The sequence below is a fragment of the Paenarthrobacter sp. CC6 genome, assembly GCF_040560085.1.
Lineage (GTDB): Bacteria > Actinomycetota > Actinomycetes > Actinomycetales > Micrococcaceae > Arthrobacter > Arthrobacter nicotinovorans.
Window position 1 is genome coordinate 57,672 of sequence record NZ_JARDAN010000007.1, and the last position, 55,065, is coordinate 112,736.

At 62.9% G+C, this 55,065-nt stretch carries 61 protein-coding genes (1 of these 61 cut by a window edge); 31 read left to right on the forward strand and 30 right to left on the reverse strand.

Features of this window, described 5'->3' with window-relative positions:
* Together PV760_RS07070 and PV760_RS07075 are read left to right on the forward strand one after the other, a co-directional pair.
* On the forward strand, positions 1-754 hold the 3' portion of the coding sequence (locus PV760_RS07070) for a PIG-L family deacetylase (protein WP_354627428.1). 611 nt of this gene lie to the left of the window's left edge; only the last 754 of its 1,365 coding nucleotides appear in the window; its start codon lies beyond the left edge, outside the window; it ends in the stop codon at positions 752-754.
* Positions 751-1,497, forward strand: coding sequence for a glycosyltransferase family 2 protein (locus PV760_RS07075; protein ID WP_354627429.1), 747 nt, complete (start codon positions 751-753; stop codon positions 1,495-1,497). Before PV760_RS07070 ends, PV760_RS07075 begins: the two co-directional genes overlap by 4 nt.
* 4 nt (positions 1,498-1,501) lie before the next feature.
* Here PV760_RS07075 and PV760_RS07080 read toward each other — a convergent pair whose 3' ends face one another.
* Positions 1,502-2,443 (reverse strand): LysR family transcriptional regulator, encoded by a 942-nt coding sequence (locus PV760_RS07080; RefSeq protein WP_018778818.1) that lies wholly within the window; start codon positions 2,441-2,443, stop codon positions 1,502-1,504.
* Positions 2,444-2,565: 122 nt separating this feature from the next.
* Between PV760_RS07080 and PV760_RS07085 the strand changes: the two genes are divergently transcribed.
* From PV760_RS07085 to PV760_RS07095, 3 genes are read left to right on the forward strand one after another with little or no spacing between them, the layout of a single operon-like run.
* Positions 2,566-3,558 (forward strand): DUF1852 domain-containing protein, encoded by a 993-nt coding sequence (locus tag PV760_RS07085; protein ID WP_039242901.1) that lies wholly within the window; start codon positions 2,566-2,568, stop codon positions 3,556-3,558.
* Between the two features lie 20 nt (positions 3,559-3,578).
* A complete protein-coding gene (locus PV760_RS07090) occupies positions 3,579-4,625 on the forward strand; it encodes a methionine synthase (protein WP_039242902.1) in 1,047 nt (348 codons plus the stop codon).
* A 2-nt stretch (positions 4,626-4,627) separates the two neighbouring features.
* The gene (locus PV760_RS07095; protein ID WP_354627430.1) at positions 4,628-5,200 is read left to right on the forward strand and encodes a flavin reductase family protein; all 573 of its coding nucleotides are present in this window, start codon (positions 4,628-4,630) and stop codon (positions 5,198-5,200) included.
* A gap of 136 nt (positions 5,201-5,336) precedes the next feature.
* On the opposite strand, the gene PV760_RS07100 is transcribed toward PV760_RS07095, so the two are convergent.
* Together PV760_RS07100 and PV760_RS07105 are read right to left on the reverse strand one after the other, a co-directional pair.
* Positions 5,337-5,915: an adenylate kinase gene (locus PV760_RS07100; RefSeq protein ID WP_354627432.1), complete on the reverse strand. Its 579-nt coding sequence runs from the start codon at positions 5,913-5,915 to the stop codon at positions 5,337-5,339.
* A 50-nt stretch (positions 5,916-5,965) separates the two neighbouring features.
* The gene (locus PV760_RS07105; protein WP_082924656.1) at positions 5,966-6,844 is read right to left on the reverse strand and encodes a MurR/RpiR family transcriptional regulator; all 879 of its coding nucleotides are present in this window, start codon (positions 6,842-6,844) and stop codon (positions 5,966-5,968) included.
* A gap of 108 nt (positions 6,845-6,952) precedes the next feature.
* On the opposite strand from PV760_RS07105, the gene PV760_RS07110 reads away from it, so the two are divergent.
* From PV760_RS07110 to PV760_RS07125, 4 genes are all read left to right on the forward strand, one after another.
* Positions 6,953-8,347 (forward strand): MFS transporter, encoded by a 1,395-nt coding sequence (locus tag PV760_RS07110; protein ID WP_039242905.1) that lies wholly within the window; start codon positions 6,953-6,955, stop codon positions 8,345-8,347.
* A complete protein-coding gene (locus PV760_RS07115; protein WP_354627433.1) occupies positions 8,344-8,853 on the forward strand; it encodes a GAF domain-containing protein in 510 nt (169 codons plus the stop codon). Before PV760_RS07110 ends, PV760_RS07115 begins: the two co-directional genes overlap by 4 nt.
* A 1-nt stretch (position 8,854) precedes the next feature.
* Positions 8,855-10,087 (forward strand): metal-dependent hydrolase family protein, encoded by a 1,233-nt coding sequence (locus PV760_RS07120; protein ID WP_039242906.1) that lies wholly within the window; start codon positions 8,855-8,857, stop codon positions 10,085-10,087.
* A 99-nt stretch (positions 10,088-10,186) separates the two neighbouring features.
* Complete coding sequence (locus PV760_RS07125; RefSeq protein WP_281444597.1) at positions 10,187-10,840, forward strand: SRPBCC family protein; 654 nt, start codon at positions 10,187-10,189, stop codon at positions 10,838-10,840.
* 73 nt (positions 10,841-10,913) lie between these two features.
* Here PV760_RS07125 and PV760_RS07130 read toward each other — a convergent pair whose 3' ends face one another.
* Positions 10,914-12,944 (reverse strand): rhamnogalacturonan lyase, encoded by a 2,031-nt coding sequence (locus PV760_RS07130; protein ID WP_354627434.1) that lies wholly within the window; start codon positions 12,942-12,944, stop codon positions 10,914-10,916.
* A gap of 345 nt (positions 12,945-13,289) precedes the next feature.
* Between PV760_RS07130 and PV760_RS07135 the strand changes: the two genes are divergently transcribed.
* Together PV760_RS07135 and PV760_RS07140 are read left to right on the forward strand one after the other, a co-directional pair.
* Positions 13,290-14,426, forward strand: coding sequence for an LLM class flavin-dependent oxidoreductase (locus tag PV760_RS07135; RefSeq protein WP_354627435.1), 1,137 nt, complete (start codon positions 13,290-13,292; stop codon positions 14,424-14,426).
* Between the two features lie 43 nt (positions 14,427-14,469).
* The gene (locus PV760_RS07140) at positions 14,470-14,907 is read left to right on the forward strand and encodes a rhodanese-like domain-containing protein (RefSeq protein WP_079582086.1); all 438 of its coding nucleotides are present in this window, start codon (positions 14,470-14,472) and stop codon (positions 14,905-14,907) included.
* Here the strand turns inward: PV760_RS07140 and PV760_RS07145 are convergent.
* The 4 genes from PV760_RS07145 to PV760_RS07160 all read right to left on the reverse strand — a co-directional run bounded on the left by PV760_RS07145 (position 14,871) and on the right by PV760_RS07160 (position 19,449).
* A complete protein-coding gene (locus PV760_RS07145) occupies positions 14,871-16,406 on the reverse strand; it encodes an MFS transporter (RefSeq protein ID WP_354627436.1) in 1,536 nt (511 codons plus the stop codon). The genes PV760_RS07140 and PV760_RS07145 overlap by 37 nt on opposite strands.
* A gap of 88 nt (positions 16,407-16,494) precedes the next feature.
* Positions 16,495-17,655, reverse strand: coding sequence for an LLM class flavin-dependent oxidoreductase (locus PV760_RS07150; RefSeq protein WP_354627437.1), 1,161 nt, complete (start codon positions 17,653-17,655; stop codon positions 16,495-16,497).
* 22 nt (positions 17,656-17,677) lie between these two features.
* Entirely contained in the window at positions 17,678-18,337 is a 660-nt protein-coding gene (locus PV760_RS07155) for a methionine ABC transporter permease (RefSeq protein ID WP_018778803.1), read from the reverse strand.
* Positions 18,338-18,339: 2 nt separating this feature from the next.
* Positions 18,340-19,449, reverse strand: coding sequence for a methionine ABC transporter ATP-binding protein (locus PV760_RS07160; RefSeq protein WP_354627438.1), 1,110 nt, complete (start codon positions 19,447-19,449; stop codon positions 18,340-18,342).
* Between the two features lie 223 nt (positions 19,450-19,672).
* Here PV760_RS07160 and PV760_RS07165 point away from each other — a divergent pair, with 223 nt between their 5' ends.
* The 8 genes from PV760_RS07165 to PV760_RS07200 all read left to right on the forward strand — a co-directional run bounded on the left by PV760_RS07165 (position 19,673) and on the right by PV760_RS07200 (position 27,497).
* Positions 19,673-20,557 carry a MetQ/NlpA family ABC transporter substrate-binding protein gene (locus PV760_RS07165; RefSeq protein WP_354627439.1) on the forward strand — a complete coding sequence of 295 codons (885 nt, stop codon included), beginning with the start codon at positions 19,673-19,675 and terminating at the stop codon, positions 20,555-20,557.
* A 58-nt stretch (positions 20,558-20,615) separates the two neighbouring features.
* On the forward strand, positions 20,616-21,980 hold the full coding sequence (locus PV760_RS07170; protein ID WP_354627440.1) for an LLM class flavin-dependent oxidoreductase: 1,365 nt from the start codon (positions 20,616-20,618) through the stop codon (positions 21,978-21,980).
* A complete protein-coding gene (locus PV760_RS07175; protein ID WP_354627441.1) occupies positions 21,977-22,522 on the forward strand; it encodes a GNAT family N-acetyltransferase in 546 nt (181 codons plus the stop codon). Before PV760_RS07170 ends, PV760_RS07175 begins: the two co-directional genes overlap by 4 nt.
* A 144-nt stretch (positions 22,523-22,666) precedes the next feature.
* Positions 22,667-24,643, forward strand: coding sequence for an APC family permease (locus PV760_RS07180; RefSeq protein WP_354627442.1), 1,977 nt, complete (start codon positions 22,667-22,669; stop codon positions 24,641-24,643).
* Positions 24,644-24,751: 108 nt separating this feature from the next.
* Complete coding sequence (locus PV760_RS07185) at positions 24,752-25,582, forward strand: oxidoreductase (protein ID WP_354627443.1); 831 nt, start codon at positions 24,752-24,754, stop codon at positions 25,580-25,582.
* Between the two features lie 180 nt (positions 25,583-25,762).
* The gene (locus PV760_RS07190; RefSeq protein ID WP_018778796.1) at positions 25,763-25,933 is read left to right on the forward strand and encodes a hypothetical protein; all 171 of its coding nucleotides are present in this window, start codon (positions 25,763-25,765) and stop codon (positions 25,931-25,933) included.
* 219 nt (positions 25,934-26,152) lie between these two features.
* The gene (locus PV760_RS07195; RefSeq protein WP_227453572.1) at positions 26,153-27,298 is read left to right on the forward strand and encodes a glycosyltransferase family 2 protein; all 1,146 of its coding nucleotides are present in this window, start codon (positions 26,153-26,155) and stop codon (positions 27,296-27,298) included.
* A 7-nt stretch (positions 27,299-27,305) separates the two neighbouring features.
* Positions 27,306-27,497 (forward strand): hypothetical protein, encoded by a 192-nt coding sequence (locus PV760_RS07200; RefSeq protein ID WP_018778794.1) that lies wholly within the window; start codon positions 27,306-27,308, stop codon positions 27,495-27,497.
* On the opposite strand, the gene PV760_RS07205 is transcribed toward PV760_RS07200, so the two are convergent.
* Positions 27,494-28,819 (reverse strand): LamG domain-containing protein, encoded by a 1,326-nt coding sequence (locus tag PV760_RS07205; protein ID WP_354627445.1) that lies wholly within the window; start codon positions 28,817-28,819, stop codon positions 27,494-27,496. The genes PV760_RS07200 and PV760_RS07205 overlap by 4 nt on opposite strands.
* Positions 28,820-29,103: 284 nt before the next feature.
* On the opposite strand from PV760_RS07205, the gene PV760_RS07210 reads away from it, so the two are divergent.
* Positions 29,104-29,601 carry an NUDIX hydrolase gene (locus tag PV760_RS07210; RefSeq protein WP_039242987.1) on the forward strand — a complete coding sequence of 166 codons (498 nt, stop codon included), beginning with the start codon at positions 29,104-29,106 and terminating at the stop codon, positions 29,599-29,601.
* Here the strand turns inward: PV760_RS07210 and PV760_RS07215 are convergent, their stop codons facing one another.
* The 3 genes from PV760_RS07215 to PV760_RS07225 are packed head-to-tail and all read right to left on the reverse strand — an operon-like array spanning position 29,602 to position 30,862.
* Positions 29,602-30,381, reverse strand: coding sequence for an alpha/beta fold hydrolase (locus tag PV760_RS07215; protein WP_354627446.1), 780 nt, complete (start codon positions 30,379-30,381; stop codon positions 29,602-29,604).
* A gap of 26 nt (positions 30,382-30,407) precedes the next feature.
* The gene (locus PV760_RS07220) at positions 30,408-30,599 is read right to left on the reverse strand and encodes a helix-turn-helix transcriptional regulator (RefSeq protein ID WP_018778791.1); all 192 of its coding nucleotides are present in this window, start codon (positions 30,597-30,599) and stop codon (positions 30,408-30,410) included.
* Positions 30,596-30,862: a hypothetical protein gene (locus tag PV760_RS07225; protein ID WP_354627447.1), complete on the reverse strand. Its 267-nt coding sequence runs from the start codon at positions 30,860-30,862 to the stop codon at positions 30,596-30,598. Before PV760_RS07225 ends, PV760_RS07220 begins: the two co-directional genes overlap by 4 nt.
* A 245-nt stretch (positions 30,863-31,107) precedes the next feature.
* Here PV760_RS07225 and PV760_RS07230 point away from each other — a divergent pair, with 245 nt between their 5' ends.
* Positions 31,108-31,677, forward strand: a complete 570-nt coding sequence (locus PV760_RS07230) for an MOSC domain-containing protein (protein WP_354627448.1) — start codon at positions 31,108-31,110, stop codon at positions 31,675-31,677.
* Positions 31,678-31,826: 149 nt separating this feature from the next.
* Here the strand turns inward: PV760_RS07230 and PV760_RS07235 are convergent, their stop codons facing one another.
* The 4 genes from PV760_RS07235 to PV760_RS07250 form a co-directional block, all read right to left on the reverse strand.
* Entirely contained in the window at positions 31,827-33,803 is a 1,977-nt protein-coding gene (locus PV760_RS07235; protein WP_354627449.1) for an ABC transporter ATP-binding protein, read from the reverse strand.
* Positions 33,800-35,533 (reverse strand): ABC transporter ATP-binding protein, encoded by a 1,734-nt coding sequence (locus tag PV760_RS07240; protein WP_354627450.1) that lies wholly within the window; start codon positions 35,531-35,533, stop codon positions 33,800-33,802. The genes PV760_RS07235 and PV760_RS07240 overlap by 4 nt, the downstream gene beginning before the upstream one ends.
* 115 nt (positions 35,534-35,648) lie before the next feature.
* Positions 35,649-35,810, reverse strand: coding sequence for a hypothetical protein (locus PV760_RS07245; protein ID WP_354627452.1), 162 nt, complete (start codon positions 35,808-35,810; stop codon positions 35,649-35,651).
* 5 nt (positions 35,811-35,815) lie between these two features.
* Complete coding sequence (locus tag PV760_RS07250; protein WP_354627453.1) at positions 35,816-36,325, reverse strand: NAD(P)H-dependent oxidoreductase; 510 nt, start codon at positions 36,323-36,325, stop codon at positions 35,816-35,818.
* Positions 36,326-36,449: 124 nt separating this feature from the next.
* On the opposite strand from PV760_RS07250, the gene PV760_RS07255 reads away from it, so the two are divergent.
* Positions 36,450-36,884 (forward strand): winged helix-turn-helix transcriptional regulator, encoded by a 435-nt coding sequence (locus PV760_RS07255; RefSeq protein ID WP_055972493.1) that lies wholly within the window; start codon positions 36,450-36,452, stop codon positions 36,882-36,884.
* Here the strand turns inward: PV760_RS07255 and PV760_RS07260 are convergent.
* From PV760_RS07260 to PV760_RS07300, 9 genes are all read right to left on the reverse strand, one after another.
* Positions 36,874-38,427 carry a CYTH and CHAD domain-containing protein gene (locus PV760_RS07260; protein WP_354627454.1) on the reverse strand — a complete coding sequence of 518 codons (1,554 nt, stop codon included), beginning with the start codon at positions 38,425-38,427 and terminating at the stop codon, positions 36,874-36,876. The genes PV760_RS07255 and PV760_RS07260 overlap by 11 nt on opposite strands.
* Positions 38,428-38,514: 87 nt before the next feature.
* Complete coding sequence (locus PV760_RS07265) at positions 38,515-39,000, reverse strand: SRPBCC family protein (protein ID WP_018778783.1); 486 nt, start codon at positions 38,998-39,000, stop codon at positions 38,515-38,517.
* 115 nt (positions 39,001-39,115) lie between these two features.
* A complete protein-coding gene (locus PV760_RS07270) occupies positions 39,116-39,466 on the reverse strand; it encodes a hypothetical protein (RefSeq protein ID WP_018778782.1) in 351 nt (116 codons plus the stop codon).
* 126 nt (positions 39,467-39,592) lie between these two features.
* Complete coding sequence (locus PV760_RS07275) at positions 39,593-39,928, reverse strand: PRC-barrel domain-containing protein (protein ID WP_354627455.1); 336 nt, start codon at positions 39,926-39,928, stop codon at positions 39,593-39,595.
* Positions 39,918-40,343 (reverse strand): hypothetical protein, encoded by a 426-nt coding sequence (locus tag PV760_RS07280; protein ID WP_039242929.1) that lies wholly within the window; start codon positions 40,341-40,343, stop codon positions 39,918-39,920. The genes PV760_RS07275 and PV760_RS07280 overlap by 11 nt, the downstream gene beginning before the upstream one ends.
* On the reverse strand, positions 40,340-41,569 hold the full coding sequence (locus tag PV760_RS07285) for an NRAMP family divalent metal transporter (protein WP_039242931.1): 1,230 nt from the start codon (positions 41,567-41,569) through the stop codon (positions 40,340-40,342). Before PV760_RS07285 ends, PV760_RS07280 begins: the two co-directional genes overlap by 4 nt.
* Positions 41,566-42,042 (reverse strand): hypothetical protein, encoded by a 477-nt coding sequence (locus PV760_RS07290; protein ID WP_018778778.1) that lies wholly within the window; start codon positions 42,040-42,042, stop codon positions 41,566-41,568. The genes PV760_RS07285 and PV760_RS07290 overlap by 4 nt, the downstream gene beginning before the upstream one ends.
* Before the next feature lie 318 nt (positions 42,043-42,360).
* Positions 42,361-42,534, reverse strand: coding sequence for a hypothetical protein (locus PV760_RS07295; RefSeq protein WP_156369765.1), 174 nt, complete (start codon positions 42,532-42,534; stop codon positions 42,361-42,363).
* An 86-nt stretch (positions 42,535-42,620) separates the two neighbouring features.
* Positions 42,621-42,779, reverse strand: a complete 159-nt coding sequence (locus tag PV760_RS07300; RefSeq protein ID WP_018778776.1) for a hypothetical protein — start codon at positions 42,777-42,779, stop codon at positions 42,621-42,623.
* Between the two features lie 357 nt (positions 42,780-43,136).
* Between PV760_RS07300 and PV760_RS07305 the strand changes: the two genes are divergently transcribed.
* From PV760_RS07305 to PV760_RS07315, 3 genes are all read left to right on the forward strand, one after another.
* Positions 43,137-43,754 (forward strand): dTMP kinase, encoded by a 618-nt coding sequence (locus PV760_RS07305; protein WP_354627456.1) that lies wholly within the window; start codon positions 43,137-43,139, stop codon positions 43,752-43,754.
* Positions 43,755-43,866: 112 nt separating this feature from the next.
* On the forward strand, positions 43,867-44,085 hold the full coding sequence (locus PV760_RS07310) for a hypothetical protein (protein ID WP_039242936.1): 219 nt from the start codon (positions 43,867-43,869) through the stop codon (positions 44,083-44,085).
* A gap of 14 nt (positions 44,086-44,099) precedes the next feature.
* Entirely contained in the window at positions 44,100-44,573 is a 474-nt protein-coding gene (locus PV760_RS07315; RefSeq protein WP_354627457.1) for a hypothetical protein, read from the forward strand.
* A 37-nt stretch (positions 44,574-44,610) separates the two neighbouring features.
* On the opposite strand, the gene PV760_RS07320 is transcribed toward PV760_RS07315, so the two are convergent.
* The gene (locus PV760_RS07320) at positions 44,611-45,351 is read right to left on the reverse strand and encodes an NUDIX hydrolase (RefSeq protein ID WP_018778772.1); all 741 of its coding nucleotides are present in this window, start codon (positions 45,349-45,351) and stop codon (positions 44,611-44,613) included.
* Positions 45,352-45,452: 101 nt separating this feature from the next.
* Between PV760_RS07320 and PV760_RS07325 the strand changes: the two genes are divergently transcribed.
* The 4 genes from PV760_RS07325 to ggt all read left to right on the forward strand — a co-directional run bounded on the left by PV760_RS07325 (position 45,453) and on the right by ggt (position 50,432).
* Positions 45,453-46,472: an SPFH domain-containing protein gene (locus tag PV760_RS07325; protein ID WP_354627458.1), complete on the forward strand. Its 1,020-nt coding sequence runs from the start codon at positions 45,453-45,455 to the stop codon at positions 46,470-46,472.
* Between the two features lie 9 nt (positions 46,473-46,481).
* Positions 46,482-47,384 carry a diacylglycerol kinase catalytic domain-containing protein gene (locus tag PV760_RS07330; protein WP_354627459.1) on the forward strand — a complete coding sequence of 301 codons (903 nt, stop codon included), beginning with the start codon at positions 46,482-46,484 and terminating at the stop codon, positions 47,382-47,384.
* Positions 47,385-47,521: 137 nt separating this feature from the next.
* Positions 47,522-48,466 carry a hypothetical protein gene (locus PV760_RS07335; protein ID WP_354627460.1) on the forward strand — a complete coding sequence of 315 codons (945 nt, stop codon included), beginning with the start codon at positions 47,522-47,524 and terminating at the stop codon, positions 48,464-48,466.
* Positions 48,467-48,575: 109 nt separating this feature from the next.
* Entirely contained in the window at positions 48,576-50,432 is a 1,857-nt protein-coding gene (gene ggt / locus PV760_RS07340; RefSeq protein ID WP_354627461.1) for a gamma-glutamyltransferase, read from the forward strand.
* Positions 50,433-50,463: 31 nt separating this feature from the next.
* On the opposite strand, the gene PV760_RS07345 is transcribed toward ggt, so the two are convergent.
* The 4 genes from PV760_RS07345 to PV760_RS07360 form a co-directional block, all read right to left on the reverse strand.
* Positions 50,464-50,646, reverse strand: coding sequence for a hypothetical protein (locus PV760_RS07345; RefSeq protein WP_018778767.1), 183 nt, complete (start codon positions 50,644-50,646; stop codon positions 50,464-50,466).
* A complete protein-coding gene (locus PV760_RS07350) occupies positions 50,643-51,410 on the reverse strand; it encodes a class I SAM-dependent methyltransferase (RefSeq protein ID WP_354627462.1) in 768 nt (255 codons plus the stop codon). The genes PV760_RS07345 and PV760_RS07350 overlap by 4 nt, the downstream gene beginning before the upstream one ends.
* A 445-nt stretch (positions 51,411-51,855) precedes the next feature.
* Positions 51,856-52,803, reverse strand: coding sequence for a hypothetical protein (locus PV760_RS07355; protein ID WP_354627463.1), 948 nt, complete (start codon positions 52,801-52,803; stop codon positions 51,856-51,858).
* Between the two features lie 822 nt (positions 52,804-53,625).
* Positions 53,626-53,784 (reverse strand): hypothetical protein, encoded by a 159-nt coding sequence (locus PV760_RS07360; protein ID WP_179128420.1) that lies wholly within the window; start codon positions 53,782-53,784, stop codon positions 53,626-53,628.
* Positions 53,785-53,962: 178 nt separating this feature from the next.
* Between PV760_RS07360 and PV760_RS07365 the strand changes: the two genes are divergently transcribed.
* Together PV760_RS07365 and PV760_RS07370 are read left to right on the forward strand one after the other, a co-directional pair.
* Positions 53,963-54,424: a DUF5956 family protein gene (locus PV760_RS07365; protein WP_354627464.1), complete on the forward strand. Its 462-nt coding sequence runs from the start codon at positions 53,963-53,965 to the stop codon at positions 54,422-54,424.
* A gap of 144 nt (positions 54,425-54,568) precedes the next feature.
* Entirely contained in the window at positions 54,569-55,006 is a 438-nt protein-coding gene (locus PV760_RS07370; RefSeq protein WP_354627465.1) for a hypothetical protein, read from the forward strand.
* The last annotated feature ends 59 nt before the right edge of the window (positions 55,007-55,065 follow it).

The following is a 55,065-nucleotide window of genomic DNA, read 5'->3' on the forward strand; positions in this document are numbered from 1 at the left end:
CGAAGCATCGGAGCAGGAAGCCAAAGCTGCCGCGATGCGGGCCCACGCCTCGCAAACGGAACCCCTCTCCGGGCAGCCGGGCGACGAGACACTGCTCTCCGGAACGTTCCTGGAACACTTCCAGAGGCCTTGGGAAACCTTCGCCTGGCACCCGTCAACGGCTGGAAACAACAGCGCCAAGGATGCCGAGCGGATCTTCGACGAAGTCCACTCCCGCGAAGAGGATCCCTGGAGCTACACCACCAGCTGGTACGAACGCCGCAAGCGGGCCCTGACCCTGGCTGCACTCCCCCGGGAATCCTACGAAGCAGGACTGGAACTGGGCTGTTCCATCGGCACGCTGAGCGAAGAGCTCGCCAAGCGCTGCGGAACGTTCCTCGGAGTGGATGCCAGCAGCACGGCGCTCGAGGAGGCCAGTAAGCGGCTTTCCGGGTTTCCGTCGGCGGAAGCCCGGCACCTCACCATGCCGCATGAATGGCCCGAAGGCACGTTCGATCTGGTGGTGTTGTCCGAGACCGGCTACTACCTTTCCCCGGAGGAGCTCACCGAACTCCTGGCCAGGATCCATGCCTCTACCCGCCCCGGCGGCACCCTGCTCCTGTGCCACTGGCGGCACCCGATTGCCGGCTGGCAACTTGATGCGGAAGCCGTCCATGCGATGGCCCGCACCCAGCTGGAGTGGCCTACGCATGGGCTTTACCGTGAGAAAGACTTCATGCTCGAGATCCTCATCGCCCCGGGCGGAGCGACATGACAGATCCGGCACCCCAGGGCATACGGGATGTGGCAGTGGTGGTGCCCGCCCACAACGAGGACCAGCACATCGGCAAAGCGCTGTCAGCGCTTCGGGCAGCCGCCGACGCGCTCAACAAGGCACGCCCGGACATCCGGCTCTGCATGACGGTGGTCCTGGACAGTTGCACCGACCGTTCAGCGGAGATCACGGCCGCGTACGTAGCCGGTGATGCCCGCTTTTCCCTGATTGAAGTGGCGTTGCGGAGCACGGGCGCCAGTCGCGGTTTTGGCTTCCGCAGCGCGCTGGCCGCGTGCCACCCCATCAACGCCGGGGACCTCTGGCTCGCCAACACCGATGCCGATTCCGCGGTGCCGGAGAACTGGCTTGTACGTCAGGTGGAGCTCGCTGACAACGGGGCGGATGCCATCCTGGGTTCCGTGGAGCCCGACCCCGACGATGTTGACCCCGCAGTGCTGCGGCGCTGGCTGGAACTCCACCCGTTCCGCGAGAACCACCAGCATATTTATGGCGCGAACTTTGGTGTCCGCGGCTCTGCATATCTTGCCGTGGGCGGCTTTCCGATGCTTCGGGCGCACGAGGACAGGGTCCTGGTGGAACGCCTCCGCAGCCGGGGATTCCAGGTGGTCGCTACGGACGGCATCCGCGTCCTGACTTCCGGGCGGACCCACGCCCGCGCACCGGAGGGATTCGCTGCCTACCTCCGGGCCCTGGGAGCGGAACTTCCGGCGGTAACGGGCTAAGCCGTCAGTCGATCAGCGCTACGCCGAACTCAGCGACGACGGCCCGCAATTCCTTGAGGTAGCGCTGCGCTTGGTCAGTGAGCGGAATCGCTGCGTGGCCGATCCAGCCGATCTCGATGCGTTCGTCAACGTCGAGCGGAATGGCGACGATCTCCGGGTCGAGGCGGCCGCTGATGATACCCGTCGAGATTGTGTAGCCGTGGAGACCGATCATGAGGTTGAAGATCGTGGCACGGTCAGAGACCCGGATCTCCTGCTTGCTGGACAAGGTGGAGAGAATCTCCTCGGCGAAGTAGAAGGAGTTATTCGCACCTTGGTCGAAGGTAAGCCGCGGCATGCCGGCGAGATCGTCGAGGGTCGCGCGCTCTTTTGAGGCGAGCGGGTTGTGCCGTGAAATGAAAATGTGCGGATCGGCAAGGAAAAGCGGAGTGAACGCGAGCCCGGAATCCCGGATCAGCTTGTCGATGATCTTCCGGTTGAAATCGTTCCGGTAAAGGATGCCTATCTCGCTGCGGAGCGTCCGGACATCCTCGATGATGTCCCAGGTGCGGGACTCGCGCAGCGAGAATTCGTATTCGGCCACGTCAGTGGCCTTGACCATCCGGACGAAGGCGTCAACCGCGAACGAGTAGTGCTGCGTTGACACCCCGAGCAAACGTCGCGTCGGTGGGCTGCCGAGGTAGCGCTGCTCAAGGAGAGCAAACTGCTCGACGACCTGCCTCGCATAGCCGAGGAACTCCACCCCGTCGGCGGTGAGGGTGACCCCGCGGGCGGAACGGAGCAGGAGCGCACGGCCCACCCGGGCCTCAAGATCCTTCATCGCGGCAGACATTGTCGGCTGCGCAACGTAGAGAAGGTCTGCAGCCGCGGAGATCGACCCCTCAGCTGCAACCTCTATGAAGTAACGGAGCTGCTGCAGGGTCAGACCACTCGAAATCTGGGGCATAGGGAAATTCTATATGAATGCATAGAAATGCCTAGTTACCCGATATCCCCAGGAAGGTTGCACCATGGATACATCCCCTTCTGAAAGGCCGTCTCCGGCCCATCACCACGGATTGGCAACGCATGGCAGACGACTTCAGCTTCAGCATCACCACCACCCGCTTCGACGAGGACTACTCGCCGTCGGAAGGCTCCCGGATCACGACGAATTTCGCCAACCTGGCACGGGGCGAGCACCGCCAGGAGAACCTCCGCAACGCCTTGACGATGATGCGGCGACGCTTCAACGATCTCGCAGCCTGGGACAACCCGCACCGGGACCGCTACACGCTCGAACTTGAGATCGTTTCCGTACAGATACAGCTCCCCACGGAAGCCACGGACCAGCAGTTCCCCCTGTTCGAGGTTCTCGACATCCAGATCGTCGACCAGCTGAACGGGGTCCGTCACCAAGGGATCGTGGGAAACAACTTCTCCTCCTACGTCCGCGACTTCGACTTCAGCGTCGTACTGCCGGCAGCAGCAGGCGACTCAGGCAAGCCCACCGTTCCCGAGGACTTCGGCGATCTTCACGGCAAACTGTTCCAGCACTTCCTCGATTCCCCGGAATGCCAGGAACGCTTCCCGCAGCCGCCGGTGGTCTGCATCAGCGTCTCCACGAGCAAGACATACCGGCGCACCGGAAACCATCACCCTGTCCTGGGCGTCGAGTACCAGCAGGACGACTTCTCGCTGACCGACCTGTACTTCGGAAAGATGGGGCTGCAGGTCCGCTACTTCATGCCGCCCGGCAGCGTCGCGCCGCTCGCCTTCTATTTCCGCGGCGACCTGCTCAACGACTACTCCAACCTGCAGCTCATCGGCACGATCAGCACCATGGAGACGTTCCAGAAGATCTACCGCCCGGAGGTCTACAACGCGAACTCCGCCGCCGCCGCCATCTACCAGCCGAGCCTGGGAGAACAGGATTACTCGCGGACCCGGATCGCTTACGACCGCGTCGAGCGCAGTCAGCTCGCGGTCAAGCAGGCGAAATACACGGAGGAGCACTTCATCACTCCCCACAAGGACCTGTTGGACCGGTGGACCGCCAAATACCCCGCTCTCGTCAACTGACCCCCGGAGAAACGTCAATCATGAACACACTTTTGCCCACCACCGTTGTCGGAAGCCTGCCGAAACCATCGTGGCTCGCACAGCCGGAGACTCTCTGGTCGCCGTGGAAACTGGAGGGAGATGCGCTGCTCGAAGGCAAGCAGGATGCCCTGCGCATCGCCATCCAGGAACAGACCCGGCGCGGCATCGACATCGTCAGCGACGGCGAGCAAACCCGCCAGCACTTCGTCACTACCTTCATCGAGCATCTCAGCGGGGTCGACTTCGAACAGCGCAAGACCGTGCGCATCCGCGACCGCTACGACGCGAGCGTGCCGACCGTCGTCGGACCGGTGCGCCGTGAACGGCCGGTATTCGTCGAAGACGCAAAGTTCCTCCGCGCAACCACCGACCGGCCGATCAAATGGACTCTTCCCGGTCCAATGACGATGGTGGACACGCTCTACGATGACCACTACAAGAGCCGCGAGAAGCTGGCCTGGGAGTTCGCCGCGATCCTGAACGAGGAGGCGAAAGAACTGGAGGCGGCCGGAGTGGACATCATCCAGTTCGACGAGCCCGCGTTCAATGTCTTCCTCGATGAGGTCAAGGACTGGGGCGTGGCTGCCCTGGAGAGAGCGGCAGAGGGACTGCGCGCGGAGACCGCCGTGCATATCTGCTACGGCTACGGGATCAAGGCGAATACTGACTGGAAGGCGACGCTCGGCTCACAGTGGCGGCAGTACGAGGAATCGTTCCCGCTGCTGCAGAGTTCCAGCATCGACATCATCTCGCTGGAGTGCCAGAACTCCCACGTGCCCATGGACCTCATCGAGCTCCTCCGCGGCAAGAAAGTCATGCTCGGGGCAATCGACGTCGCAAATGAGACCATCGAGACCCCGGAGGAGGTCGCCGACACCCTCCGCAAGGCCCTGCAGTTCGTCGATGCGGACAAGCTCATCCCCAGCTCCAACTGCGGCATGGCGCCGTTCCCCCGGGACGTCGCACTGGCCAAGCTGAGCGCTCTCAGCGCAGGGACGAACATCATCCGCGAGGAACTCGCCCGCTCCGCCGCCCAGGTGTCATAACCATGTTTCACGCCTACCCGCCGGACACGTGGGTCGGGGCTCCGCAGCAAAGCTTCCCGTCCTCCCTCTCGGCCGACGAATTCAAAGCACTGTTCCGTGGCCACCCGGGAGGTGTCGCCGTCATCACGGCGGATGCCGGCGAAGGACCCGTGGCGCTGACGGTGTCGTCGGTCGTGTCAGTGAGTGCGGAACCTCCGTTGCTGATTTTCTCGGTCTCGGCATTGTCCTCTGCCTCTGAGGTCCTTTCACGCGCCGAAACCGTCGTCGTGCACCTGCTGGACGCGCACGACATCGACTTGGCGAAGTTTGGAGCCACCCCCGGCGCCGACCGCTTTGACCAGACGCACCGCTGGTCGACCCTGGCAACCGGAGAAGCGGTGTATGACGATGTCCGCGCCTGGGTGCGTTGCGCCGTCATCAATCGCATGGAGGTGGGGACCTCCAGCATCATCGCCGTTCACGCCCTGGAGTCCCGCGTGATGCGTGACGTCCAAGCGGGCGAATCCGGCGACGCCCTGGTCTACCACAACCGTTCATGGCACCGCCTGGGCGAGCATTCCAAGCATGAAGGCTGAGCGCCGCGCCAACAATGCAATGCAGCAGGCCGAACGGCGGACGACGGCGGGAGCATAACTCCCGCCGTCGTCCTCGTTAAAGTCGACGGCGGTGCGGTCGCCGTCGTCGAACTGCGCGCGAAGCGGTCCCCTGGGGCTAAGCCGCCAGCGCCCCTTCGACGGCGGCAATTGCGGCCCGCGTAATGCTTTCCCGGTCACCGGTTCCCTCCACGGTCAACAGAATCCCGCGCTTGGTGTACGCCGTCAAAACCGGCTGGGTCTCTTCGCGGTACAGCTCCAACCGACGTTGGATCACGTCTTCGGTATCATCGCTCCGACCCTGCTCTTGGGCCCGGCGGAGCATCCGGGCCAGCAGCTCGCCGTCCGGGGCCGTGAGCGCCAGGACAACTTCCAAGGGCTGGCCACGTGCTGCAAGCATCTCGTCCAGGGCCCCGATCTGAATGACAGTCCGGGGGTAGCCATCCAGCAGGAAGCCGTCGGCAGCATCGGGTTCCTCCATGCGCTGCTTGAGCATGTCCGTGGTGACGTGGTCCGGCACAAACTCGCCCTTGTCCATGAAAGCTCTGGCTTCCAGCCCGAGTTCGGTTTTGTCCCGGACGTGGGCGCGGAACAGATCCCCCGTGGAGATGGCGGGAATCCCGAAATGCCGCGCAAGGTGCTCAGCCTGCGTGCCTTTGCCGGAACCTGGAGGGCCCATGATGATCAGTCGCGCCATGACACTGGTCCGTTTCGAGAGGCGGCCGGGGTTACAAGACTACTCTCTCGCTAGGAGCTGGAGCGCGGGTGCATGATCCGCATCTGGTCCCAGGTACGCTCCGATGCAGCGATGTTCTGGTTGGACCGCTCACGGTCCAGGGAAGCGAGTTCGACGGCGATCGCCTGGACCGCGGATACGGCACCTGTCAGGGATGGGAAGAATCCCGCGCCTTCCGTAGGCACCACGATCCGATGGTCAGCATGCACTGCCACCGGCGATCCTGCGCTGTCCGTGATGGAGGCGATGGGGGTGCCCAGGTTGTGCGCGATCTCGACAGCCCGCATGGTGCTGTCATAGACCCTCCAAAGGCTGATCGCGATGACGAGGTCTTCTGCACCAAGCCGTGCAATGGCGTTGGTCAGGGCAGCGACGTCGGCATCGAGGAGCCGGACGTTGTAGCCGGCGATGATCGCGTTGTGTTCCAGCGCCTTGCCCGGGATGGCGTAACTGCCTGCTGCAACGATGAAAGTCTGCCGTGCACCGGCAATCGCCTGCGCAATGTCATGAAGGGTGTTGGCATCCAGGGTTCGCTCAAAATGGGCCAGGTTGGCGCGATCCGTGGACACTGCAGCCTGTGCCGGGCTGTTGATGTGGCCGTTGTGTTCGGCGGCAACTTCCACTGCGCTAAGGGACGCCAGAAAGCGTGAACGCAGCTCAAATTGGAAGTCTGCCCACCCCTTGAATCCCAGTGTTTGCGCGGTTCTTGTCACCGTGGAGGCATTCGAGGCGGCAGCCCCGGCGATGTCGCTGACAGAACCGTAGGACGCAAGCCGTGGCTGGGATCGGAGGATGCCAATGACTTGCAATTGGCGTGCCGCGAGCTTCCGCCCTTGGACACGGCTGTCCAGCCACTCGGTCAACGTTGACGAGTCGAAATCTTCTTCCACCTATTGACCTACCTCACACTTTGGCCGTAACTTCGATACATCGCTTCTGCACAGATCCGTGCATATTCCTAAAAATGTACAACTTGGCCCACTTTGGCAGGAATCACCATGTCTCTCACAGCACGCTTGGATCGTCTGGCTCTCAGTCGACCACACTACAAGCTTCTCCTTATCGGAGGCCTCGGCTACTCGTTCGACGGCATGGACGGTGCAGTAGTCGCCTTCCTGCTCCCGCGCATCCAGGAACTATGGGGCCTCAGCACCGCCAGCCTCGGATTGGTTGGCTCCGCGGCCCCGTTCGGCTTCTTCTTCGGCGCAATCCTGGCCGGTTGGATGGGTGACCGCTTCGGCCGCAAGAAGGTCATGTTGTGGGCTCTTGCCTTCTACTGCCTCATGTCGATCGTCGCGGCCATGGCCCCCAACTTCGAAATCTTCCTGATTGCACGGATCTTTGCAGGATTGGGGGCCGGTGCTGAAAGCGTGATCATCGCCCCCTTCCTCTCCGAGTTCATCCCTCCCAAGCGCCGCGGCTGGTTCATTGGAACCCTGGCCGGCTTCTTCTCCTTCGGCTTCGTGGCTGCCGCACTGATCGGCCGGTTCGTGGTTCCCATGGGCGAGGATGGCTGGCGCTGGGCGCAGGTCATCACTGCCGTTCCCATCCTCCTCCTGCTCTGGTGGCGTCGCAGCCTGCCCGAATCCCCGCGCTTCCTCATCAGCCGCGGGCGCATCGCAGAGGCAGCCGCAGTAGTGGATCGCTTTGAACAGAGCGTAGTGAAAGCCACCGGGAAGCCCTTGGCGCCCTTGCCATCCGCGGAAGAAGAGATCACCAAGCACGAGCAAAAGATCAGCGTCTGGAATGCCCTGAAATTCATGTGGTCCAAGGCAATGCGCCGCCGGACCGCGGTGATCTGGTTGATCTGGTTCGTCATCACGTTCTCCTACTACGGCTTCTTCTCCTGGATTCCCACGTTGCTGGTCGGCCGTGGCATCACGGTCACCAAGAGCTTCGAATTCTCCATCCTCATTTACCTGGCACAGATCCCCGGCTACTTCTCGGCGGCCTGGTTGTGTGACCGGATCGACCGCAAAAACACCATCGCCCTCTACCTGGCGGGATCGGCCATCAGCGCCTTCTGGCTGAGCCAGTCCAACGATTCCGGCATGATCCTGGTGGCCGCAGCAACGTTGTCCTTCTTCCTGAACGGCACCTACGCAGGTGTTTACGCCTACACGCCGGAGCTCTTCCCCACCTGGATGCGCGCCACCGGCGTTGGCCTTGCCAGTGCTGTGGGCCGCGTCGGCAGCATCCTGGCCCCGTCCATCATCGGAATCTTCGCGGCTTCCCTCGGTTTCGGCGGAGTGTTCACCATGACCACCGTGGTGCTGACAATCGGCGTCCTGGGCGTCGTGATCTTCGGCGCCTCCACTGCGGGCAAGTCGCTGGAAGACATCAACGCCCGCGCCGAACATGACCCGGCAGCGGCAGGAACAGCGAGCAAATGAGCGGAAACACCATGAAGACTGACACCACGTTCCAAGAGGCCTTCACCTCCCTGCAGAAGGATCCGGGAGTCATCCTGTTCACTGCATTGCAGTGGATCCCGCAACGTTCCGGCCTGAAGCGGCTGTTCACCAGCCATCCCGCGGAATACCCGGTGGGCGGAGAGAAGACCGTCGAGATCTCCCCCGGCTGGCTGGGAACCGTCATCGAAGAAAAGAAGCCGTTCCTTGCCCCTGACCTGGCAGCACTCCGCGAAGTCTTTTCAGACTCCGGACTTATCCAGCAGCTCGGCTGCGGAGCCGTGATCAACGTGCCGGTCCTCGATCCTGGCAACAACGTGGTGGGCGTCCTGGCGCTCCTTGATGCGGAAGGCAAGTACACGCAGCAAAGTGTGGACGCCGCCGTCGAAGTCATCAACGCGAACCTGCCCGCGCTGGTCCAAGCCTTTGAAGCCCATCCCACTGAAGTACCTGAAGACCCCGAAGTCCCCGGGAAGGACACCGTTTAGCATGAGCACCACCCTTGAAACCACGGCCCTCGTCATCCGCAACGCCAGCGTCCTGGACGTGGACGCCGGCACCTACTCGACTGCCGACGTCGTGAGCGTTGATGGAAAGATCAGCAGCGTAGGACCGAACGCCGAGGCGCCTTCGAACGCCCGGGTCATCGACGGCACAGGGAAGTTCGTCATCCCGGGCCTCATCGACGCCCACGTCCACGTCGTGGCGTCAAGCGCCGACTTCCGTTCCCTGACCTACACGCCGGCGTCGTACGTCTATGCGCAGACGGCCCGGATCATGGGAGAGATGCTGCGCCGCGGCTTTACTACTGTCCGTGACCTCTCGGGCGCCGACTTCGGGCTGGCCATGGCGCAGGAGGAGGGGCTGCTGGAAGGCCCGAAAATCCACTTCTGCGGCCACGCGCTGAGCCAGACCGGCGGTCACGGCGATATGCGGCTCCCCGGCGAAGATCATGATCCCAATGGCCGCGGCTGCTGTGGCATCGGCCGGGTGGCTGATGGCGTGGACGCTGTCAGGGCCGCTGCCCGCGACGAAATCCGCAAGGGCGCCCACCACATCAAGATCATGGCGTCCGGCGGCGTCTCCTCCCCCACTGACCGCATCGACTCGACGCAGTATTCCATGGAGGAAATGCGGGCAGCAGTGGAAGAGGCCGAGGCTGCCAACCGCTACGTCGCAGCCCACGCCTACACTGCCCGGGCCATCAACCGCGCGCTGGAAGCCGGCGTGCGTTCGATCGAACACGGCAACCTCCTGGACGACGAAAGCCTGCGGCTCTTTCTCGAGAAGGATGCCTTCCTGGTTCCCACGCTGGTGACCTACTGGGCGTTGAAGGAAGAAGGCAAGGAATTCGGCCTCACCGAGGAGATGTGGGCCAAGGTGGACTCTGTGCTCACCAGCGGACTCGAAGCCATCTCGCGGGCCCACCAGGCAGGCGTCAAGATGGCCTTCGGATCCGATCTTCTGGGCGGCATGCACCGCCACCAGAACGAACAGTTCAGGCTGTTGGGCAAGGTCCAGCCCGCCATCGACGCCATCCGCTCAGCCACCACGACGGCGGCGCTGCTGCTTGAGCGCGCAGGTGAACTTGGCGTGGTGGCGCCGGGCGCCGACGCGGACATGCTGGTCCTGGACGCGGATCCGGTGGCCGATATCTCCGTGCTTGCCGATATTTCGGAGCACCTCGAATACCTGGTCCAGAACGGCCGGGTGATCTCCTAGCGCCTGCTCCCGAGGGCTATCAGGCCTGTTCTTCCCCTCCGAAAAGCCCGATAATGTAAGCATGCTGATCAATACCGAATCGAGCAGGAGGAGGACAAAGTGACCACGAAAGTGAACAAGACAATCATGGTCAACGTTCCGATCAGTACGGCCTACAGGCAATGGACACAGTTCGAGGAATTCCCGCACTTCATGGGCGGAGTGGAGCGAGTGACGCGGCTCGGCGACGACCGCCTTGAATGGGTCGCCGAGATCGCAGGCGTCCACCGCACGTGGGAAGCCAGGATCGTCCAGCAGGACGTGGACCGTGCCGTGGCGTGGGCCGCCGTCGAGGGTGTCAAGAACGCAGGGTGGGTGGAGTTCAAGGAAGCCGGCCCCAGCCAGACTTCCCTGCACTTGTCGTTGGAATACGAACCCCACGGCGTCCTGGAATTCCTGGGGGACAAGTTGCACATTGTTGAGAGGCAGGCTGAGTCAGACTTGAAGAAGTTCAAGGAGTACATCGAAAAGCAGGCACCGGAGACCGGCACCGCGGGAACCGACACCACAAACACCACAGGAACCGACACCACAAATACCACACCGGTTATCGACCCCATCAACCACCCGTTCGACCAGACCAACGGGTTGGCGGACGTCGATGGAGACTCGGATGGCACCGCCGAAAGCGATACCCGAAGCAAGGCCGAACGCAGGGACGGGGACGACCCCGGAGCCATCCCCCCACTGGGTGGCACCCTCGGCCAGCACTGACCGGAGAAAGCAAGCGGGGTTACTTACGGCCCATAGGGGGTATCCCGAAGGCCATAAGTAACCCCGCGTTGTTCTACTTGGTGCCGGTGTAGACGACGGCGGGCGCCGCCGGGGCCTGCATCCCCTCACCGATGAAGAAGCCCGGGTGGGGCGGCTGGTTGTACGCCACATTCTCACGTGCAACAGCCGTGCGGTAGACGGTGTCGTGCATCAGCGTGCGCAGGCGAACCTCGGTGGGAGCCGTGGTGGTGTAGATCCTGAGTTCGGTGCTGTCCGTGGACGGCCAGGCGATCTCCTCGCGCCAGTCACCCAGGATGTCGGCCTGAATGGACGGGTTGCCCTTGGTGGTGTTGTTGCTGCGGGCACCGTCCGCCGTCAGGAGGCGGTCGCTGGTTTCGGTTTCCCAGTTCCACTTGGAGATGGTGGGAACGCCGCGGGAGACCGTTGCATCGTAGTCGTGGTCAACGATCTCGCGGAGCAGGTCCCCGTCCCACCAAGCCAGGAAGTTGGCGGCGGGAATGTTCTCGGAGATCAGCTCACCCTTGGCCGACCTCAGCTGGCCCACCGGCGAGTCCCAGGCGGCGGAACCACCCACGGCCCAGCCCTCGGCCCCTTCATAGCGGGGATCGATGTCACCCGCTGCACCACGGCCGGTGTCCTTGACGGCAGGGATGCTCCAGAGAATTTCACCCGTAGCAGCATCCCGGAAGGTCGCTCCACAGTTGCCGCTTTGGCCCATGCTTTCGTGGACGGCAAATGTCTCCAGCCCCGGCCTGGACGGGTCGAGGTCGCCGGTGTGGATCGCATCGCCATGACCGAGCTTGGTGTTGTACAGCGGCTGGCCGTTGTCATCGATGGTCATTGAGCCGAAGACGAACTCATCCTTGCCGTCCTGGTCCACGTCGGCGACGGAGAGGTTGTGGTTGCCTTGCCCCTTGTACTCGTCCCCGGCCTGGTTGGAATCGAAGGTCCAGCGTTTCACGAGTTTTCCGTTGACGAGGTCGTAGGTCACCAGCACTGTGCGGGTGTAGTAGCCGCGGCTGAACATCAGCGAGGGGTGTTCGCCGTCGAGATATGCCACGGCTGCGAGGAAGCGGTCAACGCGGTTGCCGTAATTGTCGCCCCATCCTGCCACCGGGCCCCGGGCCGGCTCGTAAGCGACGGTGTCCATGATCGTTCCAGTCTCGCCCTTGAAGACCGTGAGGAACTCGGGACCGGACAAGACGTAGCCGGCACTGTTGCGGTAATCGGCGTTGGCGTTGCCGATCACCGTTCCCGCCGCGTCCGTCGTGCCGTCCGCCGTCTTGAACGAGACCTCGGCCTTGCCGTCGCCGTCGAAGTCGTACGCGAGGACCTGCGTGTAGTGTGCGCCGGCGCGGATGTTGCGCCCCAGGTCGATGCGCCACAGCTTGGTTCCGTCCAGTTTGTAGGCATCCACGTAGACGTTGCCCGTGTAACCGGATTGCGAGTTGTCCTTCGCGTTGGATGGCGCCCACGTCTGGATAACCTCATACTTGCCGTCGCCGTCGAGGTCTGCCACGGTGGCGTCGTTGGCCGAGTAGGTGTAGGGCTTGCCGTCGGGCGTCACGCCGTCGGCCGGCTTGTCCAGCTTGATGGCCAGGTAGTTCTGCGCCAGGGGCGTGACCGCCTCGGTCAGCTTGTCCCGGCCTTGGCCGTTGCCGACGGTCTTGATCACGTAGCTGGACTGCGCCGTCCCGTCCGGGTCAACGAACATCGTGGCGTTGCGCAGGGGTTCGGGGGTGATGTTGACGCCGTCGCGCAGAACCTGGAAGCCGACACTTTCTTTGTCCAGGCCGAGCATACGCCAGCTCACCGTGACGCCCTGATCCGTCAGGACGGCTACGGGTGCGCGGTCCAGGTTTTCCACTTGGCGCTTCAGCGAAGCGGGGTCCTTGGCGGCAGGCACGACGGCGGGAAGTCCGGTTTGCGCTGACTGCGGGAGTTGGGCGGGAGCTGCTTGGGCAAGCGGGACGCCTGTCAGCGCGATGGCGGCGGCAGCCAGGGAGGCAGAGGCCGCCAGTGGAACTGCCCTCCGCGCATGACGACGGGCGGTGGGGTAGGAACATTTCGAGGTGTGAGCCAAAGAACATCTCCTTTGATGCTGGGCGGCAGGGGGTCTGCACGCACTTTTTTGGAACGTTTCACTCGTCGCCAAGCAATCTCTCCGCATATGAGCGAGTGAAGTGATCGATGCGAGAAAACGCTTTCCGCCAACAAGGTTTACCAGCGCCTCAACCATCCGGTCAAGGGTTTGACAGGAAATGACTGTGCGGCTTCGGTGCGAAATGTTCGAATTTGTCCGTTGCTCCATGTGCATCTGTGAGCCCTCCGTGACGGTCCGTTTCGTCGGATTTCGCCGGATTTAGCCCGGTTGAGCGGGGTGACGGATCGGCTTTGGCCGGGGCACTGCGCTCCGTAGTGTCGTGCCATGCCGAAGCCTTCAGTCACTCCCTTGTCCGTCCTCGACCTGAGCCCGGTTTCTGCCGGGCAGACACCGGGCGAGGCGCTGCGCAGCACCATCGCGCTTGCCGCCTCCGCCGAAGCTTCCGGCTACTCGCGCTACTGGCTCGCAGAACATCACCTCAACACAGGCGTTGCCGGTTCTGCCCCGCATATCCTGGCCGGTTTGGTTGCGTCGGCCACCACGACCATCCGTGTCGGCACGGCGGCCACCCTGTTGGGGAATTACAGGCCGCTCCAGATTGCGGAGAGCATCGGCACGCTCGCCGCCGTGTTCCCGGACCGTGTGGACCTTGGCTTTGGTCGCTCCGGCCCGCCGAAGTCGCCCAGCGAACCGGCTCCTGGAGTAGTTCCCCCTACGGACACACCCGGCGATCGCGTGGTTGACGGTTTGCTGATTCCTTCGCCGCGCCCCATCTTCGGCGCCGTCCTTCCCAGGAAATTCCGCTTGCAAGGTGAACTGCTGGGCCGCTTCCCTGGAGACACGGACAACTTCGAGAACGACGTCCAGGACATCATCGGTTTCTTCACCGGGGAGTACAGGACCAAGCATGGCGAGGAAGTCACCGCGACGCCGGCTCTCGGGCAGGCGCCCCAATTCTGGATCCACGGTTCAACAGCGGGTCCCAGCGCGCGTTTGGCAGGCAAGTTGGGACTTCCCTTCGGCGCGAACTACCACGTAGCACCAGCCGGCGTGCTGGACTCCATTGCCGAATACCGGGCCCACTTTGAACCGTCTGCTTCCTTGCAGGAACCGCAGGTGATCGTCTCGGCGGACGTGCTGGTGGCCCCGGACGAACGCCAAGCACAGCGCCTCGCACGCGGCTATGCCCAGTGGGTACACGGCATTCGCAGCGGCCAGGGCGCCATCCCCTACCCCTCGCCGGACGATGCCCTGGATCTTCCTTTGGACGCGGAAGCCGAGGAGCTGATCAAAGACCGCGTGGACACGAGGCTGGTGGGCGACCCCCACCAAGTCAGCGCCAAGCTGCGCACGTTGCAGCGCGTCACCGGCGCCCAGGAACTGCTCATCACCACCATCGCCCATGACCCTGTCGACCGGCAGAACTCCTACCAGTTGCTGGCCGAAGCCTGGGGCCTCTGACCTTCCGATTTTCCAACCACCACCACCTACAAAAAGGAGCACCATGTCCACCGAAACCACAGTTCAGGACTCAGTACAAGAAGACACCCAACTGATCACCGCCGACGCCGCCGCCAAACTCATCGAAGAAGGCGCGCTGCTGATTGATGTCCGCAGCGAAGGAGGCCGCGCCAGCACCGGCGCAGTCCCCGGCGCCCTAGTGGTGAACCGCGAGCACGTGGAGGAAGACTTCAGCCCCGAATCCGCACACCGCCTCGCCCAGGTCAGCGGCACTGACCAGAAAATCGTGGTTTTCTGCGGCTCGGTGAACGGCTCACGACCCGTCGCACAAAAGCTCAAAGTACTCGGCTACGCCAACGCCGTCCATGTGGACGGCGGCTTCCCGGCCCTGCGCGACGCCGGTGTCCCCACCACCGGGCCGACGGCCCCGCCGGCTCCCGTAGCTCAGGCGTCCACTGATTCGGTGGCTTCCGAACGCTGAGCACCGGCCGCCGTCGGACGTTCCGACGTAAGTGCTACCGCCGCCGTCGCGGTTTCCTTCCCGGAAGTCACGACGGCGGCACGTGCGTTTCTGCGGTCCCGCGCCTCGCGGAACCAGTCGAGTCCGCCGGCGAGCAAGGCGACACCCAGCAGGACACAGCACATCACGATGCCTTGGTGGAAAGCATCCTTGGAAGCCTGGCCGGTGGCCGCTCCCTGGGCTTGCAGGAACATTCCCGCGGCGGCGGCTGAGCACAGTGCCGCCGCGAATCGTTGGCTGAGTTGGTAGAAACCTGCCGCCACTCCGGCCGTGCCGGCAGGTGCATGCGCAAGCGTGAGTGTCTGGTTCGGAGCAACCACCAGCCCGGTGGCCACACCTTGGGCAAGCCCGACGGCGGCTACCGCGAGAGCCGCTGTCCCGCCGTCGAGCATTTGCACGAAAAGGTCCTTGGCAATCAGGCAAGCCAGGCTGCCTACCAGTGCGTAGACGATTCCGGCGCGCCCGTACCGGGCTACGAAGCGCCAACTGAAGCTTGACGCCAACAACATCCCGGCTGCTTGCGGCGCGAGAATGGCTGCAGCTGCCAACGGCGCCATCCCCGTCCCGGAGAGGAAGTAGAAGGCGGTCACCGCGGCCATTCCGGCGCCGACGCCGAACTGGCAGAGCGCCACCACCGTGCCCAAGGTGTAGCCCCTGGATTTCACCAACGAGGCACTGAGCAACGGGGTTCGGCCGCGCCGGTGGTAGAGAATCTCCCAGCCGGCGAAAGCCAGCAGCGCGCCGGCCCCGATTGCCAGCGACGTCACGGCAATAATGCCCGCACCGTAAATCGTCGGGATGAGGGAAGCGATCACCACTCCGCCGAGCAACAGGGCGCCCAGGACGTCGATGGAGGGCTTCGCGGTTTCGGGCCGTCTGGCCGAATGTGGCAGGAGCCTGAACGCAAGCGGCACCAGGACCAGTACCAAGGGAACATTCGCGAGGAACAGGATCCGCCATCCGATCGCGGGGTCGCCCACGGACAAGACAAGTCCGCCGATCAGCGGGCCACAGACCGCGGCGGAACCCCCGGCGGCAGCGTAGGCACCCAGCGCTTTCGCGCGGTCATGTCCCGAGTAGATGTCCTGCAGGAGGCCAAGCACTTGCGGATTCAGGGTGCCTGCGCCGAGACCTTGGAGGAGCCGCGCGATGATGACCAAAGATGGGTCCGAGGCCAGCCCACCCAACAAGCTCGACGCTCCGAAGACTGCAATACCCGCGATAAAGAGCGTGCGCCGTCCCACGATGTCTCCGAGCCTGCCCGCGGGAACCAACGCGACGCCGAACGCCAAGGAGTAACTGGCAAGGATCCATTGCACCGAGCCTGAGTCGGCATGCAGGGAAACGGACATCGCGGGAACCGCAAGCACGAACATTGACTGGTCCAACAGCGTGATGAATCCGGCGCCCAGGCAAAGCCATAGAGCGGCACGTTTAGCGTGATTTCCGTGGCCGGTCATGCGTTCCTTCCCGCCCCTCTTTGCCTCAAGTCGGCCCGAAAAACAACCAGAAATGGTTAATTTGGGGGCATGTGAATGTCAAAGCGGGTCAGGAAGCCACCGAGAGGACCCGTGCCCGGGAAGCGGCTTGGCCTGCCCGGATTTCCTCGGCGGTGCGGCTCTTCTCCCGATGCTCAACTTCCTGCTTTAACTGCGGAATGACGTGCCGGCCAAACTCGAGGGCATCCGGGACGAAGTCGTAGCCACGGAGTCCGAAGATCTCAAACCCAAGCTCGTGATAGTCCAGGATCGCCTGGGTGACGGTGTCATAAGAGCCGACCAACGCCGTCGCGCTTCCTCCTCCCCCACCAGCAGCCTTGGCGAGGGCCGTCCACAAAGCGCGGTCGTGTAGATCGCCGCGCTCAGCCGCCGCCAGCAAGCGCTGGGTCCCGGCGGCCTCCGGCTTCTGGTTGTAGTGGCGAACAGGATCGATCACCTCACCCGCTGACCGCCGGGCCTGGAACGTCCCAAGGACGCCATGTGCCTTGTCCCACGCCAACTCATCGGTGGCAGCAACAATGGGCCGGAACGCGATCTGCCAGCGCAACGGCTCGGTCCGCCCGAGCGCAGCAGCCCGCGCAAGGATCTGCTCCTGCTGCGATGCGGCGTCGGCCAGCGGTTCACCGAACAGCGCATAGATATCCGCCTCAGCAGCACCCACGGCCCAGGCGGCCTCCGAGGACCCGCCGAAGGAGATACCCGGCCGCTTCCCGTCAAACGGTCCCAGGCCCGATGCGAAGTTCTCGAAGCGGTAATGCTCTCCGTCCCAGTCGAAGGAGTCGCCGGACCACGCCCGCCGCACGATCTGCATGTACTCCTGCGTCCGGCCATACCGGGCGTCCTTTGCCAGGAAATCACCCTCCCTGGCTTGGTCCGCCTGGCTTCCGCCGGTGATGAAGTGAACGGTCAACCGTCCCCGCGCAATGTGGTCCAGTGTCAGGAAGGACCGGGCCGCGAACGTTGGATGCGAGACGTTGGGCCGGTGCGCCAGGCGCAGCTGGATTCGCTCAGTGTTCGCGGCAACCCACGCCGCGTGGATGGAAGGATCCTGCGTACTGGAGTTGTAGGCGAACAGAACGTGGTCCCAGTTGTTGTCCTCGTGGATCCTCGCAATCCTGGCAGCATATGCGGGGTCAAAGAAGGGCGTGGTGGCTGGCGAAGTCTCCGTGGAGTCGTTGCCGGCACCCATGCCGAGGAATTCGATAGGCATTGTGGTTCTCCTGAGGGAAGATTTAGCGGCGAAGGATGCGCTGGGCCAGGAAGTTGCCCAGCAACTGCGCGGCCTGCACCATGACGATGATGATCAGGACAGTCACCAACGTGACCTCCCAGTTGAACTGCTGGTAGCCGTACATGATGGCGAAATTGCCCAGCCCACCACCGCCGATGTAACCGGCCATGGCGGACATGTCCACGATCGCGATGATCATGAACGTGTAGCCCAGGATCAGCGGCGCCAGCGATTCCGGGATCACCACTGACCACAGGATGTGCAGCCGGCTGTCACCCATGGCCCGCGCGGCTTCCACCACACCGGGATCGGAGGCCACCAGGTTTTGCTCGACCACGCGTCCGATCACCACACCGGCCATCAGCGCCATGGGCAGGATCGCCGCGGTGGTCCCGATGGTGGTTCCCATGACGATCAGCGTCAGCGGTGCGATGGCCGTGATGAAGATGATGAACGGGATGGGCCTGATGATGTTCACCAGGAAGTTCAGGAACGAGAACACGGCCTTGTTGGCGAACAGGTTTCCCGGCCTGGTGGCGTAGAGAGTGACGCCCAGTGCCAGCCCGGCCGCGCCGCTCAGCAATACGGTGATGACCACCATGTAGATGGTCTGTTGGAAGGATTCGCCCAGGACGGGCAGGAGGGTTGTCCAGTCGGTCATGGCTATTCTCCGGCGGTCGCGGGGACGGGGGCTGGAAGGTGCGGGGCGGCACTTTCGGTGGGTGCCGCCGTCGCAACTTGGCGTTCGACGGCGGTGACCTCACCCAGGTCGGCGAGCGCGGCGTCAATCGCGGCGTCGCTGCCCGTGAGTTCGTAGGTGAGGGTGCCGAGGATCTTGTTCTGGATCTCGGTGACCCCGCCGAAGACAACGCTTGATCCCACTCCATGGCGCTCGAAGGTCGCTGCGACCAGCGGGGTGGGCGCCGTTTCGGAAATGCCGATGGAGACGAGCCTGCCGGGGTGGGCTGCGGAGAGTCTGCTGACGGTGTCGGGTTCCGGTGTGCCGTGTACGGCCGTGGAGACGAAGCGCTGGGTGGACGCACTTTGGGGGTCGGCGAACACCTTGTACGTTGGCCCGGCTTCCACCACGCGGCCGGATTCCATCATCACTACGGTGTCGCAGATCTCGCGGACCACATGCATTTCGTGGGTAATCACCACGACGGTGGTGCCAAGTTCCTTGTTGATGCGTCGAAGCAGGCGCAGGACATCACGGGTGGTTTCCGGGTCCAGTGCGCTGGTGGCTTCGTCGGCGAGCAGGATGTCCGGTGCGTTAGCCAGCGCGCGGGCAATGCCCACACGCTGCTGTTGCCCGCCGGAAAGTCGCCGCGGATAGGATCCGGCTTTGTCCGCGATACCCACGAACTCCAGCAGCTCGTCCACCCGCGGCTTGATCCTGTCCTTCGGCCAGCCGGCCACTTTGAGCGGGTAAGCGACGTTCCCGAACACGTTACGGGACTTGAGCAGGTTGAACTGCTGGAAGATCATGCCGATGCCGCCGCGGACTTTCCGCAGTTCCCCCTCGGGGAGGGAGGAGATGTCCTGCCCCTTGACGAACACCTGGCCCTCGGTGGGGCGTTCCAGTCCGTTCAGCAGGCGCACCAACGTGGATTTTCCGGCCCCGGAGTAGCCAACAATGCCAACTACTGTTCCCTCTTCGATGTCCAGGGTGACGTCGTCGACGGCGCGCAGAGCTTCGGTGCGTTGGGTGCGTTTGCCTCCTTGGACCGGGAACAGTTTGCTGACGCCGCGCAGCGAAACGATCGCGCTCACCGGAGCCTCCTTCAGGGGTTGATTGGATGCCCATTCCAACAGCGGTCGGGCCATCCCATCGAACCCAATGACCCCCTGTGACCTGCGGTTTCTTTCCTTGACGGTGCGCGTCGGAGTGTTGCGAAAGCGTTCGATTCCCACCACGGCAACTGCCTAGCGTGAGGCAGGGGGAACACCCCGTACCTTTCCATTCGCATCAATACCCTTTGTACGGAGAAGCATCATGAAGAACCGCCTGTTAGTCGCCGCCGTCGGCCTGGTTGCCGCCCTATCGCTCTCGGCTTGCGGGGGTGCGTCAAGTGGTTCGTCAACCGCAGCGAACACCAAGGTGGTCATCGGTGTGGACGACGGCGCCGAGGAGCATTGGACCCTCGTGAAGAACAAGCTGAAGGATCAGGGGATCGATCTTGAGGTCAAGAACTTCACTGACGGCGCCCAGATCAACACGGCCACCCAGCAGGGCCAGGTGGACATCAACCTGTTCCAGCACCTGAAGTACCTCTCGCAGTTCAACGTCAACAGCAACGGCACCCTGGTTCCGGTGGGCGCCACCGCGGTGTACCCGTTGGCGCTGTACTCGGAGAAGTTCAAGTCCGTGGAGGAGCTGCCGGCCGACGCCGAGGTTGCCATCCCCAACAACCCCACCAACCAGGCGCGCGCCCTGCTGAACCTGCAGACCGCAGGCCTGTTGCAGCTCAAGGATGGCGGCAACTCGCTGTCCACGCCGGCTGAGATCACCTCGAGCAAGATCAAGGTTGTCCCGGTGGACAGCAACCAGACAGTGAACGCGCTCAAGGGAACCACGGATGCCGCCGTCGTGAACAACACCCAGGCCCAGAAAGGCGGCCTGGGCGACGAGAAGATCATCTTCAAGGAAGACCTGAATTCGGAATCCCTGGCGCCGTACATCAACGGATTCGTGGTGAAGGCGGACCGCAAGGACGATCCGACCTGGAAGAAGATCGTGGATGCCTATCACACGCCTGAAGTTGAGGCCTCGGTGACCAAGCTCAACGACGGGAACCTCCAGTTCAAGGCCGACTGGACTGCTGCCAAGCTGCAGGAAGTCCTGACTGCCGAAGAAGAAGCCATCAAGAAGACCAAGTAGCTGTGTGCAGGGTGCCCGTCCCAAACGGGCACCCTGCACACATTTCAGGAACAGGCCCATGAACCAGACACTCACCCGTGAACGCCAACAGATCCATTTCTTCGCCTACCTGGTGGGCACCGGCATCCATCTGGCTTCGTGGCGCCACGAAACAGCATTTCCGCAGGCAAGCATCGACTTCGCACATCAAGTGCAGCTCGCCAAGACCGCGGAGAAGGCCAAGTTTGATGCCATCTTCCTTGGCGACTCCCTGGCGATCGACGAGACCTCCAACCCCGGCATCCTCAACCGCTTCGACCCCATAGGCCTTGTCACGGCTCTTGGCGCGGTCACCCGCAACATCGGCCTCATCGCCACGTCCTCCACCTCCTATGACGAGCCCTTCAACTTTGCCCGTGCAGCCCTCACCGCGGACCACATCAGCGGCGGTCGCATCGGCTGGAACATCGTGACCACGCGTGACCTCACCAACAGCACGGCAGGCAACTTCAGTGCTGATGAGCACTTCGACCACAGCCTCCGGTACCGCCGGGCTGAAGAGTTCGTTGAGGTAACCCAGGGACTTTGGAATTCCTGGGACAAGGACGCTTTCCTCTACGACAAGGAAAACGGCACGTTCTTCGACCGCCACAAACTCAGCCGTTTGGACTACAAAGGAGAGTTCTTCAAGGTTGCCGGGCCGCTCAACATCGGGCCTTCTCCGCAGCACTCCCCTTTGCTGGCTCAGGCGGGCACTTCCGTGCCCGGGCAGAAACTGGGTGCGAGGTTCGCCAACGCCCTCTTCGCGAGCCATCCGGATATTCCGCAGGCCCGGAGCTACCGCGCATCGGTCCGTGCCCAGGCAGAGGCCTTCGGCCGGAATCCGGATGAGCTCTACGTTTACCAGGCCATCTCGCCCGTCGTCGCGGACACCCGTAAAGAAGCTCTGGAGCGCATCCGTGAGCTGGACGGCCTCATCACCGATCAACAGGTCCTGGACTTCCTGCAGGAATATTTCTCCGGGCCCGCCCGCGAAGGTACCGTCGACTTCACCGGCCTCGGAGCGGACGCCACGGTGGCCCAGTCCGGCATACCCACGATAGCCCGCCCCCGTAGCGATTTCCGTTCTGCCGGCGAACAGATCCGGGGCCGGGAGGACGAGGTCACCCTCAAGGACCTCTATTCGATCCTCACCGGCGACAAACGCAATCATGACTTCATCGGTACCGCGGAGCACGTGGCAGACTCGCTGGAACGCTGGCACTCGGAGGGCGCCGCGGATGGCTTCAACCTCATGTTCTCACTCCTCCCCCAGGATCTGGAGCGCTTCGCCTCCGGGGTCATTCCCATACTCCAGGCGCGCGGCCTGGCCCGCACAGAGTATTCGGGCACCACGCTCAAATCCCATCTCGGACTCGATCCGCAGCAGAAAGGACAACCATGACCACCACACCAACCGTCGCCACCGGCACCCATGTGATCCGGCAGGCACGCCCCGAAGAGTACGACGCCGTGGGGCAGCTGACGTACGAAGGCTTCGGTCATCATCTTCCCGGCGCGCATCAACCGGACGACGCGCGGCTCAGCCTCCTGCTGGATGCTGCCGCCCGGGCCCGCGAAGGTGTGCTGCTGGTAGCCGAAGACGTCGAAACCGGTCGCCTGGTAGGCACGGCCAGCCTCCTGTCGTTTGGCTCACCTCTGAGCAGGCAGGCTGAAGACGGCGAAGTGGAGCTCAGGCTGTTGGCGGTACTGCCGGAAGCCCGCCGGACCGGTCTTGGCCAAAAACTTCTCGACGAGTCGGCCCGGCTGGCCGCCGCCAGGGGTGCCGCGCGCGTGGTCCTGGACACCGCCGTCGACAATGAACCGTCCCAGCGCCTCTATCGCCGGCTGGGCTACGTCCGCCGGCCCGAGCGGGAGAAGGAACGGCCCGCACCGAAGGTGCAGCTGGTGGTCTACACCTTGGACCTTCCGCCCGTGAGGGGTTAGCTCCCACCCCTTTGGCTCGCGCCAATAACCCCGGGAGCTCACCCCTCGCGTAAAGGTCTTATCAAGAATTGGCCCCTTCCGGCATCACGCCTCGTGCGCGGTGCTATGTTCAGCTCAGATCGACGAGCGTCTGGGAGGGCACCCATGACCACGTTAAGCAGACCACCGGCTGACCCCTCGGCTCCCAGGCCCCGGGGTTGGACATCATTCCGGACGTGGCTCCTGTTTGGGCTGCAGGACAGCAAAGGCCGGCATCCCGGCCCCGGCGTGGTCAGTGCGGCCCACGAGAAGAAGCACCATTGGTGGCAGGTCATGTGCCTGACGGGCGTGGACTACTTCTCCACCCTTGGCTACCAGCCGGCCATCGCTGCCTTGGCCGCGGGCGTGATCTCACCGCTGGCCACCATCGTCCTGGTTGCCGTTACCTTGTTCGGCGCGCTTCCGGTCTACCGGCGCGTGGCAGGGGAAAGTCCCCGCGGCGAGGGCTCCATCGCCATGCTCGAGCGTTTGCTTCCACGCTGGGGAGGCAAACTGCTGGTGCTGGTGCTGCTCGGCTTTGCCGCCACGGACTTCATGATCACCATGACCCTTTCCGCGGCGGATGCCACGGCCCACTTCATCCAGAACCCCGTGATGCCACCCTGGTTGCAGGGCCAGAATGTTCCTGTCACCTTGGTCCTCCTGGCACTCCTGGCCGCAGTTTTCCTCCGTGGTTTCAAGGAGGCGATAGGCGTCGCCGTCGTTCTTGTGGTCCTTTACCTGGGCTTGAATGTGGTGGTGGTCGCCACCACCGTCGTCGAGGTCCTGGCGCATCCCACCGCCGTAGGTGACTGGTGGCAGCTGCTGTGGACATCCCACGGCAACCCGCTCATGGCCGTAGCCATCGCTTGCATTGTCTTTCCGAAACTCGCGTTGGGCCTCTCCGGATTCGAGACGGGTGTCGCCGTGATGCCGCAGGTGCAGGGCGACCCCGATGACACTGAGGCCAAGCCAACAGGCCGCATCCGGGGAACCCGGAGAATGCTGACCACCGCCGCATTGATCATGAGTACGTTCCTCATCACCTCAAGCTTCACTACTGTGGTCCTCATCCCCGAGCGCGAGTTCGAGCCCGGCGGCCAGGCAAACGGCCGTGCCCTCGCGTTCCTCGCCCACGAATACCTGGGCCTGGGTTTTGGCACGGTGTACGACATCAGCACCATCGCCATCCTGTGGTTCGCAGGCGCCTCCGCCATGGCCGGCCTGCTCAACCTCGTACCGCGGTACCTTCCCCGCTACGGCATGGCTCCGGAATGGGCCAAGGCGGTTCGCCCCTTGGTGCTGGTCTTCACGCTGGTGGGGTTCTTCATCACTATCGTCTTCAACGCCGACGTCGACGCCCAGGGCGGTGCCTACGCCACCGGCGTCCTGGTGCTGATGACGTCAGCCGCCGTTGCCGTGACACTGTCCACCCGCCGTCGTGATCAGCGCAAACGCATGATCGGCTTCGGCGCCATCGCCGCCGTGTTCGTCTACACCACGGTGGCCAACGTCGTGGAGCGACCCGAAGGCATCCGGATTGCGGCCGTGTTCATCGCCGGCATCATCGGCATCTCCCTGCTGTCCCGGGTGCGCAGGTCCTTCGAGCTGCACGCCACACAGGTCCACATGGACCGCAACGCCCTGGAATTCATCCTTGACGACGGCACCGAACCCATACGGCTCATCGCGCACGAACCGCTCCGGCTTACGGCGGAGGCCTATCGCTCGAAGCTGGTCTCGGCCATCGAGGTCAGCCACCTCCCCCTCAACTACCACGGCCTGTTCCTTGAAGTGGTGCTGGACGACACTTCGGATTTCGAGACCGAACTGTACGTCAAGGGCATCGAACGGCACGGCTACCGGATCCTTGAGGTGCATGGTCCGGTGGTGGCGAACACCATTGCCTCGGTGCTTTTGCATATCCGTGACGTCACAGGACTGATGCCCCACATATATTTCCGCTGGACTGAGGGCAACCCGATGACCAACCTGTTGCGCTTCCTGTTCCTGGGCGAGGGCGAAATAGCCCCGGTGACCCGCGAGGTCCTCAGGGAGGCCGAACCGGAGGTGAGCCGCCGCCCGTGGGTGCACGTCGGTTGAGCGGCGTCGCCTGTCCCGGGTGGCACCGGCAATACCTGTATGGGCCGTCACTCCCGTAGCGCCGGGGAGTAGCGTTCAGTGGGATAGGTCAACCATGAAAGGAACATCATGACTACCTGGCTCATCACAGGCTGCTCCACCGGTCTCGGCCGCGCACTGGCCCGGGCGGTCCTCGCGAAAGGCGATAACGCCGTCGTGACCGCACGCGACACCGCCACTCTGCAGGACCTCGCCGCGGAATTCCCGACGACGGCACTCGCCGTCCCGCTCGACGTCACCGATCAGTCGCAGGTGGAAGCGGCCGTGCAGCAGGCCGTGGAGCGCTTCGGCGGTGTGGACGTCCTGGTCAACAACGCGGGATACGGCTATCGCGCCGCGATCGAAGAGGGCGCCGACGCGGACGTCAGGACGCTGTTCGATACCAACGTGTTCGGTCCCGTCGCCATGATCAAGGCCGTCCTGCCCGGGATGCGTACCCGGCGTTCGGGTGCGATCGTGAACATCTCCTCGATCGGCGCCCGCATCTGCCCGCCCGGGTCGGGCTATTACTCGGCAACAAAGGCCGCGCTGGAAGGCATTTCCGGTTCCCTGCAGAAGGAACTGGCGCCGTTGGGCATCACAGTCACGGCCGTGGAACCGGGTGGTTTCAGGACGGACTTCGCCGGAAGGTCGCTCACGCAATCCGCAGAAGCCATTGACGACTACGCCCAGACTGCCGGCAAGCGACGCAAGGAAAACGACATGGTGCATGGGACGCAGCAGGGTGATCCGGACAGGGCAGCCCAGGTGATTATCAACGCCGTCGAGGCCGCTGAAACTCCTGGCTTCCTGCTGCTCGGTGAGGACGCCGCCAAGGCCTTTGACGCCGTAGCGGAAGCCCAGCGGGCCGAGGTGGATCGTTGGCGGGAGCTCACTGTCAGCACCGGTTACACGGAGTAACAAGCAACGTGTAATCGGTCACACTTGGCTGGATTCGCTTGTCAATCACGGTGGGCAGCATGAACCATGAATGAGGGAATCCGTTCCCATACAAGCTGAATCAGCAATCCTCACCGACGAGGATGCGGCCCCGGGCGACGAAGCTTGGGGCTGTCACCAGCCTGAGTGAAAGTACTGACAATGACGACACATACTGACTCCATCACGCTGAAAATCTGGGACAAGTCGGCCATCGACCACACCATCGATGCCGCCATCCAGTCCCTTTCCCACCGCGCTGCGGCAGAAAACTGCGGCATTGCCGTGACCCTCAGCGGACCGAAGACCTTTACGGTCAGCCTGAGCCGCTAAGCTGCTCGACAACAAACGCAAGAGGACGACGCCGGGACCTCCCGACGTCGTCCTCTTGCGTTTAAGGCTGCACCTGATCCCGTAGCCGTTTGCGTGACGCTTCAAGCAAACCCTGAGCAAACCTTGATTTTTCCTTGACGCTTTGCCTGCGCGTTTCTTGCGTTGGCGTTGGAACTCTAAGTGAGTCAACGCTTCCAGCTAACGAACGGAGGGATCACAATGCTCACGGAAACCACGGTCCACGCATCAACGGACACCGCTGCCTCACCGGCCCCGGCCACCGCGCCCCGCGGATCCCACCGTGCCGCCGGCGGCGTGGTAACTGTCCTGGTTCCGGCCCACAACGAATCCGCCGGCATCACCGACACACTTGTCTCCCTGAACAACCAGACCCGCCGCCCGGACCGCGTGATCGTGGTGGCCGATAACTGCACCGACGATACCGAGGACCTCGCGGTCGCCCAGGGCGCTGAGGTCATCCGTACGGTGGGAAACAAGGACAAAAAGGCCGGAGCTCTTAACTTCGCCCTCAGCCGGCTGCTGCCCGACGCCGACCCCGAGGACCTCATCCTGGTCCAGGACGCAGACTCCCAGCTCGCCCTTGACTTCATTGAGAACGCCACACAAAACCTGCTCGCCGACGAACTGCTCGGCGCGGTAGGCGGTGTCTTCAGCGGAGGTCCCGGTGGCGGCTTCGTAGGTCACCTCCAGCGCAACGAATACGCCCGCTACGCCCGGGACGTCAAGCGCCTCCACGGCAAGTGCTTGGTAGTCACAGGGACCGCCGCCCTTTTCCGCGTCAAGACTCTTCGCGACGTCGCAGCTGCCCGCCTCGGCGGCACACTCCCTCCCGGAAACGGCAAGGGCGGCATCTACGACACGTCCGTCCTGACAGAGGACAACGAACTCTCCTTCGCCCTGCTGACACTGGGTTACCGGATCGCTTCACCAGCCAACTGCACGCTGGTCACTGAGGTCATGCCCACGTGGCGCGAACTGTGGGCGCAACGGCTCCGGTGGAAGCGGGGCGCGGTGGAGAACTGCGTGCAATACGGATGGACCAAAGTGACCAGGCCCTACTGGGGCCGCCAGTTCCTTTCAATGATCGGCGTCGTAGTGACGCTGGCCTACTTTGGCTCCATCCTCTTCGCGCTCATTTCAGGGATGGGTCTGAACCTCCAGCCCTTCTGGATTGCAGTCACCGGCATCTTCATCCTGGAACGCGTCATCACTGTGCGGTTCCGGGGCTGGAGGCACATGCTGCTGGCCGCAACCATGTACGAAACAGTGATCGACATCTTCCTCCAGGCAGTCCACGCCAAGGCTTACCTGGACGCAGCACTCAACAGAAAGAAAGTTTGGTAATCGACTCATGTACAACAGCCCAGTAACCCCCGCAGCCGGAGCAGCCGCGGCCGGAATGGGATCCGGTACCCTCGCCTTGACCGGAGCAGGCGACCTTTTCTGGTTCGCCCTGGCCGCGTTCGCCATGCTGGCATTGGGGCTCGCGATCAAGAGGATTGTTCCCGTCCGCGCACAGAAGAACCTGCCGTCCGCCTCCTAGGGGATCACCGCGGTGCTTGCTGAAACCCTGGACACTGTGGTGTAGCCGGCTTTGGTTCCGGTGACTCTGACGCTCATGGTGTCCGCTTGGTCTGCGCTCACAAGCTTGTAGTTCTTGGCCGTCGCTCCAGCAATCAAGGTCCCGGAGCGGTACCACTGGTACGTCAGTGCGGTACCGGAAGTCCACGTTCCGGGGTTTGCTGTCAGGGTCGAACCAACTGTGAGCGTACCTGTGATGGTGGGGGTCGGAGCCTGCAAGGTTCCGGCCACCACTGCCGCCGTCGGGGCCGACTCCTTAGTAGCCGTGGCATACCCGGCCAGGCTTCCCGTCACACGCACAGTCAGGCTGGCGCCCTGGTCCGCAGCGGCCAGGGCTCGGGTGGGTCCCGTGGCTCCTGAAATGGCCGTGCCGTTTTTGAACCATTGATACGCCAAGGTTGTTCCGGCAGGCCAGGTGCCCGGGACTGCGGTGAGTGTCGAGCCCACCGCTGCCGTGCCGGTGATAGTCGGAACCGGACCCGTGAGCTGGTTCGCCGGGACAAAGGAGAAGTCCCTGATCGTGACGGTTTCCGGTGCAACATGTGCAGCGTCTCCACCGCCGCCGCCGGTGACCCACAGGTTGAAGTGAATCTGTTCCTTGGCAGGAGTGGGAACAGTGGAGCCTTCCAGGACGGTCCTCTTGAGGAGTGGCCCGTCGTACCCTTCCCCGGCAAACGTCTCAAAGGTCAGCTTGCCCGGCTCCCAGACCATCCGGTGGGTGAGGATGGGGGCATTCGTGACATCGAAGGTGACCGTGTTGTTGCCTTGGCCCGGAGGCAAGGTGGCATCGAACCAGTAACCGTGCCCTTGGGTCACCGGCCAGCTTTCGCCATATGCGGCGCCCCCGCCCCACGCCGACGCTTCACAGAGGTCGATCTCGGTGTAGCCGGGAACGGCATTGGGGTCATAGGTGAATAGGCAGCCCCACACCACTTCCTTTTGGAGTGCGCTGACATCCTTTTCCACCGTGGTGCTGTATGTACCGTAACCGAATCCTTCACGGGTGGACTGGAATTCCGCACCCTTGGGCGCCGAACCTGTCGGGTTGCTTATGGACAGCTTCACGTAGCCGTTGGCATCCGGGTTGCTGACATTGTTGGCATCCCACGTCGCGTTGTACATGGGCGCTCCACCCCAAAAACGCTTCTGCCAATTGAATCCCTTCCAGGCAAAACTGCCCACCGGGCCGGGATCATCTGCCATAGGCGTTGTGTCCGCCGCATGCGATGGTCCTGTGCCGGCAAACATGGACAGGGCAACCGCAGCAATTACGGCTACCCCCATAACTTTTCTTCCCCCACGTGGAAGGAGCCTCACTGACAATGCCATAGCTGTTTCCTCCTGCTGATGCGCCCAGAATGCCAGCGGCTGGTCCCGCTGGCAGCAATACGCTCCTCCCCCCGGAGAACGTACAACTCCTCGATTATCGAGTAGCCGTGGCCTTGCGGGAAGCGAAATTGGTACCCAAGATCCGGGAATTAACATCGATTGGATAACGGCCGCGCTTGGCGGCGTAGCCTTGAGGTGTTCCGACAAATGTGTGCAGCACCTTTACCCCGGGAGGCGACATCACTATCCGCAGCGCAGGAATCCTCCTTTACCGGCGAAATACCGCCGGACAATTGGAGCTTTGGATAGCCCACATGGGTGGGCCCTTTTGGGCGCGGAAAGATCAGCACGCGTGGTCAATTCCCAAGGGCGAATTCTCCGATGACGAAGACGCTTTGGTTGCCGCACGAAGGGAATTCACTGAAGAAATCGGCACTCCGCCGCCATCTGCGGACTACGTTCTGTTGGGTACATTCCGGCAGCCCTCGGGCAAACTGATCACGGCGTTCATCGCGGAAGCCAGTGGTTTTCAGCCCGAAGAGATTGTCAGCAATACATTCCCCATGGAATGGCCCAAAGGCTCTGGCACCATCAAGGACTTTCCCGAAATCGACGACGCCCAATGGCTTGAGGAAGCCGTGGCCCGGACCAAGCTCGTCAAAGGGCAACTGCCAATCGTGGACGCGCTGGTACAACGGCTTGCCGGGGAATCGTCCCAGGCCGGCCCGCAGTATTAGCTAGCCGCTCCTGCGCGCGATGAACTGCCGGATCCACTCGACGGTCCCGGGGTGATCAAGGTGCAGCCCGTGTCCCGCACCCGGTACGCGGACAAGGACCGAACGGGCTATGTGCCCGCGTAGCAGCAGCGCATTGGGCAAGGGAGTCAGTCTGTCTTCGGTGCCATGGAGTATCAAGGTGGGAGCCGTAGTCGCACCCAGTTCGCTCCAGGCATCGTGCTCGCGGCTGGCCCTGAAATGACGCGCCTTGGCCCACGCCGACGCGCGGGAATTGAAGAAAGTGTGGGTCGCCTCGGGGTTGTTCCTGACCCACTCAGAGTCGAAAAAGAGCGGCTCCAGACGGGCGAGGTCGCCACTGACCAGGGCGTCAAGGGCGGCTTTGTCCGGCTCGGCTGCGCTGTCCGGCATGCTCCCGCCACTCGTTGCCGCCAGGATCAGGGTACGAACCCTTTGCGGCTCATCGATGGCCAGCCACTGGCCTATGCGTCCGCCCATTGAATGGCCGTACACGTGTGCTGACTCCGCCCCGGCCGCGCTGAGCACGGCCGCAGCATCGTTGGCGAGACGTCGAGTGGTGTACCGCTCAGCGTCACCCCTCCCACTGTGGCCAATCCCGCGGTGATCAAAGCGGATGACGCGGTAATAGCGCGACAGAAGCTCCGCCGTCGGGCCCCAACCGTCCATGGACGTGGCCTGCCCGGCGATAAGCAGCATGGGTTCGCCTTCGCCCTCCGATGTCCAGGCGAGTTCGACGCCGTCGGCTGCTTCAGCAAAGTTCACGATGCCACTTTATCTTTACCGTGGTGTCACTCCGCGGTGAAGACGTCCTCGATGGCGCAGCCAAAGGTCCGCGCAATGAGGAACGCCAAGGGCAATGACGGGTCGAACTTCTCTCGCTCGATGGAGATGACGGTCTGCCGGGACACTCCGAGCGCGGCGGCCAGATCCGCCTGGGTCCAGTTGCGGCCGGCTCGACGCTCGGCAAGGTTGTTCTTCACTTCAGAGCACGGTGGCGGATGGCCACGTAACGAAGGCCGGCATCCAGCGTACTGAGGCCAACGAGCCCCAGAAGCAGTGGGAGCGCATCAACCTGGAAACGGCCGAAGGCCAGCACCAGCGAAGCAACAATCGTCGCGACCAGCACGTCAATGAAGGCCCCGGCCCCGGCCTGGCGCATCCATTGCAGCTCCACGCTTTGTTCCCCGTTCGGATCCCGGGTGACGGTGTTATTGGAGACGAAAACCCGCACTCCGAGGGACATCGCAGGGTACCCGGAGCATAGCGCCCCGATTCCTGCGGCGGGCCAGAAATCATCCGGGTTTGGGCTCCCACCACCACCGCAACCGTGATTGTCAGGATGGCGCCGAGGATGACGGCCAAGACATAGTGCTGGGCCGGGACCCGCCGGGATGTAAAGGACGCTTTACTCATAGGCAAAGTAAAGCACGCTTTACACCGCGGAACAATGCCCCTGCGCTCCACACAGACAAGGGCTAGCGTTGAAGCATGACTGATTACAGGTACGACGTCGAAGTGCTGCACCTTTTGGTGTCGCCGGCGCACGCCTACTTTGGCCGTGCGCGCGAAGGCGCCGCGGACGTTCCAACTGCCGACGCCGACCACGCTGAGTTGGTTGCCGGCAAGGGGATTGTTGGCGACAGGTTCTTCGGCAAGGCCGCCCACATGGACGCCGCCGTGACGGTGTTCGCCGTTGAGGCACTGGAAGCCATTGCTGCCGAGCTGGACGCCGGGCCTTTCGATCCGCTGCTGACGCGCCGGAACGTCGTGCTGCGGGGAGTGGAACTGGCTCCATTGCTCAGCCACGGATTCACGCTGGAGTCCGGCGGAGATGTGGTGACGCTGAAGGCCGGCAGACCAGCCCATCCTTGCGCCTGGATGGACCAGATGCTCGCCCCGGGTGCCCACAAGGCGATGCGCGGGCGCGGCGGCGTGCGGTGCCAGGTTGTTTCCGGCGGACTGCTGCATCGTGGGCCGGCTGTCCTGACCAGCCCGGTGCCGCTCGACCCGGGCAAGGCGGGCGAGGCAAACGTGCTCCGGCCTTCGAGGCTGCCTTAGCAGGCACGTGCGCTTCCCGACCTTCTTTGGCCGCAGCGTGATCCGAAAACAACCAAATAGCGTTGAAATATGGTGTTTCCGCGTCCAAAGTGGGTCAGGAAGCAACCCATAAGAGGGTCAGGAAGCCACCTGCCCCGCAACCGGAAAGCTCAAACTTCCTCCGACGCCGGCGCCGCAAACTGGGCCTCGTACAACCGGGAGTAGGCCCCACCGGCAGAGAGCAGCTCCGAGTGCGTGCCCTGCTCCACGATCTGCCCGTCCTCCATCACCAGGATCAGGTCGGCGTCGCGGATGGTGGAGAGCCGGTGGGCAATGACGAAGCTGGTCCGGTCCGAGCGGAGGGCATTCATGGCTTTCTGCACCAGCACCTCGGTACGGGTGTCGACGCTGCTCGTGGCTTCGTCCAGGATCAGCACCGATGGCCGGGACAGGAAGGCCCTGGCGATGGTCAGCAATTGCTTCTCGCCGGCTGAGACGTTGCCGCCTTCGTCGTCGAGAACGGTGTCGTAGCCCTCGGGGAGGGACCGGACGAACCTGTCCACATACGTTGCCTGCGCCGCTTCGACGATCTCGGCTTCAGAAGCCGTGGGCCGGCCATAGGCGATGTTGTCGCGGATGGTGCCGCCGAACAGCCACGTGTCCTGGAGGACCATGCCCATCCGCGAGCGCAACTCCTGCCGCGAGATGGAGGCAATGTCGACGCCGTCGAGCGTTATCCGCCCCGAGTCCAGCTCGTAGAAGCGCATCATCAGGTTCACCAGGGTGGTTTTGCCCGCCCCCGTAGGCCCGACGATGGCGATGCTCTGGCCGGGTTCTGCCACCAGGCTGAGGTCCGTGATCAGGGGCTTGTCCGGGGAGTAGCGGAAGGAGACGTTCTCGAACACCAGGCGACCGCGCCCGGCCGAAGCGCCCGAAGGAGCAGGTTCGGGCGACTCTTCGTCCTCGTCCAGGAGATCGAACACACGCTCGGCGGAGGCAACGCCGGATTGCAGCATGTTCGCCATGGATCCGAGCTGCGCCAGGGGCATGGTGAATTGCCGTGAGTACTGGATGAACGCCTGCACATCACCCAATTGCATGGAACCGGAAGCCACCTGCAGGCCGCCAACCACGGCAATGCCCACGTACACCAGGTTTCCGATGAACGTCATGGCCGGCATGATCAGACCGCTGACGAACTGCGCTCCGAAGCTGGCCTGGAACAGCTCACCATTCTTGGCGCGGAACTTCTCCTGGACCTCGTTCTGCCGCCCGAACACCTTCACCAGGGCATGCCCGGTGTAGGTTTCCTCAATCTGGCCGTTGAGCTCACCGGTGTTCTTCCACTGGGCAACGAACAGCCTCTGCGAGCGCTTTGCAATGAGGAGCGTCGTGCCGAGCGTCAGGGGAATGGTCACCAGTGCGATCAGCGCCAGCAAGGGCGAGAGCAGGAACATCATGACCAGCACGCCCAGCACAGTCAGCAGGGACGAGACCACCTGGCTGATCGATTGCTGCAAACTTTGGGAGATGTTGTCAACATCGTTGGTTACCCGGCTCAGCAGTTCACCGCGCTGGATGGAGTCGAAGTAGCGCAGGGGCAGGCGGTGGATTTTTGCTTCGATGCGTTGGCGGAGGCGGTACACAGTCCGCTGCACGACGCCGTTGAGCACGTAGGCCTGCATCCAGCCGAACGCTGAGGCAAGGACGTACAGGGCCAGTGCCCACAGCAGTACGGAGGACAACGCACCAAAGTCGATTCCGACGCCGGGTGTGAGGGTCATGGCGCCCAGCATGTCGGCTTTGCTGTTCTCACCTGAGGCCCGCAGGCCCGCGATGACCTGCTCTTTGGACACCCCGGCGGGCAGTTGCTTGGACACGATGCCGGCGAAGATCAGGTTGGTCCCTTCGCCCAGCAAGCGGGGACCGATCACGGACAGCGCAACGCTGGCCACGGCGAAGACCAGCACCAGGGCCAGCCAGAGCCGTTCCGGATGCAAGGTTCCCAGGAGTCTGCGGGCCGAAGCCTTGAAGTTCGACGCTTTCTCTGCCGGAATGTTCATTCCGGCGAACGGGCCTCCCCTTCCCGGGCCCATTGCGGGGCGCTGGGGTCCGCGGCCGCCGGCTGGAGCGGTGGACGTGCTCATGCTGCCTCCTCCGCTGCCAGCTGGGACGAGACGATTTCGCGGTATGTTTCGGATGTCTCCAACAATTCTTCGTGCGTCCCCTGGCCGACGATCCTGCCGTCGTCGAGCACCAGGATCCGGTCTGCGTCGGCGATGCTGGACACACGCTGGGCGATGATCACCAAGGTGGCGCCGTTGGTATGGCGCTTGAGGGCCTGCCGGAGCCGCGCGTCGGTGGCGGTATCCAGCGAGGAGAAGGAGTCATCAAAAATGTAGAGCTCCGGCTGCTTCACCAGGGCCCGCGCAATGGCGAGCCTTTGACGCTGCCCGCCCGAAACGTTGGTCCCACCCTGGGAGATGGCCGCATCCAGGCCCCCGTCCATGCCGCGTACGAAGTCGTCAGCCTGGGCCACGCGCAGCGCTTGCCACAGTTCGTCTTCGGTGGCGTCCGGTTTGCCGTATTGCAGGTTGCTGCGGACCGTGCCGGAGAACAGGTACGGCCGCTGCGGCACCAATCCGATGTGCCCCCACAGCAGGTCCGGGTGGAGGTCGCGGACGTCCACACCGTCCATCCGGACGGAGCCCGTTGTGGCGTCGAACAACCGGGGCATGAGGTTGACCAGCGTGGTCTTGCCGGCTCCGGTGCTGCCGATGATCGCGGTGGTCTGCCCTGCGCGGGCCGTGAAAGTCAGGCCACTCAGCACGGGCCGCTCGGCACCCGGGTAGGCGAATCCGACGTCGCGCATTTCCAACTCGCCGCGGCGGATGCCGCCGGTGACAGGGTTCGACGGCGGCCGGACACTGGAGTCGGTATCCAGCACCTCCCCGATGCGGTCGGCAGAAACCGACGCGCGCGGGATCATCACGGCCATGAACGTGGCCATCATGACCGACATGAGGATCTGCATGAGGTAGCTCAGGAATGCGATCAGGGTGCCCACTTGCATGGAGCCGTCCTCGATCCGGAAGGACCCGAACCAGATCACTGCCACGCTGGATACGTTCATGACCAGCATGACCACAGGGAACATGAGCGCCATCAAACGGCCGGCCCGCAGCGCGACGTCGGTGACGTCGTCGTTCGCTTTGGCGAACCGGCTGATTTCCATGTCCTCCCGCACGAAAGCCCGCACGACGCGGATGCCGGTGAGTTGCTCGCGCAGGACCCGGTTCACGGCGTCGATCCGCACCTGCATCTTGCGGAACAGGGGAACCATCCGTGTCACGATCAGCCCGACGGCAATCAACAGCACGGGCACGCACACGGCAATCAGCCAGGACAGTTGCGCGTCCTGGCGCACGGCCATGATCACGCCGCCAATGCTCAGCATCGGCGCCGCGACCATGAGCGTGCAGGACATCAGGACCAGCTGTTGGACTTGCTGGACGTCGTTGGTGGACCGGGTGATCAGGGAAGGAGCACCGAACCTGGTGACTTCCTGTTCGGAAAACTCCCCCACCCGGCTGAAGATCGCGTCACGCACGTCGCGGCCCATGCCCATCGCAGCCTTCGCCCCGAAGTAGACGGCAACCACGGCGCACGCGATCTGCAGGAGAGTGATCAGCAGCATCAGCCCGCCCATGCGGAGGATGTAATCGGTATCCCCGGTGGCAACGCCGTGATCGATGATGTCGGCATTGAGCGTCGGCAGGTACAAGGACGCAATCGACTGCGCCAACTGAAAAATGACGACGCCCACCAGCAACCGCTGATGCGGCCGCAGGAAGCGAACCAGTACCTTCCAGAGCATGCTGTCTCCGAGCTTTCGAAGTGAAACCGAAGGCCAGTTTACGTCTGGTTGCTGTGGGCAACTAGAGGGAACCGGGGCGTTGTGGAGGCAACCCGGACAACGCCCCCGGTTCACCTCACTTGCTGATCAGTTCCGAGGCCCGAACGGCATCGAGCTTCCCTGCGAACAACAGTGCTGCGTCGCTCAATTCCCTTTCCGCGAGGTGGCGGCTGCCGTCCACGTCCGTATTCAGGACCGTAGGCGCAAATCGGATGTGGGCGGCGTCCTGGATCCCCACGAAGTTCAGCCAATCGGCAAAATACGTGCTGCTGAAGTCGGCACCGAACATTGCCGGGACCCCTGGGGCGTAGACACCGCTGGTGTGGATGGCCATCGCCAGCTTCCCTTCCATGAGACCGGTGTACCCATGCTCCGGGTGGAAACCGAACTCCAACCGGGCTGGGTGACGATGTCGATCCACTGCTTCAAAGCGTAGGGAATCCCCGAATTCCACATGGGAATGTTGAACACGTAGGCATCCGCCGCCGCGAACTGGTCAAAGACCGACCGTGCCGCTTCCCACGCTGCCATCTGCTCCGGCGTTTGTTCCTGGCCCGTGAAGACCGCCATTTTCGCGGAGGCGGCGACCCGACCGAAAGCCGGCAGTGCATCGTCGTCGAACAGGTTCAGTGTCTCCAGTTCAAAAGTCTCCGGAGCCGCAGACTGGACCGAATCGATGAAGTGACGGGCGAGTCCCAGCGAATCGCTGCTGCCGTAACGGGGAGAGGCGTTGATATGGAGGATGGAGGGCATGGTTTTCCTTTCAAACGGGGGACGTTCCGACCCCTTACTGATCCTCGCCCGGTTCCCCGGCACAGCGTAAGAACGCACTTTTTTGTGCCCAAGGCACGTCGAAGTGCCTGCAATGATTGGGGGTATGACACTCACGGCTGAGCAGACCCGCCAGAAAGCCCGGCACCAGTACAACGCCTCCATGGAGAACTGCCCGGCCCGGCAATTGCTCGAAGCGATCAGCAGCAAATGGGTGACTTTGGTGATGCTGGCGCTGGAAGAGGGACCGCAACGCCACAGCGGGTTACGCAGGCACATTCCGGGGGCCAGCCAGAAAATGCTGACATCGACGCTGCGTTCTTTGGAGCGCGATGGCCTGATCCACAGGGAAGTCACGCCGTCCGTCCCCGTTCGGACCGACTACTGGCTCACGGACCGTGGCCGCTCACTCCTGCCGATTATTTTCGACATGAAGGAATGGGCTGAGGACAACATGGACGCCGTGGCTGCGTCGCGCCGGCTCCACGACGCGGAGCGTGCCCGGGCAACACCGGCCGGCAACCCGGAACCTACTTCTTAAGGCGCAGCTTCAAGGTGTTGGCACTGCCCTTAAGGTACTTGCGCTCCGTTGCGTCTGAAACGGCGGATTCCCTTGCATGCAGCACCCCATAGGTGAAGGCCGCGCTGGCCGTCCCGGGCGCTGAACCAAGGTCCAGCAATTCTCTGCGGGCCAACACGCTGTCCTGGTGGGTACCCAGAACCGATTGGACTTTGTGCGCAGCCTTGCCAAGTTTCGCTGCAGGCTTGCCATGGACGCTCTCTGCGGCCGCCGCCGCGAAACGCAGCTTCTTGGCGGACTTGCGCACGCGGTGCAGGGCTTCCTCGCGTGATTGCCCGACGGCGGCCGATACCGCCGCGTCGTGGCGCTTGCGGAGCCGCTTCACGGCTTTGTTGACGAGCTTCGCGGTGGTCTTCCTTGCCGGTGCGCGCCCCTTTTCCGTCAGGGGCGGCGCTTCGATGAACGCCTCAAGGTCGTCGAGGAGACGGAAGTACCCCGGGCTGGTCAGACGCGTCCGGATGGCGGCCAGTGCAGTATCGGCCCTGATCATCATCCGCTGGTCCAGCTCATCGTGGAGCGGGCCCAGGACCAGGTTTTCCGGCAGCTCATCAAGGGCAACCCGCAGGCGCTCATGCAGGACTTCGGTGTCGCGGTACCGGCCCAGGGTCTCCGCCAAGGATTTCAGCCCGCGTTCCAAGTCATTGACGGGCCCGGGGGCAAAGAGCGGACGATAACTGTGCAGGACCGAGCGTATCCGTCGGGTGAACGCCCGCATTTGATGTACGGAATCGTCACGGCCCAGCCGCACGTGGGCGTCCTGGAGAAGCAGGCCGGCGAGCTGCCGCTGCAAATAGCTGAGCACGGCGTCCGCTGCCCTTTTCTTACCGGCGCCCTTTGCGGCGTCTGGCTTCCGGTCAGCTTTCCCAGCCATGGGCAATTCGCCACCCAAGCCACCCAAGCCACCCAAGGCGGTGGCCAGTTTGGAGCTTCGATGGCTGGGAGTCGCACCTGCTGCGGAAAGCTGGCGGGTCAAGGTAGCCAACAGGGAGTCACCGGTTCCGTCGGAGGCCGCCAGCTCCACCTCCCATTCCCGCCATTCAAGCCGGCGGTCGTCCCCCACCGTGACATGGGCCCGGACCCGGTCATCCACGAAGTCGGCCAAACGCTCGCCCTGGCCTCCGTACAGGGCGTAGCTCATACGATCCGTATGCAGGGTGGCCACTGCGAGGACGGCGTGCGCCCGGGTATAGGCGAGCACTCTGTCCATGAGCTCCACCGGAACGGTATCTGCGCTGCCCAAAGGAGCGTGGATTTCGGTTCGTTTTCCGGGGCCGAGCGGCAGTTTGAGGTGCCAGCCGGCGTCGTGTCCTCCGGTGCGGCGCCGCAGCGTGATTCCGTGACGTGCGAGCGAAAGCCGGCTGGTGTCGAAGTAAGTGGCTTCCAGTGTGTGGCTTACCGGGTCACCGACTCTGCCCACGCCGTCGATGGCGTCCAGCATCGGAAGCGGCGTGGACTCCAGGGCGTCGAATTTCTGTTCTGCCTCTACGCTGCTGGACGTTGCCATGGCTTTCGGTACTCCCCTTCACGGTTACTCCAAGTATGCCGCGAGGGCCGGTCCGTGGAAACGGCCGGCCCTCGCGTGCAGCAAGATTTACAGAGGCGCTCCGCCTGCGTCGTCCACATCGCCACCAGACACTGTTCCGCGCCAGGCGCCGGACTCGTGCCCTTGGGCTTCTATGAACTTCTTGAACTTGTCGAGGTCGGCGCCCACCCGCAGTTCATCCACGCCAAGCGCAGATCCGGCCTTTTCGGCGAGGCCTTCAGGCTCCCAGTCGATGGCCACGTTGACCCGGGTGCGGGCATCCTCGAGGGGCACGAAGCTGACTGTGCCCGAATTCCGCGGCCCGTCAACGCTTGTCCAGCTCACCAATGCGTCAGGAACCTGCTCGATGATCTGGGCGTTGTATTCGCGCTTGACCCCTCCCACGTTGGTGGAGAAGTGCAGGGCCGTGTCATCGATCTGCTTCACGGACTCCACGCCATTCATGAATTCCGGGAAGGATTCGAACTGCGTCCATTGGTTGTAGGCGACAGACACGGGCACGTCCACGTCAATTGACTTGTTCACCGTTGCCATGGGTCTTGCTCCTTCGATCTAGCCTCTGTTTCCAGATTCGGGATTTCCGGCGGCGCACCAACCGGCTGGCTGCTTAACCAGTGGCGCGCCAGTCTAAGCGCGCCAGCCAAAGCTCTTAGCCGGCGTCAAAACTTTCTTCGTCATCATCGTTCGGCGACTCTTCCTGGGGAAGGTCGTTTCCGCTGCCATCGGGCAGTTCTTCAGTGTCATCCGGCACGGATGACTGCTCTGCGTGGGACTGTTCATCGATGCCGCCAAAGCGGCCTGCGCCCGGCTCGCCGGAGCTGTCCGAGTCTTCCGGATTCAAGTGGCTGAGGTTCGGCGCACCGGTACCCTCACCCAATGCAGCCTCGTCGATGTCTTCTTCAACGCGCGGCTGGGCCTGGCCTCCGCCGGCTTCCTGCTCTGCCGTAGGAGTGCCGTAGCCTCCTACTTCCTCTTCGGGTGTGGCGTCCTGCTTGTCCATATGACTAGTCCTTTCCGATGCGGCGAACGTGTTGATGGAACACTTCGAACCTATAAGGATGCTTAGTGGCATGTCCATGCTACGCCAAAATTATCAGTAAACTTAGCAATTCCCTTTTTCGATGGTCTATCGTGTCAGCCGCGCATCGTAGGCGGTGAAGCCGGGCCGCAGCCCAACCCTCTCCGGACCCATCACCGCGATGTCCTTCCACAGCACCAGAAATGACCCCTTGTGCCGCCAACGGAGCAACTGAGCAACAGGCCAAGGCTGGCTGATTTCCTGCCGCTCGTAGCCCAGAAACGACGACGCCGTCCGCGGACTTACCACGATGCCCACCAGCCTGGCCGGGCTAAGGAGCTGGCCTGCTCCCGCATCCAACGCGAACCGGACGTCCGACACCTCGCCCAACCGCTGGCCGGCCCCATCCACTACATCGCTGCCCAACACGTCGCTAAGGTTCATGCCTGCCTCCCGGGATCCGCGCAATGACATGGTTTCGCAGCCACCGCTCAACCCATGAGGCATCCATCGAGTCGGCGCGGACCCCCAGCGACACCACCGTGTCCACGCCCGCCACCACTTTCCACGGAATGCGGATCAAACGGCTCGACGGCGGCCTGCCGCCGAAAATGCGGGTTCCCAGTACCGGCCCGGTGAGCAAAGCCGTGATCTGCGGGGGCGCCGATCCCTCCGGGATCTTCTCATCGGGTTCGGGCCCGCTCAGCTCGATGTCGTCGACTGTGGTGACAGGGACGCCGTCGACGTCCAATATCTGCCTGTCCAACAAGTGCAGCTGGGCGTCGAGCACAAGGCCCGCCGGATAGGGTGCAGCGTGGAGCTGCTGCGGTTGGAAGCGTTTGGGCTTGCTCTTGTTCATGCTCCAGCTCCTGTGGCGATCATCAAGGGGATGGCCGCCAGGGAGGCAACCAGGATGATGAACAGGTAGATCACTCCGGCGATGTTCACCGCGCGGTTGTTGACATGTTTGCCCATGTACTGCGGGTCGTTGGCCACGATGAGTATCGGCAGGTAGGTCAACGGAAGCGCTATCGCCGAGAAAACCACGGAGTATTCAGTCACGAGGATGGGATCAACGCCCGTGGCCAGCACCGCCACCCCGGCCAGCAACACCACGATCATCGACACGTGGAACCGGGCTGCCTGGGCCGGGCGGCGGAACTTGCCCCACGACCATCCAAAGAACTGTGCAAGCGTGTAGCCACTGGACAGCGTCGTCTCCAAGGCCGCCCCGAAAGTCGCTGCCACCACCCCCAGAATCAGCACAGCCAGTGCAAGCTGGCCGCCCGCCTGCGCCACGGGAAGCGCAACCTGCGACAACGAGGTGACGCTGATTCCGGCTGGGAGAAGAACGACGGCGGCACACCCGGCGATCGCAAGGGACAAGAACCCGCCGAGCGGGAAACCGAGAAGGACGTTGAGGCGTGACTGGGCCAGGTCCTTGATCTTCCAGCGCTCCTCCACTGCTCCGGAGGAAAAGAAGAACACCTCATACGGCGTCATCGCAGCTCCGAACAGGGCAATGGCGTAGTACCAGTACACGCCGGCGCCTTCCTGGGCCGGAACGGACGGAGAAAACGCCTGCCCGGCCAGGGCACCCCAATCAGGTTTGAGAAGGAACAGGGCGACGGCGAACACCACCAAGGACAAACCCACAAGTCCTGTGACGTTCTCCATGATGCTGAACTTCACCCGCCAAACCACCAGCCACACGGCCAGCAGCGCAAAAGGAACCCAGAGAATATAGGCCACCCCGCTGGCTAGTTGGAGGGCAAGGGCAATGCCGCCGATTTCGGCGGTTACCGTCATGACATTGATCAGGAAGGACGCACCCAGATTGGCCAACCCGGCCCGGGGTCCAAGCCGCTCCCGAATGACTTCGAAAGTGGCCCTGCCGGAGACTGCAGCCACCCTGCCGGACATATTGGCGAAGAGGCAGATACCCACGACGCCCACCAACACCACCCATGCCAGCGACATGCCGAACCGCGAGCCCACTACGGCGTTCGTCACGAGGTCCCCGATGTCGACAAAGCCCCCGATCGCCGTCAGGATGCCGAGTGCAACACCGAGGAGCCGTTTCACTGGATGCCGGCCTTGGTCATCAGACTGTCCAGTTGCTCGGTGGCAACGCGAAGTTCTCCTTGCACGGTGGAAAGCCGGGCTTTCCCTTGCCCGTCGTCAGGACCGTTCGACGATGAAGAAAGGGCATCCCGCGCGTGCAGGAGTGCCCTGGAAATGGAGGAGAAGGCAGCCAGGACATCGTTGCGAAGTACGCGTTCTTCCTGGGTTTGCGCCGTGAGTCCGTGCACCTCGTTCGTGGCCGACTCCACATCGCCCAGCATGTCGTCGGCAGCGGTAGCAGCGGCGGCCGCCGTCGTACTGTCCGAAATCCTGAGATCCACCGCAAGGCTGGCCGCCCGCACGGCCGATGAAACCTCATCAGCCGGCCCTTTCAGGGCGTCGGCTGAGGGTTGCTGCGAACAGCCGGCCAACACGCCGGCAGCAGCCACCAGAAGAGTGAGGAGAACGGTTCGGAGCCGCGGAGATTTACTCATGACGGCTTCGGAATCTCGCACCCACCCTGAGGACTCATGCCCATGTAATTCAGTGGGCCGGCAACAATATTCAGCGCAATGGTTGCCACTTGCGAGCACTGGGCGGGCGGGTCGCTGTAGTAGCCGCGTTGCCCGGCGGCAACTGCCCCTATAACGAGCCAGACGACTACCAATAGCCCGATGATTGAACCGATTCGCATTTCTACCCCAATCGCTAACTGACGACGCTCAGCAATTAGTGACAAACCGTGGTTTTGGGACCCTAAAGGAGCGTGGCGGCGGACCGGATATCTCCCGCCCGCCGCCCCGCTGATCCGATCAATCCGTGGGATTGGTTTCGGTTGTCAGACCGCGGTTGTCCGCTGTCTTTTCATCCTTTTCTTCTGCCGGCCCGGGTGGATTGGCAGATTCGCTGGGACCAGCATCGACGGAGTCATCCTGACTTCCCGACGATGCGTCACCGGCGTCTCCCGGGCCGCTGGTTTCTGGCACCCCCGGCTCCCTGGGAATGGGATGGCCAGGGGTGGTGGTTCCGTCGCGAACCTGGGAAAAACCGGCAACTTCGCTTGGATCAGTTGTCATACGCGCGACCGGCCCCTGCCGACGACCCAACCAATAAGTGCCAGCACCAGCAGGATAATTCCTACCCAAAGCAGGAAACTGAGTGCTTGGTTGAATCCGCCTACAAGAAGCAGGATGATCGCGATTACGCCGGCGATTATCAAGAGTGTGTTCATTGAGCTACGCATCCCTTTCAATAACTGTTGTCTATTCAGGAAGGCGTCCGCTGGTACTCCACACCGTGTGGAGCGCCACCCATGCCAACGGGCACCGGTTGGAGAAATTCATCTCCGTATTTCTTACGTACCCTCAGGGAAAAGGATCCAAACGAATCTTTTGCCCGTCAGTAGTACGTACATAGCATCATGATAGGCGTGCTTCCCTCTTTGGCGAAGCAGTTCGTCAGGAAACTTACTACCGTTTTGCGGAGATGCCCCCGGGACCGCCCTCAGGACGCCCCCGCCGAGCTGTGTGCCGACTCACGGCACAAGTGGCCGCTCCCCTTCGTTGGACAGGAAACGAGGGGAGGCCTCATGCTCATTGTTCTGACAGGAATTGACGGTTCAGGAAAAACGACGGCGGCCCGCGCCCTGGTCGAGTCGGCCCGCGCTGAGGGGCGGGATGCCCTGCTGCTGAGCAATCACGCCGGCCGGAGGCAGTTATCCCTGCTGGCCGAGCGGTTCAGTTTCCCGCTTCCGCCGCGGGTGGCAGATTTCATTGAGACAGGCGTGCGCCTTTTTACCGTGCTCGTCAACCATGCACGCGCCCGGCGGACCGACGGCCTGGTTGTCATGGATCGCCACCTGCATTGCCAGCTTGCGCTCCGGGAAAGCAAGGGCCTGGAACACGGACGACTGCTGCCGTGGCTGCTGCGGATGCTGCCCACCCCGGACCTGGCAGTTCATTTCGACGTCGACCCGCGCCGTGCGCACCAGCGTGTCATGGCACGCGGCATCGATAAAGAAAGCCTGGCCGAACTGCAGGCGTTTCGGGACGCTTACCGCGCTCTCCCTGGGTTCGCTGACTTTGTTGTCGTGGACGCCAACGGCACCCCGGAAGAGGTGCGGGCCCAACTGAACCGGCTCATTGCAGCAACGGAGCCGGCTCCCTTCGCCCACGCAGGCAATGAGGGACGGATAACGTCCTCCTAAGTGGCGCCTTCCCGGATTCATGCGTAGGCAGCATTTGACTTGCTCCCTGGCGCGCTCCGGGTAGGCTCGCCACATGTCCATATCGATGCGGGCAGCGATTGGGGGAAAGTTAATGAGCGCCAAAACCCGGCGAGGGCTCCTTATCTTCATCAGTGGATTCGGGTCCTACATGATCCTCTTATCCACGTTGGGCCCACTGCCATCCCTTCTTCTGGGTCTTGTGGTGGCCGCGGCCACGGTTTACCTGGATGGATGGCTGCGGCCAAGGTTCAGCAAGCACCCTGGCCTGAAGGCCGCGGATGCCCCTTCGGAACCGGACCTGCCACAGTGAGCGGATTGCCGGCTTTGACTTCGAACTCGTCAGTCATCTCTGAGGCGCGGATCGGCCGCAACTCCCGGAAGGTCATCGCAGGCGTTGTGGGGGTGGCCTGCTTGTTCATCATCGCCACGGCGATTCCCAGTGGCGTCCTGTTGATCACCACAGCTCTGGCTATGGCTTTGCTGCTTCTGACCGCTGTGGTTCTCCGCATGACAGTGAGCATCGAAGCCGCAGCCGAAAATCTGGTGCTTCGATGCCGGCCGTTCTACGCCAAGCACATACCGCTGGCAGACATCGTCGACGCCTCACCAGCGCCTGCCAGTTCCATGACCGAGGGCTTCGGCGTCCGGTACTTGGGGCGGAGGACGTGGGGTCTGCTGGTCGGTGGTCCGGCCGTCACTATCGAGCTGCCGAACCGCATCTGGATCGTCTCGACGCCGGAGCCGGAGGCGACAGCAACGGCGGTTCTCGCCCACGCCGGCAAACTAAGGGACGAATAACGTCCCCCTAGGTTCCCAAGAGAGCGTTAGCTTTCGCCTATTTGGGCGCAGCGGGGCGCATCAGCGGCGGGTTCAGCACCGCGCGCGTGGGGTGGCCCGCCGTCGGACGTGCCTCCGGCGCGAGCCTGAACAGCGCAGCCGGGCGGCCGGCGTCGCCCGCTGTCATGCGGCCGGTGTCCTCCAGGAAACCGGGCGTCCCCGTCGCCTTCCGGTGGAAGTTCCGCGGGTCCAGGCGCGTGCCCCAGACGGCTTCGTACACGGCACGAAGTTGGGCGATGGTGAACTCCTCGCCGCAGAAAGCCGCGCCGAGGGGTGAGTATTCGAGTTTCGACTTGGCCCGCTCAAGGGCGTCGTCGAGGATTTTGGCGTGGTCGAAGGCGAGTTCCAGCTCTCCGCTTTGGACTTTCGTCACCGGATACCACGCGGCGTTCTCCGCGTCACTGCCGGCCGCCAGTACCGGGAAGTCCGGTGCCAGGAGGAGGTGCGCGACGGTCAGCACGTCGCCGCGGGGGTCGCGCCCCTTGGGTCCGTAGCTCCCCAATTGTTCGAGGTGCCCGGGAAGGCGCTCGACGCCGGTCTCTTCCGCTAGTTCGCGCACCGCCGCCTCCTGCAGGTCCTCGCCTGCGAGAACGAAGCCGCCCGGCAGCGCGGGTTTGCCCTTGAAGGGTTCGATGAGGCGTGTGATGAGCAGGACGTTCAGCTCGCCGTCGCGCACGGTGAGGGCGACGACGTCGACGGTCACCGGGAAGCGCTGGGGCGCCGGATGGGATTCAGGCATGCAGCAATTCTAGACAAGTTATCGTCATGTTGACAATAATGCGGGAAGCTCCTACTGTTTAGTTATCGTCAAGTTGACGACAATAATTAAAGGAGAATATCATGGCCATCATCAAGCGCTACCCCTGGATCAGCCACTTCCTCGGCAGCCCCACCGGCTATGTCGTCCACCTGCAGAAGGGGACGGTCAAGCACCAGGGAGTGGGCCAGGCATTCTTCTTCCGTCCCGCCAACTCGGTACTGAGCGAAGTTCCCGTGGACGACCAGGAACTCCCCACGCTTTTCCACGCCATTACCCGCGACCACCAGGACGTCAGCGTTCAGGCCAACGTGACCTACCGGTTCATCGATCCAGTAGCCGTGTCCACACGCCTGGACTTCGGATTGCAGACCGCAGGCAAGGCACCGGCCACCGGTCGCGAACAGGTTTCCACCATCATCGGCCAGCTGTGCCAGAGCCACGCGATCGACCAGATCGCTACCACCACACTCGCCGAAGCCTTGGAACGCGGCGTCAGCCAACTCCGGCTGGTTCTCACCGATGCCCTCCGCGCCGATGCAAGGCTCCAGTCCACCGGCATCGAAATCCTCGGCGTGCAGGTCCTGGCCGTCCGGCCCGAAGCCGACGTGGAACGGGCCTTGCAGACACCCGTCCGCGAACAGCTCCAAGCCGAAGCGGACCGTGCGGTCTACGAAAGGCGGGCAGTCGCCGTCGAACGTGAACGCACTATCTCCGAGAACGAGATGGCAAGCCAGATCGAACTGGCGGTCCGCCGCGAGAACCTGGTGGCCCAGGAAGGTGCCAACGCCCGTCGCGCCGCCGAAGAGAAGGCAGCGGCAGGTCTGATCGAGGCCCAGGGATCTGCCGAACGCAAGGGCATCGGCGCCGCGGCTGAAGCCAACCAGATCAGGCTGGTCGGCGAAGCGGCAGCTGCCCGCGAAGCCGCCACCATGGAGGTCTACCGCGGAATGGAACAAGCCACCCTGCTGGCTCTGGCCCTCAAGGATGCAGCAGGCAGCCTGCCGAACATTGGTAACCTCACCATCACCCCGGACCTGCTCAGCGGAGCACTTGCCGGACTGTTCAAGGAACCCGCTGGCACCGCTGAAGTCACCAAGTAAGGATCTGTCATGGCAACCCCTCGCATCGTCCTCGTCCACCGGCGGACCGAACTTCAGGAACTCCTGGACCGGCACGCCACCCGCGGCCAGGCCGAATTCTTCCTCAGCACCCGCGGGCGCAGCATCCAGGACGTTCAGGACCGGCACGACCGCCTCACCGGCGCCCTCGCAACCGTCCGGGAAGCGGTGCCGTCCGACTGGCGGCAGGCCGAAGTTGAACGCGCGGACCTCAGCCGCTTCCTCCTCACGGCGGAGGACATCATCGCAGTCGTAGGGCAGGACGGACTGGTTGCGAACGTCGCCAAGTACCTGAACGGGCAGCCGGTGATCGGCATCGACCCCGAGCCGGGGGCCAACCCCGGCGTCCTTGTCCGTCACACGCCAACGGCCGCCGCTGCACTCCTGGCAGCTGGAGATGTCGGGCGGCTGCGCTGCCAGGACCTCACCACCGTGACGGCAACGCTCGACGACGGCCAGCAGCTTTCGGCGCTTAACGAAGTTTTCGTCGGGCACGCCTCGCACCAGTCGGCGAAGTACTCGCTCGCCGCGCCGAGCTTCACGCAGGCCGGCGGACAGACCGAGCGGCAGTCGTCGTCGGGCCTCATTGTTTCCACCGGAACCGGGGCCACCGGATGGTGCGCGTCCATCGCCTTGGAACGTGGCGGGCGGGCCCTGCCCGCCCCTAGGGATCCGCTCCTCGCCTGGTTCGTTCGCGAAGCCTGGCCATCACCGGTCACCGGGGCTTCTTTGACCGAAGGCGTGCTGGAAGCCGGAGAAGTGCTGCGCATTACCGTGGCATCCGACCAGCTGGTGGTGTTCGGGGATGGCATGGAGGACGACCGGTTGACGGCTTCCTGGGGGCAGGAGATCACGGTGCAGTTGGGGCAACGGCCCCTGCGGTTGGTTGTTTAGGTTTGGGCGGGCCGAAGCCAACAATGATCATGGGAAAGCACCGCATCAACGGTTAATCCAGTCAATGTAGTATGTGGTTTGGCGTCGCTCTTCATGCCAATCACGCCTATGAATCCCACAGAGACAAAGGAGCTTCCGTGAGCCACGCCCCGCAGGCACTGAACCACGCTCCGGCGTCGGAAAGCCGCCATAGCAGTGCCGCCCGCGAGGCTGCAGTAGCCTTGTCGATCGGCTTCCTTGCCGCAGCGCTCGGCCTCACCCCGTGGTGGATTACCGGCGCGAAGCTCCCCCTGCAGAACCTCTGGGCCAACCAGGTCATGCCGGATCAGATGCCTTTGGCGCTGCTGCCCCTTAGCCAATACGAAGTCCTGACCCTGATCGCACTCCTGACCACCGGAGGAGCAGCCGCCGGACTGGTGATCAGGCTCTGGAAGCCCGTTCACCGAGGGGTAGCGACGTGGTGTGCGGTGGGCGGTGTCCTGATGGTCCAGGTTGTAGCAACGGTCCAGTCGTTCACGGCACTGAACAACGGCCTCGCTGGAGGAAAGCTCACGGACTACTACTACTTTGGCCTCCTCGCCGGCGTCATCTCCTCGCTGGCTGCCTCCCTTGTGGCGCTTCTCCTGATCGCAGCAAAGACGCGGGCCATCGCAACCTTGGGTATAGGACTCATGGCCGTCCCCTTTACGTCCTGGGCTGTGGCGTGGGCAGTCGGTGTCGCAGGGCGGCAGAACCTGCCCATCCAAGTACCGGCCATCGCCCATTGGGTTCCCGCTGTCCTGGTGGGTTGCGCGCTGGCTTGGTGCGGGCTCAAACCTACCCGCCGTGTAGTGGTGTGGGTGTTGAACCTTGTTTTTCTGTGGGTTATCCCGGCGGTTTTCACAGCTGTCCAGTCGGTTCTGGGGACCCGGGTCATTGCCGGCGATATCCCTGAGATGGTGCTCATGGGCCAGCAGGTCCTGACCGCAGCGTTGGGGCCCGACGGCGGTGCCGGTCCAACAGTGTTGTTGGCCTTGGTTATCGGCCTGGTAGGCGTCGCCGTCCGGACCATCGCCGCACGACAGGCCGCTGGCAAGCAGTAGGTCAATACCCACTGCTTCAAGAATCAACCGTTGTCCCTCGCAGAACCCCGGGGTAGGGTGACCGAACCGTTCGCCCACATCATCGTCTGGGAAAGTTCTGGGAGAAACCATGACACATGTGAGACGTCAGCTGGCCGCTGTCGCAGCAGCCTTCGCACTCGGCGCAACGAGCGTGGGGATAGCAAGCCCGGCTTCCGCCGATCCTCGTGAAACCGAGAAAACAGCTACGGCCACCGGATATGGCGGAGCTGTCAGCACCGTGGATCCGGAAGCCTCGGCAGCAGCGATTGAGGTCCTGAAAAAGGGCGGCAACGCAGCCGATGCCGCCGTCGCCGCTGCCGCGACCCTGGGAGTCACCGAACCGTACAGTGCCGGCATAGGAGGCGGCGGATACTTCGTGTTCTACGACGCCAGGACCGGAAAAGTCGGCACGATTGACGGCCGCGAAACTGCTCCGGCGGCGATGCCGAACGATGCATTCATTGACCCCGTCACAGGGAAGCCCTACCCCTTCACCCCGCAGCTGGTGACAAGCGGCGTCTCCGTCGGCGTCCCCGGCACTCCGGCCACGTGGGAACGCGCCCTGGAACGGTGGGGCACCATGGACCTGGGTGACGCGCTGAAGCCAGCCATCAAGGTGGCAACCCGGGGCTTCGTGGTGGACGAAACCTTCCGCCAGCAAACCAAGGACAACCAGGCACGATTCAGCAACTTCACCTCGACCAAGGACCTGTTCCTCCCCGGAGGCCAGGCTCCCGCCGTCGGAAGCGTCTTCCAGAACCACGACCTCGCGGCGACCTATCGGCTGCTTGCCAAGGAAGGCACGGACGCCTTCTATGGCGGCAAGCTGGCTACGGAAATCGCCGCTACCGTCCAGGCTCCGCCCAAGGTCGCCAAACCGACGCTGCCCGTTCCTGTTGGTTTCATGACAGCCAAGGACTTGGCCGACTACAAGGTGGTGGATCAGGATCCCACCCACATGACCTACCGCGGTTATGACGTTTACGGCATGGCCCCCTCCAGCAGCGGCGGCACCACTGTCGGGGAGGCGCTGAATATCCTGGCGCCGTTCAACCTCTCCGAAATGAAAGCAACGGACGCGCTTCACCACTACTTCGAGGCAAGTTCGCTTGCGTTCGCAGATCGCGGCAAATACGTCGGCGATCCTGCGTTCGTGAAGGTTCCGACCCGGGCCCTCCTGGACCCTGCTTTCGGAAAGGAACGCTCTTGCCTGATCGATCCGGCAGCGGCGGCCAAGAAGCCGGTAGCCCCGGGTGACGTCACCAATTACGACGGCGCGTGCCCGACTTCGGCGGCACCGCTCGCCAAAGAATCCGACACCGAGAACATCTCCACCACCAACCTGACCGTTGCGGATAAGTGGGGAAACGTTGTGGAGTACACGCTCACGATTGAGCAGACGGGCGGGTCGGGAATCGTTGTTCCTGGCCGCGGATTCCTGCTGAACAACGAGCTGACTGACTTCAGCACGGTTTACGACGCCGCCGACCCTAACCGTATCCAGCCGGGGAAACGGCCGCGTTCCTCCATGTCTCCCACGATCATCGTGAAGGACGGCGCCCCGTTCCTTGCCCTCGGCTCGCCAGGCGGTTCCACCATCATCACGACTGTGCTCCAGACGATCATCAACCGGGTTGACCTGGGCATGAGCATCTCCGAGGCCCTCGCCGCTCCACGGGCAGCGCCCAGGAACGGAACCACCGTCAGCTCCGAACCAGCGTTCATTGACGCTTATGGGCCGGCGCTGGAGTCCCTGGGACACGATCTGGTTCCGGCCGGTGATGCTTTCACATCTGCGGCTGAGATCGGCGCGGCTACTGCCATTGAATTCGGCGACGGCGGCAAGCTCACCGCCGTATCCGAGCCGACTCGTCGCGGAGGGGGTTCTGCGATGGTGGTCTCCGACCACGGTCAAGGCCCCGGAAAGGGTCCTAAGCCCAAGTAGCTTTCTACCGTCAGAGCGGACCGCGGCATTATCAGCCGCGGTCCGCTCTGCGTTCCAGCCGGGAACGCCAGTAGGCTGTGCAGGCAGCGAGGGCGCAAACGACTCCGGTGGTGAGCGACCAGACGGAGTCGCTGGCACCGGAAATGAAGATGTACAGGGAATAGAATCCCAGGACCATGGCCAGGATTAGCCAGCTCATCGATTTGTTGCTCATGGACGATCCTTTACTTCTGTCTGGCCCTGTTGATTCCGGGCGCACATCCAAAGGTTGAGCTCTTGAATGTCGGCACTTTCGGGGACAACCGCGATGGGCCGGCGCTCCAGAACGCTGAGACCCTCCGCATTGAGCTCTTCTTCGAGGAGTTCGGTGCTCACTAAAGCGATATCACTCGTGTACTCAGACGACCGGTAGGTTCCACACTCGTTGAAGCTGACGTAGCTCATGTTCAGGTGACGTGCGCCGTTAAGGGCATCCCGGCTTTCAACAGTGATCAGGAATGCGTCCTCCCCCAGTTGGGAAATTGTGGTGCCGCCGTTGATGGTTTCCTCCTCGGCGCGGTGATCAGCATTGACCACGGTCATCAGGAAGCGTCCGTCCGGAGCCAAGCCCCGACTCACCTCGCGGAACAGCATTCGCCTGCGGTGCGGCTCAAGGAGTGTGGCATAACTGGCCCCAAGGACGACGCAGCCATACGTTTCCACCAAAGCGGCGCAAGCTGTACCCACCTCTCCCAAAGCCACCTCCCGCCTCAAGGAACGGAGATGCCAAGTGAGGCGGCCTGAACCTGGGGCCACTTCAAGGATCGGCCCATGGGTTTCACCAACCGCGGCCATGATCTCGGGAATCTCCGTCAGGTCCTTGGAGAGGATGTGGTCATAAAGGCGGCATCCATGGATCTCCTGCTGGTCTCTGGGACGGCTTCCGCCTTCCAAGGCCTGCAGGACAGGATCAATGGCCCGTTCCGGTGTGGTTGTCATCTGTGACCTTCCCCCAGTTTCGGCGTGTTCGTTCTTGGAATCGACACTACGTGCGGCCGGGGGCGCCACAGGGCGGAACGGCAAAACTAGGTGGTGAATCGGACGAAATTAGGGGCTGTTTGGGTTCGTCTAGGTGGTGTAACGAGCCTCGTCTAGGTGGCCCAAGCCCTTCAGACGTGCAAACCCTCGGCGCCGGTCAAATGTCCGTGCGCCGAGGGCTCATCGCCAGGATGCCTACGGGGTCTTACCGCCAGACGGCTTCCTGACTTTTCGGGAAAGCCAGATTTCGTTGGCCGCAAAGGGGATGAGAGCAATGAGCGGTATTGCGACGCCGTGCCAAAACGGAACCATAGAGAACACGAGCGGCACGAATGAAGCAACGAAAATTGCTGGATGAACGTACCTGTACCATTTCATGGTTTCTCCCTGGTCAGCAGCGCCTCTGCTACCAGCAGTCCCGCGCTGGCATAGTCGCAAGGCCACCCCGAGGGTTGTACAAGGGAACGCCGTAACAGGTGTTGCTATTGATGTACGAAGGCCCCCATACGGAAGCGACAGCATCCACTACGCCCTTGACGCCGGCAATACCGACAACGGTACAGATCTGGCTAACAATCTTAGACAGCGCTCCGGAAAGCCGCGTGAAGGTACATCCAGCCCATGCCCCACCAGCCCCAAGTGCGACTGAAATGGAGCTGAAGGCCTTTATCTCCGCGCCCCAGACGGCGAGCACCGGCCACGGAATCCACTGGATACTTGGATCCGCCTTTACCGGGTAAGCCGTAGAGGCATCATGGGCAATTGTTTGGACGAGCTCCGAACCTGACAGGGAGAACGACGTGGGAACCTTCGCCCCATTGGCATCGTATGCCCACGGAACTTGGACAAGACCCAGCGGCTGACCGTCGACGTCGACGATACGAACTGAACCGTCAGTGTTCACTTCTGCTGACGCCCCTGAGGGAAGATCCAAATCGAATCGATACTCATGGGGCGCCGCTTCACCCTCGATGCTGATGATGGACTGACTTCCATACTCAGTTGCGTAGGCGGTGACCGATGCCCCGGGCAGCGCCGTGCTCACCAGGGGAGCATCGTCCCCGTGAAACAGCCCCGCCGGCACTCCACTCAGATCCACGTCTTCGGGAAGCGAAGGAGTTCCGGGAAGCGATACCGAGATGCTGTCTCGCGATTGTTCATCGGTTGTAACTATTTCTGTGCCCGCAACTGGTACGGTCGCGATGGGTGATTCGGCATCGCCGCTCAAGGCATTCGCCCGGGTGTATTCGATCGCGCGCGAACCATCCCGGTGGTCATCCGCCACGGCAGGACCCAGACCGGCCGCCAGGAGGCAGGCGCTCACTGTCGTGGTCAGGACCACCCTCGCGGACATCAAGAGATTCTTCTTCAAAATTTCCTCCGATGTAATTGGATACTTTGCATCCAAATTTGGTTGCGGTGAACACCGCACCTATCGGCATCTAACTGAACGAAAATGCTTGCACAGGATCGAAATTCAAAATTAGGTAGCGAAATCTATCAAATTAGGTGGTGATATGTGGTCATCTAGGTGGTGATCCGCAGTCGTCTAGGTGGTGATACAGCTACCCGTTGCGCACCATCATGGGGCGCCCTTGTCGGCAGGCTGGTGACCGCTCCACCACCTCGACGGCTCTGACCGACACTCATTTTTGACCTGGCGAGCACCTATAGGCAGCCAAACTGCCACTCAATTCCTGTATCTTCTGCTCGTGAGCGCTGTTGATTGATGCATCCTGGCCAGATGAAGTTATTGACCCTTACGGCGGCCGCGGCGCTACTCGTTACTTCCGTTATCGCGTTCTTCAGTAATCCATTGATGGCCTGGCTGGCCTTGGCCGCTGCCGTTGGCATGGTTGCGACCTACGTGGCCCACAAACGGCAGCCCTTCATCGCTCCTGGACCGAGGCAACGGAAAGGATTGGCGTGGCGGACGTCGGCGTTGTGGTTGAAGAGCCGACGGTCGGCGGCGACGGACGCGTTTGTTGCCGCACGTCTCGTTGAATCAGATCCGTCGAAAGAACGAGAGGGGTCGCACACTGGCGATTCTGGCCCTCGTAGTCGGCTATGGACTTGCCACCTGGGCCCTGCTCAACGTGGTCACGTATATCCCTGTCGCTCTGCAGCAGATGGCCCAGTAACGCAGCCAGACTCGACCGGTGGCTGAAGGAATGTCTCAGCCATCCCCAGTGCGCGCAGCCCTCTTCAACTCAGCGATGCGCAGTCGTAAGAAGATAATGGTCAAGACCAAGGCATACACCGCCAGGACGGCCACCACGATCATGAAGACGGCGTAAAGAATTCCGATAATTCCAAAAGCCGGACTCAAGTTCATTGCTCCCCCAAGAAGTCGTTAGACCCAATGCTAGGCAGACCATCGGCAATTTTCCTGGACGTTGGATGGTGTGCCAGATTTGTTGCCCAGCACCGACGGATGACAGGTGTACGGCAGCCGCTCGAAAACCCATTCTGTATCGACCCAGGGATTTGCTTGCTTCGATCAAGGATGAAAGATGGTGAGCATGACTCACGACCCGTGGGAGTGCACTGAACTGCAGGAGCCTCCACAGGATTGGATACTGGCTACGGAGAATGGCTGGGGCGCCCTAATCGCCTGGGCCGCCGGTCCTGGCAACGTTGCGAGAATACTCGCAGCATCCGGTGACCGTAACGGTTCCATTGCCCGTCGCCTGCCTGGGGGCGAAGAACAGAGACAGCAATTCCCGCTGACAGAAGCGGATCTGTCATCCATCGACGATGACGTCGATGCCTATCTGGCCGACGCGGGAATCCCGTCAAGACCCCGCGGATTCTACTGGTTCATCCGTCGTCCGTCCGGCGTCGACCTTGACGACGATACGTTTTGGGGTGCCATCTGGGATGCCACAACTGCGCGACTTCCGGTCGATGGACTACGTCCGTCCACAATGGCAGGTCCCGCGAAGGAGGCCATGGCTAGCTTTTACCGGGGCTGAGACCCAGCGCGTTCAGATCGGCCCAAGGTCCCTATGCAAGACCCCGAGGGGGCGGCGACCGCAAATGCTCGTGGCATAGAATCGCCGTGAGGGCGAAGCAAAGCGCCGAAAATTCGGCACCGCTGATGGGGGAAGAGGTCAGAAATGTTCGGTTCTAAGAAGAAGCTCAACGGTCTGGTGGAGCATCTCAGGCCGGACCTGAGTCGGGAGTCCCTCGGCGTCGGCCCCAATTTCCCGGGCGTCGCCCCGAACCCGCTCCTCAGCGGTGAAGCGCGGAGGCGCAATGCGGAACTGCGCAACGGGACGCTGGCGCTTGGTGTTCTCGTTGACTGGCGCGAGGTCAACAGCAACCCGCGCGTTGTCCTGATGCTCGACGTGGAGACCGCCGACGGCATCTCGTTCCGCGGTATCGCAGACGAAAGCCTGACGATCACCGCCCTCACCCGGCTCGCTCCGGGACAGACATTGCCAGTGCGCTACCGGCCAGCCGTCATTGACCACTACGTTGCACTTGCCACGGACGCGAACCCCGCCGACGTGCAGCAGCTTTCTGACGTGATCGCGAGCCGCAAGCGGACCTGATGGGTAGCCGCAAAGCCGCCAAGCGAAGGACCCGTGCGCCAGCGGCCCCAGACGTCAGC

Coding starts and splice junctions, on each gene's coding strand:
- PV760_RS07275 (WP_354627455.1), bottom strand. CDS start 39,928: ATGAACCTTAGCGACGTGTTGGGCAGCGATGTAGTGGATGGGGCCGGC.
- PV760_RS07115 (WP_354627433.1), top strand. CDS start 8,344: ATGAGCGGAAACACCATGAAGACTGACACCACGTTCCAAGAGGCCTTC.
- PV760_RS07330 (WP_354627459.1), top strand. CDS start 46,482: ATGGCAACCCCTCGCATCGTCCTCGTCCACCGGCGGACCGAACTTCAG.
- PV760_RS07360 (WP_179128420.1), bottom strand. CDS start 53,784: ATGAACTTGAGTCCGGCTTTTGGAATTATCGGAATTCTTTACGCCGTC.
- PV760_RS07370 (WP_354627465.1), top strand. CDS start 54,569: ATGTTCGGTTCTAAGAAGAAGCTCAACGGTCTGGTGGAGCATCTCAGG.
- PV760_RS07365 (WP_354627464.1), top strand. CDS start 53,963: ATGGTGAGCATGACTCACGACCCGTGGGAGTGCACTGAACTGCAGGAG.
- PV760_RS07170 (WP_354627440.1), top strand. CDS start 20,616: ATGAACCAGACACTCACCCGTGAACGCCAACAGATCCATTTCTTCGCC.
- PV760_RS07270 (WP_018778782.1), bottom strand. CDS start 39,466: ATGGACAAGCAGGACGCCACACCCGAAGAGGAAGTAGGAGGCTACGGC.
- PV760_RS07190 (WP_018778796.1), top strand. CDS start 25,763: ATGACGACACATACTGACTCCATCACGCTGAAAATCTGGGACAAGTCG.
- PV760_RS07230 (WP_354627448.1), top strand. CDS start 31,108: ATGACTGATTACAGGTACGACGTCGAAGTGCTGCACCTTTTGGTGTCG.
- PV760_RS07320 (WP_018778772.1), bottom strand. CDS start 45,351: ATGCCTGAATCCCATCCGGCGCCCCAGCGCTTCCCGGTGACCGTCGAC.
- PV760_RS07205 (WP_354627445.1), bottom strand. CDS start 28,819: ATGGGGGTAGCCGTAATTGCTGCGGTTGCCCTGTCCATGTTTGCCGGC.
- PV760_RS07235 (WP_354627449.1), bottom strand. CDS start 33,803: ATGAGCACGTCCACCGCTCCAGCCGGCGGCCGCGGACCCCAGCGCCCC.
- PV760_RS07345 (WP_018778767.1), bottom strand. CDS start 50,646: ATGAGCAACAAATCGATGAGCTGGCTAATCCTGGCCATGGTCCTGGGA.
- PV760_RS07185 (WP_354627443.1), top strand. CDS start 24,752: ATGACTACCTGGCTCATCACAGGCTGCTCCACCGGTCTCGGCCGCGCA.
- PV760_RS07355 (WP_354627463.1), bottom strand. CDS start 52,803: ATGTCCGCGAGGGTGGTCCTGACCACGACAGTGAGCGCCTGCCTCCTG.
- PV760_RS07265 (WP_018778783.1), bottom strand. CDS start 39,000: ATGGCAACGGTGAACAAGTCAATTGACGTGGACGTGCCCGTGTCTGTC.
- PV760_RS07200 (WP_018778794.1), top strand. CDS start 27,306: ATGTACAACAGCCCAGTAACCCCCGCAGCCGGAGCAGCCGCGGCCGGA.
- PV760_RS07305 (WP_354627456.1), top strand. CDS start 43,137: ATGCTCATTGTTCTGACAGGAATTGACGGTTCAGGAAAAACGACGGCG.
- PV760_RS07290 (WP_018778778.1), bottom strand. CDS start 42,042: ATGAGTAAATCTCCGCGGCTCCGAACCGTTCTCCTCACTCTTCTGGTG.
- PV760_RS07280 (WP_039242929.1), bottom strand. CDS start 40,343: ATGAACAAGAGCAAGCCCAAACGCTTCCAACCGCAGCAGCTCCACGCT.
- PV760_RS07325 (WP_354627458.1), top strand. CDS start 45,453: ATGGCCATCATCAAGCGCTACCCCTGGATCAGCCACTTCCTCGGCAGC.
- PV760_RS07300 (WP_018778776.1), bottom strand. CDS start 42,779: ATGAACACACTCTTGATAATCGCCGGCGTAATCGCGATCATCCTGCTT.
- PV760_RS07085 (WP_039242901.1), top strand. CDS start 2,566: ATGGCAGACGACTTCAGCTTCAGCATCACCACCACCCGCTTCGACGAG.
- PV760_RS07120 (WP_039242906.1), top strand. CDS start 8,855: ATGAGCACCACCCTTGAAACCACGGCCCTCGTCATCCGCAACGCCAGC.
- PV760_RS07175 (WP_354627441.1), top strand. CDS start 21,977: ATGACCACCACACCAACCGTCGCCACCGGCACCCATGTGATCCGGCAG.
- PV760_RS07150 (WP_354627437.1), bottom strand. CDS start 17,655: ATGCCTATCGAATTCCTCGGCATGGGTGCCGGCAACGACTCCACGGAG.
- PV760_RS07145 (WP_354627436.1), bottom strand. CDS start 16,406: ATGACCGGCCACGGAAATCACGCTAAACGTGCCGCTCTATGGCTTTGC.
- PV760_RS07180 (WP_354627442.1), top strand. CDS start 22,667: ATGACCACGTTAAGCAGACCACCGGCTGACCCCTCGGCTCCCAGGCCC.
- PV760_RS07155 (WP_018778803.1), bottom strand. CDS start 18,337: ATGACCGACTGGACAACCCTCCTGCCCGTCCTGGGCGAATCCTTCCAA.
- PV760_RS07110 (WP_039242905.1), top strand. CDS start 6,953: ATGTCTCTCACAGCACGCTTGGATCGTCTGGCTCTCAGTCGACCACAC.
- PV760_RS07260 (WP_354627454.1), bottom strand. CDS start 38,427: ATGGCAACGTCCAGCAGCGTAGAGGCAGAACAGAAATTCGACGCCCTG.
- PV760_RS07090 (WP_039242902.1), top strand. CDS start 3,579: ATGAACACACTTTTGCCCACCACCGTTGTCGGAAGCCTGCCGAAACCA.
- PV760_RS07135 (WP_354627435.1), top strand. CDS start 13,290: ATGCCGAAGCCTTCAGTCACTCCCTTGTCCGTCCTCGACCTGAGCCCG.
- PV760_RS07195 (WP_227453572.1), top strand. CDS start 26,153: ATGCTCACGGAAACCACGGTCCACGCATCAACGGACACCGCTGCCTCA.
- PV760_RS07100 (WP_354627432.1), bottom strand. CDS start 5,915: ATGGCGCGACTGATCATCATGGGCCCTCCAGGTTCCGGCAAAGGCACG.
- PV760_RS07140 (WP_079582086.1), top strand. CDS start 14,470: ATGTCCACCGAAACCACAGTTCAGGACTCAGTACAAGAAGACACCCAA.
- PV760_RS07080 (WP_018778818.1), bottom strand. CDS start 2,443: ATGCCCCAGATTTCGAGTGGTCTGACCCTGCAGCAGCTCCGTTACTTC.
- PV760_RS07225 (WP_354627447.1), bottom strand. CDS start 30,862: ATGTCCCTCGGAGTGCGGGTTTTCGTCTCCAATAACACCGTCACCCGG.
- PV760_RS07250 (WP_354627453.1), bottom strand. CDS start 36,325: ATGCCCTCCATCCTCCATATCAACGCCTCTCCCCGTTACGGCAGCAGC.
- PV760_RS07075 (WP_354627429.1), top strand. CDS start 751: ATGACAGATCCGGCACCCCAGGGCATACGGGATGTGGCAGTGGTGGTG.
- ggt (WP_354627461.1), top strand. CDS start 48,576: ATGACACATGTGAGACGTCAGCTGGCCGCTGTCGCAGCAGCCTTCGCA.
- PV760_RS07165 (WP_354627439.1), top strand. CDS start 19,673: ATGAAGAACCGCCTGTTAGTCGCCGCCGTCGGCCTGGTTGCCGCCCTA.
- PV760_RS07095 (WP_354627430.1), top strand. CDS start 4,628: ATGTTTCACGCCTACCCGCCGGACACGTGGGTCGGGGCTCCGCAGCAA.
- PV760_RS07255 (WP_055972493.1), top strand. CDS start 36,450: ATGACACTCACGGCTGAGCAGACCCGCCAGAAAGCCCGGCACCAGTAC.
- PV760_RS07310 (WP_039242936.1), top strand. CDS start 43,867: ATGAGCGCCAAAACCCGGCGAGGGCTCCTTATCTTCATCAGTGGATTC.
- PV760_RS07240 (WP_354627450.1), bottom strand. CDS start 35,533: ATGCTCTGGAAGGTACTGGTTCGCTTCCTGCGGCCGCATCAGCGGTTG.
- PV760_RS07350 (WP_354627462.1), bottom strand. CDS start 51,410: ATGACAACCACACCGGAACGGGCCATTGATCCTGTCCTGCAGGCCTTG.